The 57,671-nt window shown below is 43.0% G+C and carries 36 protein-coding genes, 6 tRNA genes and 1 rRNA gene (2 of these 43 running past the window's edge); 40 read left to right on the forward strand and 3 right to left on the reverse strand.

Features of this window, described 5'->3' with window-relative positions:
- The 31 genes from NQ536_RS03400 to NQ536_RS03550 form a co-directional block, all read left to right on the forward strand.
- Positions 1-1,943: ribosomal RNA gene (locus tag NQ536_RS03400) — 23S ribosomal RNA — on the forward strand; it begins 937 nt to the left of the window's first position.
- A gap of 240 nt (positions 1,944-2,183) precedes the next feature.
- Positions 2,184-2,255: transfer RNA gene (locus NQ536_RS03405), tRNA-Asn, on the forward strand.
- 16 nt (positions 2,256-2,271) lie between these two features.
- Positions 2,272-2,343, forward strand: a tRNA-Glu gene (locus NQ536_RS03410).
- A 16-nt stretch (positions 2,344-2,359) separates the two neighbouring features.
- Positions 2,360-2,432 (forward strand) — tRNA-Thr (locus NQ536_RS03415).
- A 37-nt stretch (positions 2,433-2,469) separates the two neighbouring features.
- Positions 2,470-2,551: transfer RNA gene (locus NQ536_RS03420), tRNA-Tyr, on the forward strand.
- A gap of 14 nt (positions 2,552-2,565) precedes the next feature.
- A tRNA-Met gene (locus tag NQ536_RS03425) sits at positions 2,566-2,639 on the forward strand.
- Between the two features lie 11 nt (positions 2,640-2,650).
- Positions 2,651-2,723: transfer RNA gene (locus NQ536_RS03430), tRNA-Phe, on the forward strand.
- Positions 2,724-2,833: 110 nt separating this feature from the next.
- The gene (locus NQ536_RS03435; protein ID WP_004849510.1) at positions 2,834-3,016 is read left to right on the forward strand and encodes a DUF951 domain-containing protein; all 183 of its coding nucleotides are present in this window, start codon (positions 2,834-2,836) and stop codon (positions 3,014-3,016) included.
- A gap of 624 nt (positions 3,017-3,640) precedes the next feature.
- Complete coding sequence (locus NQ536_RS03440) at positions 3,641-3,763, forward strand: hypothetical protein (RefSeq protein ID WP_004849515.1); 123 nt, start codon at positions 3,641-3,643, stop codon at positions 3,761-3,763.
- Between the two features lie 519 nt (positions 3,764-4,282).
- The gene (locus tag NQ536_RS03445) at positions 4,283-5,953 is read left to right on the forward strand and encodes a Na+/H+ antiporter NhaC family protein (protein ID WP_004849518.1); all 1,671 of its coding nucleotides are present in this window, start codon (positions 4,283-4,285) and stop codon (positions 5,951-5,953) included.
- Positions 5,954-6,256: 303 nt separating this feature from the next.
- A complete protein-coding gene (locus tag NQ536_RS03450) occupies positions 6,257-7,258 on the forward strand; it encodes an AAA family ATPase (protein WP_004849519.1) in 1,002 nt (333 codons plus the stop codon).
- A gap of 60 nt (positions 7,259-7,318) precedes the next feature.
- Positions 7,319-8,215, forward strand: a complete 897-nt coding sequence (locus NQ536_RS03455; protein WP_004849522.1) for a DUF58 domain-containing protein — start codon at positions 7,319-7,321, stop codon at positions 8,213-8,215.
- Between the two features lie 24 nt (positions 8,216-8,239).
- Positions 8,240-8,713 carry a hypothetical protein gene (locus NQ536_RS03460; RefSeq protein ID WP_004849525.1) on the forward strand — a complete coding sequence of 158 codons (474 nt, stop codon included), beginning with the start codon at positions 8,240-8,242 and terminating at the stop codon, positions 8,711-8,713.
- The gene (locus NQ536_RS03465) at positions 8,704-9,750 is read left to right on the forward strand and encodes a VWA domain-containing protein (protein ID WP_004849526.1); all 1,047 of its coding nucleotides are present in this window, start codon (positions 8,704-8,706) and stop codon (positions 9,748-9,750) included. The genes NQ536_RS03460 and NQ536_RS03465 overlap by 10 nt, the downstream gene beginning before the upstream one ends.
- A 44-nt stretch (positions 9,751-9,794) precedes the next feature.
- Positions 9,795-10,769 carry a vWA domain-containing protein gene (locus NQ536_RS03470; RefSeq protein ID WP_004849530.1) on the forward strand — a complete coding sequence of 325 codons (975 nt, stop codon included), beginning with the start codon at positions 9,795-9,797 and terminating at the stop codon, positions 10,767-10,769.
- Positions 10,766-11,491: a tetratricopeptide repeat protein gene (locus NQ536_RS03475; RefSeq protein ID WP_004849533.1), complete on the forward strand. Its 726-nt coding sequence runs from the start codon at positions 10,766-10,768 to the stop codon at positions 11,489-11,491. Before NQ536_RS03470 ends, NQ536_RS03475 begins: the two co-directional genes overlap by 4 nt.
- A 140-nt stretch (positions 11,492-11,631) precedes the next feature.
- Complete coding sequence (locus NQ536_RS03480; protein WP_022059581.1) at positions 11,632-12,063, forward strand: hypothetical protein; 432 nt, start codon at positions 11,632-11,634, stop codon at positions 12,061-12,063.
- 2 nt (positions 12,064-12,065) lie between these two features.
- Complete coding sequence (locus NQ536_RS03485; RefSeq protein WP_004849537.1) at positions 12,066-13,082, forward strand: hypothetical protein; 1,017 nt, start codon at positions 12,066-12,068, stop codon at positions 13,080-13,082.
- Between the two features lie 108 nt (positions 13,083-13,190).
- Entirely contained in the window at positions 13,191-14,117 is a 927-nt protein-coding gene (gene cdaA, locus NQ536_RS03490; protein WP_022059582.1) for a diadenylate cyclase CdaA, read from the forward strand.
- A complete protein-coding gene (locus NQ536_RS03495; protein WP_004849541.1) occupies positions 14,107-15,375 on the forward strand; it encodes a CdaR family protein in 1,269 nt (422 codons plus the stop codon). Before cdaA ends, NQ536_RS03495 begins: the two co-directional genes overlap by 11 nt.
- A gap of 34 nt (positions 15,376-15,409) precedes the next feature.
- Entirely contained in the window at positions 15,410-16,150 is a 741-nt protein-coding gene (locus tag NQ536_RS03500) for an NAD-dependent protein deacylase (RefSeq protein ID WP_004849543.1), read from the forward strand.
- 71 nt (positions 16,151-16,221) lie between these two features.
- Positions 16,222-17,670, forward strand: coding sequence for a glycoside hydrolase family 1 protein (locus NQ536_RS03505; RefSeq protein ID WP_004849548.1), 1,449 nt, complete (start codon positions 16,222-16,224; stop codon positions 17,668-17,670).
- 206 nt (positions 17,671-17,876) lie between these two features.
- On the forward strand, positions 17,877-19,385 hold the full coding sequence (locus tag NQ536_RS03510; RefSeq protein ID WP_004849550.1) for an LPXTG cell wall anchor domain-containing protein: 1,509 nt from the start codon (positions 17,877-17,879) through the stop codon (positions 19,383-19,385).
- A 130-nt stretch (positions 19,386-19,515) separates the two neighbouring features.
- Positions 19,516-22,092, forward strand: a complete 2,577-nt coding sequence (gene clpB / locus NQ536_RS03515; protein WP_004849552.1) for an ATP-dependent chaperone ClpB — start codon at positions 19,516-19,518, stop codon at positions 22,090-22,092.
- 291 nt (positions 22,093-22,383) lie between these two features.
- The gene (locus tag NQ536_RS03520) at positions 22,384-23,406 is read left to right on the forward strand and encodes a hypothetical protein (RefSeq protein ID WP_155803774.1); all 1,023 of its coding nucleotides are present in this window, start codon (positions 22,384-22,386) and stop codon (positions 23,404-23,406) included.
- 47 nt (positions 23,407-23,453) lie between these two features.
- Positions 23,454-24,416 carry a glycosyltransferase family 2 protein gene (locus NQ536_RS03525; RefSeq protein ID WP_004849555.1) on the forward strand — a complete coding sequence of 321 codons (963 nt, stop codon included), beginning with the start codon at positions 23,454-23,456 and terminating at the stop codon, positions 24,414-24,416.
- Between the two features lie 120 nt (positions 24,417-24,536).
- The gene (glyA, locus tag NQ536_RS03530; protein ID WP_004849557.1) at positions 24,537-25,772 is read left to right on the forward strand and encodes a serine hydroxymethyltransferase; all 1,236 of its coding nucleotides are present in this window, start codon (positions 24,537-24,539) and stop codon (positions 25,770-25,772) included.
- 132 nt (positions 25,773-25,904) lie between these two features.
- The gene (locus NQ536_RS03535) at positions 25,905-26,912 is read left to right on the forward strand and encodes an LCP family protein (protein ID WP_004849559.1); all 1,008 of its coding nucleotides are present in this window, start codon (positions 25,905-25,907) and stop codon (positions 26,910-26,912) included.
- 5 nt (positions 26,913-26,917) lie between these two features.
- The gene (gene srtB / locus NQ536_RS03540) at positions 26,918-27,922 is read left to right on the forward strand and encodes a class B sortase (RefSeq protein ID WP_004849560.1); all 1,005 of its coding nucleotides are present in this window, start codon (positions 26,918-26,920) and stop codon (positions 27,920-27,922) included.
- 113 nt (positions 27,923-28,035) lie between these two features.
- On the forward strand, positions 28,036-28,701 hold the full coding sequence (locus tag NQ536_RS03545; RefSeq protein WP_227909662.1) for a hypothetical protein: 666 nt from the start codon (positions 28,036-28,038) through the stop codon (positions 28,699-28,701).
- Positions 28,702-28,914: 213 nt separating this feature from the next.
- Positions 28,915-46,098, forward strand: coding sequence for a fibronectin type III domain-containing protein (locus tag NQ536_RS03550; protein WP_004849564.1), 17,184 nt, complete (start codon positions 28,915-28,917; stop codon positions 46,096-46,098).
- A 98-nt stretch (positions 46,099-46,196) separates the two neighbouring features.
- Here the strand turns inward: NQ536_RS03550 and NQ536_RS03555 are convergent, their stop codons facing one another.
- Positions 46,197-46,931 carry a hypothetical protein gene (locus tag NQ536_RS03555; protein WP_004849565.1) on the reverse strand — a complete coding sequence of 245 codons (735 nt, stop codon included), beginning with the start codon at positions 46,929-46,931 and terminating at the stop codon, positions 46,197-46,199.
- Positions 46,932-47,265: 334 nt separating this feature from the next.
- On the opposite strand from NQ536_RS03555, the gene ftsH reads away from it, so the two are divergent.
- Positions 47,266-49,128 carry an ATP-dependent zinc metalloprotease FtsH gene (gene ftsH, locus NQ536_RS03560; RefSeq protein ID WP_044997814.1) on the forward strand — a complete coding sequence of 621 codons (1,863 nt, stop codon included), beginning with the start codon at positions 47,266-47,268 and terminating at the stop codon, positions 49,126-49,128.
- A gap of 102 nt (positions 49,129-49,230) precedes the next feature.
- Positions 49,231-49,398, forward strand: a complete 168-nt coding sequence (locus tag NQ536_RS03565; RefSeq protein WP_004849568.1) for a hypothetical protein — start codon at positions 49,231-49,233, stop codon at positions 49,396-49,398.
- On the opposite strand, the gene yfbR is transcribed toward NQ536_RS03565, so the two are convergent.
- Both yfbR and uvrC read right to left on the reverse strand, forming a co-directional pair.
- Complete coding sequence (yfbR, locus tag NQ536_RS03570) at positions 49,399-50,004, reverse strand: 5'-deoxynucleotidase (protein WP_004849570.1); 606 nt, start codon at positions 50,002-50,004, stop codon at positions 49,399-49,401.
- Between the two features lie 52 nt (positions 50,005-50,056).
- Complete coding sequence (gene uvrC / locus NQ536_RS03575) at positions 50,057-51,904, reverse strand: excinuclease ABC subunit UvrC (protein ID WP_044997815.1); 1,848 nt, start codon at positions 51,902-51,904, stop codon at positions 50,057-50,059.
- Positions 51,905-52,123: 219 nt separating this feature from the next.
- Between uvrC and hprK the strand changes: the two genes are divergently transcribed.
- The 7 genes from hprK to NQ536_RS03610 all read left to right on the forward strand — a co-directional run.
- The gene (gene hprK / locus NQ536_RS03580; RefSeq protein WP_004849573.1) at positions 52,124-53,071 is read left to right on the forward strand and encodes an HPr(Ser) kinase/phosphatase; all 948 of its coding nucleotides are present in this window, start codon (positions 52,124-52,126) and stop codon (positions 53,069-53,071) included.
- A gap of 46 nt (positions 53,072-53,117) precedes the next feature.
- Positions 53,118-54,056, forward strand: coding sequence for an ROK family glucokinase (locus NQ536_RS03585; RefSeq protein WP_022059601.1), 939 nt, complete (start codon positions 53,118-53,120; stop codon positions 54,054-54,056).
- 276 nt (positions 54,057-54,332) lie between these two features.
- Positions 54,333-55,256, forward strand: coding sequence for a UDP-N-acetylmuramate dehydrogenase (murB, locus tag NQ536_RS03590; RefSeq protein WP_004849578.1), 924 nt, complete (start codon positions 54,333-54,335; stop codon positions 55,254-55,256).
- A gap of 25 nt (positions 55,257-55,281) precedes the next feature.
- Complete coding sequence (gene rapZ, locus NQ536_RS03595; protein WP_044997799.1) at positions 55,282-56,160, forward strand: RNase adapter RapZ; 879 nt, start codon at positions 55,282-55,284, stop codon at positions 56,158-56,160.
- Positions 56,161-56,209: 49 nt separating this feature from the next.
- Positions 56,210-57,160 (forward strand): DNA-binding protein WhiA, encoded by a 951-nt coding sequence (gene whiA / locus NQ536_RS03600; protein WP_004849583.1) that lies wholly within the window; start codon positions 56,210-56,212, stop codon positions 57,158-57,160.
- Between the two features lie 17 nt (positions 57,161-57,177).
- On the forward strand, positions 57,178-57,438 hold the full coding sequence (locus NQ536_RS03605; RefSeq protein ID WP_044997800.1) for an HPr family phosphocarrier protein: 261 nt from the start codon (positions 57,178-57,180) through the stop codon (positions 57,436-57,438).
- Between the two features lie 202 nt (positions 57,439-57,640).
- Positions 57,641-57,671 carry the start of a tetratricopeptide repeat protein gene (locus NQ536_RS03610; RefSeq protein ID WP_004849588.1) on the forward strand. The gene runs 2,690 nt beyond the window's last position, so only the first 31 of its 2,721 coding nucleotides appear in the window; its start codon is at positions 57,641-57,643; the stop codon falls past the right edge of the window.

The raw sequence follows: 57,671 nt of genomic DNA on the forward strand, positions 1-57,671 counted from the left end.
ATCAAACTCCGAATGCCGCGTAGATGATGTACGGGAGTCAGACTGCACGAGATAAGTTGGGTAGTCAAAAGGGAAAGAGCCCAGACCACCAGCTAAGGTCCCAAAGTGCGTGTTAAGTGGTAAAGGATGTGGGATTTCGAAGACAACTAGGATGTTGGCTCAGAAGCAGCCATACATTCAAAGAGTGCGTAATAGCTCACTAGTCGAGAGGTCCTGCGCCGAAAATGTCCGGGGCTAAAACACGACACCGAAGCTGTGGATCCGAAAGGATGGTAGAGGAGCATTCTTAAGTCGATGAAGCTGTACTGTAAGGAGCAGTGGAGAGTTAAGAAGAGAGAATGCCGGAATGAGTAGCGAGATTTAAGTGAGAATCTTAAAGGCCGAATATCTAAGGTTTCCAGGGTAAAGCTGATCTTCCCTGGGTAAGTCGGGGCCTAAGGCGAGGACGAAAGTCGTAGTCGATGGATAACAGGTTGAAATTCCTGTACTGCTTATGAACAGAACTGTGGGGACGCAGAAGGAGAGCACGAGCCGGAAATGGAAAAGCCGGTACAAGCGTATAGCAGTCACATAGGAAAATCCGTGTGAGAAATGTAAAGCGCGATGTGGATCGAACATTAGTAGAGAAGCGTGTGAGCCAGCTGCCAAGAAAAGCCGCTATTGTTTCATGAGTACCCGTACCGTAAACCGACACAGGTGGATGAGGAGAGAATCCTAAGGCCGGCGGGAGAAGTGTTGTTAAGGAACTCGGCAAAATGACTCCGTAACTTCGGGAGAAGGAGTGCCATAGAAATATGGCCGCAGAGAAATGGCCCAAGCAACTGTTTAGCAAAAACACAGGTCTATGCAAAACCGAAAGGTGAGGTATATGGGCTGACGCCTGCCCGGTGCTGGAAGGTTAAGAGGAGAGGTTAGAGCAATCGAAGCTTTGAATTTAAGCCCCAGTAAACGGCGGCCGTAACTATAACGGTCCTAAGGTAGCGAAATTCCTTGTCGGGTAAGTTCCGACCCGCACGAAAGGCGTAATGATTTGGGCACTGTCTCAACAACACACCCGGTGAAATTGAAATACCAGTGAAGATGCTGGTTACCTGCGCCAGGACGGAAAGACCCCATGGAGCTTTACTCCAGTTTGATACTGGGATTCGGTACTGTCTGTACAGGATAGGTGGGAGGCTAGGAAATGGTGACGCCAGTTGCCATGGAGCCAACCTTGGGATACCACCCTTACAGTACTGGGTTTCTAACCTGCAGCCGTGACCCGGCTGGGGGACAATGTCTGACGGGGAGTTTGACTGGGGCGGTCGCCTCCGAAAGAGTATCGGAGGCGCTCAAAGGTTCCCTCAGAACGGTTGGAAACCGTTCGAAGAGTGCAAAGGCAGAAGGGAGCTTGACTGCGACACCGACGGGTGGAGCAGATACGAAAGTAGGACTTAGTGATCCGGTGGTATAAAGTGGGATTGCCATCGCTCAACGGATAAAAGCTACCCTGGGGATAACAGGCTTATCACTCCCAAGAGTTCACATCGACGGAGTGGTTTGGCACCTCGATGTCGGCTCATCGCATCCTGGAGCTGTAGCAGGTTCCAAGGGTTGGGCTGTTCGCCCATTAAAGCGGTACGCGAGCTGGGTTCAGAACGTCGTGAGACAGTTCGGTCCCTATCCGGCGTGGGCGTAGGATATTTGAGAGGAGCTGTCCTTAGTACGAGAGGACCGGGATGGACAAACCTCTGGTGTATCTGTTGTTTTACCAAAGGCATGGCAGAGTAGCCAAGTTTGGCAGGGATAAACGCTGAAGGCATCTAAGCGTGAAGCCCCCCTCAAGATAAGATATCCCATCTTCGGAGTAAGACCCCTTGAAGACTACAAGGTTGATAGGCTTTGAGTGTAAGTGCGGTAACGCACTGAGCTGAGAAGTACTAATAGGTCGAGGACTTATCCTTAGAGGTTTCTAAGAGATAAGCTTTGGAGATACGCAAGTGTGTAAGATATCTGCAAGGTGCAGAATCTAAGGCATACACAGTAAAGAATAAAGTTTACTTTGAAACAGTCGTTGGTTATTAGATGGGGTTAGGTTACTAGCTTTCTGTGTGAAATTCTGAAGGTACAAGTAAAAAAGTACTTGCATTTTCAAGTCAAATGTGTTATTATTGACTAAGACGCCGTGGTTTACCAGGTGATATTCCTCGATAGCTCAATGGTAGAGCACTCGGCTGTTAACCGAGGGGTTGTAGGTTCGAGCCCTACTCGGGGAGCTGCTTTTAAAAACCTGGCCCCATGGTCAAGCGGTTAAGACATCGCCCTTTCACGGCGGTAACACGGGTTCAAATCCCGTTGGGGTCATTTGACAATTTAATATGCCGATGTGGCTCAATTGGCAGAGCAGCTGATTTGTAATCAGCAGGTTATCGGTTCGAGTCCGATCATCGGCTTTTTGCTTAAAGCAAGAAGTTGCCAAAAGCAATAAATGGGTGGATTCCCGAGTGGCCAAAGGGGACAGACTGTAAATCTGCTGCGTAATGCTTCGATGGTTCGAATCCATCTCCGCCCATTTTATTTTTTTGCCGCGGGGTGGAGCAGTCTGGAAGCTCGTCGGGCTCATAACCCGAAGGTCATAGGTTCAAATCCTGTCCCCGCTACTTTTATGTAAGCCCAGATAGCTCAGTTGGTAGAGCAGAGGACTGAAAATCCTCGTGTCGCTGGTTCGATTCCAGCTTTGGGCACTAAACAAAGAGATTAAGATGAAAGCTGAAACTGTTAAAGGTTTCAGCTTTTTATTTTATAAAAGTGTATTGTAAATTATATTGGAATAACAGAGGAGGATATTGTTTATATGGTATTCAATGTAGGTCAGGTTATAAAGATGAAAAAAGCTCATCCATGTGGAACTAACGCTTGGGAGATACTCCGGGTTGGAATGGACTTCAGACTTAGATGTACTGGATGTGATCACCAGGTGATGGTGTCCAGAAAACTGGTTGAAAAGAATTTTAAAGGTTTTATAGAAGAGAAGTAAAGTAAAATTTGTAAAAACGTATAAAATATTGGAGTAATAATAAAAAATACCTTCAAAAATAATGTTGATCAAGACAAGAAAAAAATGTAATAAAAGAAACAGGATTATGACTAGGCGATCATAATCCTGTTTCTTTTATATAAGTTTTTTTGTGAGCTGGTATGGGAGAATATGTCTCATAAACTAGCAATTACCCTCTGTTCATGCAATCCATAGGGAGGAGCGCAGCCGTTTGGCGACTGCGCCAATTAAGGGATTGGGGGTGTAGTCATTGCTGACTACAAAAGGGAGTAAATAACAAAAAATAGTAAATTGTCAATGTTATAAAATTGTAGTTGTAAGCAACTGCTGTAATCTGTATTACTCATTCATCTCTTGCTTACAAACTGATAATATGACAAATGGAATAATATTGCAATAGCTTTGCAAGCTTTCAAGCCATAATACCATATAAGTTGGCGATTGTGACTGTTTTTGATCATATATTACTCAAATACACGCGAATAAATGATTATAAACTAATGCATATGCTCAAACAATCTAAAAAAATCAAATGGTAAGACAACAAGCGTGAGTTGCGCACATTTTGGTTGCGCGCACATAGACAAAACAAGAAAGAAATAAATGAACAATATAAGAATAAGGGAAATAGCAAAAGAAATAATAAAAGAGAAAATAAAAGAAGCAGAATCGTTTTTAGGCTATCATGATTCTGCTTCTTTTATATATAAGTTTTTTGTGAGCTGATATGGGAAAGTATGTCTCATAAACTAGCTTTTACCCGCTTTTAATTCCCTGAACCATTATCGAAATCCTAAGGGAGGGGTACAGCCGCTCGGCGGCTGTACCAATTAAGGGATTGGGGTGTAGTCATTGCTGACTACAAAAAGGGAGTAAATAACAAAAAATAGTAAATTGTCAATGTTATAAAATTGTGGTCGTAAGCAATTGTCATAGTCTGTATGACTCGTTCATCTCTTGCTTACAAGCTGATAATATGACAAAAATGTTTTTAGTGCAATAGCATTTGACTGTTTTCCACCATATTTACATATTTATAATAAATTTTGACTGTTTTTGATTGAAAATGCATATTGTAAGGTGATTGCATGAATATAAAAAATAAAATAAAAAGGTTATTAATACTGTTCAAACAACCGGTTTATATGATATAACTTTAATTATGTGACGTGATAATACATTATCTTACAATGAATTATCACATACAAATACTATACAAAAAGAAAAAGATCAGGGAGGATCAAGATGAAGAGCAGCAAGAAAAATCTAATTGCTATCGCCGTGGTGATTTTGATTATCGCGGTTCTTGGAATTGTGTCCATATATGTGGATAAGATTCCATCACCATCGACCTATGCAACGTTCTGGGCGCTTGTACCATCGGTTGTGGCCATCACACTTGCTCTTATAACAAAAGAAGTTTACAGTTCACTTTTTATAGGAATTGTAATAGGCGGTGTGTTTGCATCAGGTTTTAGTTTTACAGGTAGTATATCAAACGTATTGCAGGATGGACTTATAGCTCAGCTTTCAGATTCCTACAATGTGGGTATACTTATATTCCTTGTCATCCTGGGAACGATAGTTGCCCTTATGAACAAGGCTGGAGGTTCAAAGGCATTTGGAGACTGGGCAGCGACTCATATCAAGACCAGACAGGGCGCGCAGCTCTGTACAGTACTGTTAGGTGTACTTATATTTATTGATGATTATTTCAATTGTCTCACGGTTGGTAGTGTCATGAAGCCAGTGACTGACAAACACAGGATATCGAGAGCGAAGTTTGCGTATGTTATAGATGCCACAGCAGCACCTATATGTATTATTGCACCGGTGTCATCCTGGGCTGCGGCTGTCAGTGGATTTGTAAAAGGTGAGGATGGATTTGGCCTGTTTATAAAGGCTATACCATATAACTATTACTCATTCCTAACTTTGGCTATGATGATTGCCATGATAGTTATGAAGGTAGAGTTTGGCCCTATGGAAAAGCACGAACTGAATGCGCTGAAGGGTGATCTTCTCTCACTTGGAGATGGGAAGAAAACTGTCACAGCTGAGGAGACAGACGTTGTCAACAGTAATGGAAAGGTTATAGATCTTATAATACCGATCATCTGTCTTGTTGTATGCTGTGTTATAGGAATGATCTACACAGGTGGATTTTTCAGTGGAACAGGATTTGTCGAGGCATTTTCGAACAGTGATGCTTCAGTTGGACTAGCAATAGGAAGTTTGTTTGGTCTGCTGATCACTATCTTATTATATGTGATAAGAGGTGTACTTGACTTTAGTAAATGTATGGAGGCGATACCTGAGGGCTTCAAGGCTATGGTTCCTGCAATATTGATTCTGACATTTGCATGGACTCTTAAGGGAACCACAGATATGATGGGCGCAAAGGATTTCGTGCAGAATGCTATGGAATCAGCGTCAGGAAGTCTGTTCAGCCTTTTGCCGGCGGTTATATTCATTGTAGGTTGCCTTATGGCATTCGCTACAGGAACATCATGGGGAACATTTGGAATACTCATTCCTATCGTGTGTGCTGTATTTGAGGGAAAAAACAACGAGCTTATGATAGTAGCTATCTCAGCATGTATGGCGGGAGCTGTATGCGGAGATCACTGCTCACCTATATCAGATACCACGATAATGGCATCAGCCGGAGCACAGTGCAACCATGTAAACCATGTATCAACACAGCTTCCATATGCCATAACGGCTGCAGCGCTGTCATTTATATCATACGCTATAGTCGGACCGCTCACATACAGACTGCATGTTAAGTGGTTTGTGATGCTGCCAATATTTATAGCACTTATGGTTCTGTTTGTATTTATACTTAAGGTTATCAAACAGAAAAATCCGGAAAGTTATGCAAGTGCCGACACAAAGGTGGCTGACGCAGAATAATAAAGTATTTAAGTAATAAAATGAAAAAAGTGTTGACTTATAAGTGAGTATAAGTTAATATGTGAGAGTAGAGTTTTCATTTATTTGAATCCTCTCTCCCCTCATTATGGTGACCAGGTAATCCCTGGTCACTTTTTTTGCTTATAATTATATAATATAGGGAATTCTATGAGAAAATTAATATGAAATAGCTTTATATTTGTTAATTTGAGTTGATATGTGATATGGTATATTCTGTAAAAGGCAGTTAATGTTACATATGCTGAAAGCAGTGGTATAAAGGTAAAAGGAAAGTGAGTAAAAATGCAGGAAAACACAGAATTAAACAGGGAGATATCAAACGAGGAGATACAGAAAGCCGTAGGGATAATAAACAGGCTTTTCAGTTATTATAACAGCAAAGTTGTTGGACAGCCAGGACTGGGATATTCACTTTTGGTCGCAATGATGACAAATGGACATGTTCTGCTGGAGTCAGTCCCGGGACTTGCTAAGACGACTGCAGCCCGCGTTATGACTGAGGCGGTGAATGGTTCTTTTTCAAGGATACAGTGCACACCGGATCTTATACCAAGTGATATCATAGGAACTCAGATGTACAATATGGCGACAAATACATTTGAGGATAAGATCGGTCCAGTATATTCCAATTTTGTACTTCTCGATGAGATCAATAGATCAAGTGCAAAGACTCAGAGCGCTATGCTTGAGGCGATGCAGGAAAGGGAGGTAAGTATAGGGGGCAAGACCTACAAGCTCCCGGAGGTGTTCGTTGTAATAGCGACACAGAATCCGATAGAATCCGAGGGTACATACGTGCTGTCTGAGGCTCAGCTTGATAGATTCCTTCTGAAGGAGACACTCACATATCCAAATCCGGCAGATGAGATTGAGATATTAAACAGAGTGGAGTCAGATGTATTTACAAATATCAGCGCGGTGGCATCCATGGAGGATGTGCTGTATCTTCAGAAGCTGTGCAGGAGAGTATATATAGATCCGGCTATAAAGAAATACATAGTCGATATTGTTCAGGCGTCGAGAAATACTGATAAATTTATGGATCCAAAGCTTGCCCAGTATGTTGCCATGGGAGCAAGTACAAGAGCGGCAATAGCATTTATGGAGACTGCAAAGGCGGTTGCACTCATAAATGGCAGAAGATACTGCGTGCCTGACGATGTAAAGGCACTTAGATATTCGGTTCTCAGACACAGGATCATGCTGACATTTGCCGCTGTGGCAGATGACATAAAGGTAGAACAGATAATAGATGCGATCGTAGGTGCTGTAAAGACTCCATAGCCTACGGTGCTGACCGCAGATGGAAAATGGAACTTCTTCAGAGAGAGCAGGTAAAAATATATGAAGATGACATATGTCCCTCTCATACAGGGCAATATGAAAGGCATGAAGACGATCTACACGACAAGGGCGACATCAAGGATAATTGACGGTTCATACAATTCCATATATAAGGGAAGAAGCATGAACTTTGACGAACTCAGAGAGTATGTTGCCGGGGACGATATAAAGGATGTGGATTGGAATGCGACTGCGCGCAGCCAGAAGGTCCTTGTTAGACAGTATATAGCGGAGAAAAAACATAATATTATGCTGGTACTCGACACTAACAGGAGAATGCTTGCAAACGCGAACGAGACGCAGGAAAAGAAAAACGTGGCGCTCATGGCGGCGGGAACTTTGGCATGTATGGTGAGTGCAAATGGAGATTATATAAGCGCAACGTATTCAGACAAATCATCCATTCGGCATTTCCCATTTAAGACAGGGCTTTTCAATGTGGAAAATATTATGGCAGCATATGACAGAGATACATCCATGGACAATGATTCAGATTTAAGTGCGGCACTCGAGTTCATATCAAAGAATATCAGAAGGAAGATGATCATGTTGATAGTTACAGATATGGATGGCATGAACAGACTTTCTGGCAGGCTTTTAAAACAGCTGAAGGCAACGAATGACATACTTCTGATATGTGTGGATGATGTCGATATAAAGGGAAAACGTGTCTATGACATGGCGGCAAGACATTATCTGCCGGATTTTATTTCGGAGGATAAAAAGATTGCCCGCAATGAAAAAATACGCAGACAGAAGGTTGCAGAGGAATGCGCGGAGAAGATGAAGTCCGTTGGAATGACATATCAGATCATTGATTCGACAGAGGACATGGATGAAAAGATAGCTGAACTGTTAGGCAGGCACAGGCAGGAGAGCTCAGCTGTCTACAGATAATCAGATGGATAAAGGAGAGTAAATATGGAGAGTTCAGTAAGCCTTCAGGAACCATTTTCATACGCGATATGGCCGATTGTGGCTGCTGGAGCAGTAGTGCTTGCAGTTCTGATATATTGGATCATCGTGTTTATCCGGAAAAGGTTTTCCAACAGGCCTAAAAAGCCTGTTGTGAGAGAATTGAGACCGGAGGACAAGGACAGGATAAGAAGGAAGTATATAGCTGAGCTTGATGTCATAGGCATGGATTTTGAAAATGGCAGACTGGATATTCGTCATGCCTACCAGAAGATGAGCATGTGTATAAGGAAGTTTGTGCATGAGATGACGGACATAAAGGTTCAGAACTATACACTCCGGGATATAGGAACTTTGGGTATTCCTGATCTGTATTCTCTGGTGGCAGAATATTATGCGCCGGAATTTGCACGCAGATCAGAAGGTGATGTCAGGAACTCGTTGGCCAGAACAAGGAGTGCGATAGAGAGATGGATATAAAATACATGTGGGTGATCTGGCTCGGAGCTGTGGTGGCACTGGGCATGGTCATCAGCCTGTTTATACGGAACAAGAAAAAAGGAAATACATATGAGGGCGGCAAGAAGATTGCAGGACCTTTATACAGCAGAGATGAAGATTATTTCAAGAGAAAGATGACGGTGTACAGATCCTGCATGGCGGCTTTGCTGATATTGAGTATTGTTGCTGTCGTGTCCGCATTTGTGATGATGGCCAGACCGTACAGCAAAGAGCGTGTTCAGGATGAGCGTTATTGCAGAGATATCATGTTGTGCATAGATATATCGACCTCAGTTGATTATCTGAATGAAAATCTTCTGGAGGAACTCAAGAAAACCGTGGATGAATTGCATGGAGAAAGATTTGGAATAGTCATATTTAACACAAGTCCGGTGTTATTGTCACCGCTCACGGATGACTATGAGTTCATAAAAGAACAGCTCGATATGATCGATAAAAGCTTGAAGGTCAGGAATTCAGAGGACGATTCGGATCTGTACAGCACAGATCTGAGTAGTATGTATGACTGGCTGTATTACGAAGGTTATATAACTTCGGGAACACTGGTTGGAAATGAGCAGAGGGGAAGTTCACTTATAGGTGACGGACTTGCGGCAGCAGCATGTGACTTTTCCGATAAGGATAAAACCAGAACAAAAATAATGATATTTTCAACTGATAACGATATTCAGGGAAATCCGGTGGCTACGCTGGATGATGCAGCTTCGATATGCAAGAACAATGGTGTGACTGTATATGGAGTCGGAACTAAGGAGATGACAGACGAGAACAGGGAATCCATGAAAAAAGCAGTGGAGAGTACAGGTGGTCAGTTTTTCATGGAAGAGGAGTCGGGAACGTTTGACCAGATAGTTACAGCCATAGAAAAAAGCAGTAAAAACCAGGTCGATGCAAAGATGATCGTACAGGAGAAGTCGAAGGTTGAATGGCCATTTGTGGCATTGCTGATAATATTTGTAATGATGACATGTATCGGCAGAGTCATAAAGCTGTGATATCACAGATGAGAACATAAATCAGATAAAAGCGGGTGGCAATTATGAAAATTGATCCAATAATACCGATCTGGCTGATGGGCATATTGTGTGTTGGAATGATCTTCCTAAAGAAGAGAAGCCGAATTGCGTATGTCAGACAGATAATAGCGATAGTCCTAGTATTTCTCATAAATCTCAGGATTATGGTTCCAAGTGATAATGTCAGCTCAAATACGCAGACGTTGGATACATATGTGCTGTTTGTGGTGGATGACACGATAAGCATGCTTGCACGTGATTATGACGGAGATACGGAGAGACTTACTGCGGTCAAGAAGGACTGCGGTCATATAATAGAAGAACTTGACGGAGCAAAGTTTGCGGTGATCAGTTTTAACAACAATGCGAATCTGGTGGCGCCATTTACAAACAATTCACAGTATGCAGAGGATGTGATAGATTCATTGTATCCACTTGAGCAGTTGTATGCAGAAGGCACATCCATGAATGTCAGCATTGATGTGATGACAGATACGCTCAAGAGGGCCAGGGAAAAGGCCGATGGAAGTGTTGTTGTGTTCTTCATAAGCGACGGTGAGATCACAAATGAAGAGAATTTGAAATCGTTCAAGTCGGCTGCCAAATATGTTGATGGCGGCGCCGTGCTAGGATACGGCACAACAGAGGGCGGCAATATGTATATGAAGTCAAGCTATACAGGTCAGGATGAGCTCATTGAAGATACCTCATCCTATCCGAGAAAGCCTGCTGTGTCAGTGATCGATGAAGACAATCTGAAAAGCATTGCAGATGATATGGACGTTAAATATATCAATATGAACGACGCTTCAAACATTGACACTACGATCAATAAGATCAAGAGGGAGTCTGCATCGGAGAGCAAAGACGGAAAGGTTTCAGGATATGCTGATATATATTATATATTTGCGGCTATGCTGGTACTGGTCATGATATGGGAGTTTATCGATATCAGAAGAAAGTCCGGAGAACTTGCCTGGCGAAAGGAACAGATATGATAAAAAAGATCGTTACGGGACTAGGTATAGCGGGACTGCTGTGTCTGGTACCATTGTCAGTCAATTATATATGCAATATGCGGTTTATCAGAAATTATGACAAGGGGATATATAAAAGCAGCGAGGTAAATCAGGTTCTGGGTTTTTTTCAGCCGTATATATATCATTATAATAATGGAAATGTTTATTACAATGAGGAAGATTACCAGGGAGCTGAGGAGGAGTACAGGACCGCACTTGGATACAAGCCGCGTGGGGAAAGAGACTGTATGACAAGGATAAATCTTGCATTAGCTATAGTGAAACAGATAGATCCTGAGTCAGTAAACGCAGAGAATCTTGATGAGACGATTGAGCTTCTTGATGATGCCAGAAATATACTGGTGGAAAATGGCTGTGCGCACAGGAATGACGAGGATGGTCACAACAAGGATGCACAGACACTCAAGGATGAGATAGATGCTTTTGAGGAACAGCTGAAGCAGTCAGTTCAGGATCAGGAATCATCTGGAGGTTCGGATGATAAGGATCAGCAAAATGATAATGATACCCCGGATGACAGTGATGGAGAAAAGGGATCGAGCTCTGCATCGGAGGAGGAAAAGATAAAGGAAAAACTTCAGGAGATACAGGGGGACAGTTTAAAACAGCGAAACAGCGAGATGGATACCTATGAGACATACAAAGACGGCTACAATTACTATAATGGACGGACATGGTAAGGGTATGACTTGGGCAGTGCGTATGCTTAACAGTCATTAAATTACAATATAAAACTTGCGAATTGGTATTCATCGGGTTATAATACTGCTAGTTATGGGCATTTATGGCTTATGGACAATATAAGGAGAAAGAAAAAGCGATGATTAATGAGGAAAAAGTCATATTGATGACGAAGATCGCCATGTATAAGGAATCCCTCGGAAAGGAAGATCTTGAAAAGGGAAAGTATTTTCAGAGCGATTATGTAAAACTTAATTGTCTGAAGACTATTGTTTCTTCAACCGTTTTGTTTGTGGTAGTTGCGGTTGCATACATTTATTACAATATAGGTTCTATCGTTGAACAGTTGACGGAACTTGATTACCTAAGTGTTGCGGGTGAGATTATAGGAAGCTATGCTATAGTTTGCCTGGGATTTGCATTGTTTGCCTGGGTATTATATACATATAGATATATGAAGGCAAAGCCAAAACTCATCAAGTATAATCAGAACCTCAAGAAGCTGATTGAATTTTATGAGAAAGAAGAGCGGACAAAGGGTTCTGAAAAAAGAAAGAGGAGGGCTAAGTAATTATGACAGCACTTTTGTCATTCCGAGATGGAGTAAAGGATTTCTGTAGTAAATATGATAAGTTCGTATCGCCTCTGTGCAAGTTTATATTGGCGATAGTGATGTTCTGGTCGATAGCACATCTTACAGGATATAACAGCATGATGAGCAGTATGGTAGTTGTTCTTGCAGCTTCGTTTGTATGTGCGTTTCTTTCAGATTCACTCACACTTGCTATCGGCGGTGTGTATGCATGTGCTCAGGTTGCGAGTGCGAGCATTGAGCTAGGAATCACTTTTGTGATAATATTTGTGATCATGTATTGTGTATACATAAGATTTTTTCCAAAGGCGTCATGGGTCATCATGTTTATGCCATTTTTGTACATCATCAAGTTCGCATATTTTATGCCGCTCCTTGCGGGAATGCTTATCGGATTTGCTGGAATGATACCGGCTGCATTTGGATGTATATTCTATTTCTTTATGAAGTATACCGCAGATTATATGCAGCTTGCATCAACAACACCTGCGGATAGTATAGTAGAGGGTTACAAGTACATATTTGAACATCTTGTACAGGATAAGACACTGCTTCTCACAATAATAGTATTTGCAGTCGTTATAGTGCTGACATATATCATCTACAGAATGTCATTTGCATACTCATGGTATGTGGCAATAATAACAGGTGGTATAGTGGAGATTGTTTTATTCCTGGTTGGAACACTTTCTATGGAGACTGAGATATCATTAAGCGGAGCACTGCTTGGATGTATCCTTGCGATACTGGTGGCGATCATAGTACAGTTCTTCAAGACGGTTGTTGACTACTCAAGTGTTGAGAATACGCAGTTTGAGGATGATGAGTATTACTACTATGTAAAAGCTGTTCCTAAGATTATGAGTGACAGACAGAAGGGCTCTAAGAGTGCGGCGGGAAGACCTGAGACGCCTCGTAAGCAGGCACCATCAAGTGCTCAAAGACGAAGTAGCACACCAGCCCATAGAGGTGAGTCTACCACAGGAGCTACAAGATAGAGAATATAGACGCTGGACAACATGTGACCTGACTTATGTCAGGTCATATTGATTATATAAGAATTTTATTGATTTTATTTTTTGAAGATTTCAGGAAAGGAGGATGAAATGGAAAAGATATCTACATTTATTTCAACATATTTTGACTGGTTTTATATAACAGTTCCGGGAACAGTGGATATAATAGAGATTCTCATTTTGTCGTTCTTTATATACAGGATCATGCTCTGGTTCAAGACCAGCAGGGCATGGACTCTCCTCAAAGGAATAGTCATGATATTCCTGTTCACAGCGATTGCGGCTGTATTTCAGTTCAACACGATATTATACCTTCTGAAGAATGCGTTCAGCGTAGGTATCATTGCGGTTGTTATTCTGTTTCAGCCTGAGTTTAGACGAGGTCTTGAACAGCTCGGAAGGAAAAAGATCATCAACTATATAATAAGAGATGGTGAGGATGATGGGATACTATCTGAAAAGACTATATATGAGCTTGTGAAGACAGTACAGGTTCTTTCGGCAAACAGGACAGGAGCCCTCATAGTAATCGAGAATGAGGTTGCCCTTGGTGAGTATATAGATACAGGAATTCCGATAGATGCGGTCGTAACAAACCAGCTTCTCCTCAATATATTTGAGCACAATACACCGCTGCACGATGGTGCTGTGATCATCAGAAAGAACAGGGTGGTATCAGCGACATGTTATCTTCCTCTCTCAGCAAATGATTCCATAAACAAGGAGCTTGGAACAAGACACAGAGCCGGAATCGGAATCAGTGAGGTGTCTGACAGTATGACGCTCATAGTATCGGAGGAGACGGGATCTATATCGATAGCTCAGGGCGGTGAATTGTTCAGAAATCTTGACAGCGAGGGTGTCCGCAGACATCTTCAGACTCTGTGCAAGGAGTACAGTGAAAAGAGATATCACAGATCATCGGGAGCACGCCCTATAAAGAAGAGAAGAAAAAGGGTAGTTATAGAGAACAAGAATAAGGCTTCCGGAAAGGAGGCTGATGACGATGAGAAATAATACAGAGAACAATGGAGATATCAGGAAGAATAAGCCGAAGATATATTCCAATCTGGGCTTGAAGCTATTGTCGGTGGTGTTGGGATTCCTTGTATGGCTGCTGGTACTCAATATAGACGATTCGGCGGTGACAAAGACCATAAGCAACATTCCTGTAACGCTTGTCAATACCGATGCCATCACAAGCCAGAATCAGTTATTTACCATAACATCAGGTGATACGGTGGATGTGGTGATAAAGGGAAGAAAGTCTGTTATAAGCAATCTGGATGCTTCTGACTTTAAGGCAACCGCAGATATGTCCAAGATATCCATAACAAATGCGGTGCCGATAGCGGTAACGGCGAACAGCAACAGTATAGCAAAGAAGATCAGCATAACTGTTGTGGATAATGTGCTGTCTGTGGAGCTTGAGGCGGAGAAGTCGGTGTCAGTTCCGGTGAAAGTCGTCACAACAGGGGAGGTTGCCAGTGGATACACGGCCGGCAATAGTGTCGCAGCTCCAAACCTCATAACTGTTAAGGGCCCATCAAGTGTGGTTTCCAGTATAGACAGAGCTGAGGTGACGGTCGATATAAAGGATGCAAAGGATGATATAACGACCAATTGCACACCGTCATTTGTGACATCAGATGGTGAGAAGGTATCAGATGAGACACTGACATATGATGAGGTATCGATCGCGGTAACTGTACCGGTTTACAAGACGAAGAATATACCTATCAAGATCGCGGTTATAGGCGAGCCGGCAGATGGATATGCAGTATCACAGATAACATTTGTACCGGAGACTATAGATATAGGTGGCGATGCGGCGGTAATTAAGGATATACAGCAGTTGGAGATCAATGATGTGGATGTCAGTGGATGTACAGAGGACGTTGAGACAACACTTGATGTATCAAAGTATCTTCCGGATGGCGTGGTGGTTACAAAGGAAAGTGCTTATGTGAATGTTAAGGTTGCCATAGAAAAGATGGTCACGAGGAATATCGCTATAAAGACATCCGATATCAAGCTCAATAACAAACAGAGCGATTATAGATATGAGCTGGTGATAAAAGAGAACAGCGTTGCGATAAAGGGAATGTCCAGTGCAGTTTCCAAGATCACAGCTAAGAGCTTCCATCTTGCAATTGATGCGTCCGAATTGTCATATGGTGAAAATACCATAACGCTGGATATACCAGATGGAAGCAGCTATACAGTGCAAGGCTCCTGCACAGTCACAGTTAAGGTGACATCGACAGGACAGTAGATCAGTTAAAGGTAACACAGAGGAGGCGGTTATCATGAGTGACAATGCAGATATGAAGTCAGAGAAGATAAATGAACTCAGAAAGATAGTTGAGAAATCTGATAATATTGTATTCTTCGGAGGCGCCGGGGTGTCTACAGAGAGTGGTATTCCAGATTTTAGAAGTGTGGATGGATTGTATAATCAGAAGTACAAATATCCACCAGAGACAATAATCAGCCACAGCTTTTATCTGAGAAATCCAGAGGAGTTCTACAGGTTTTATAAGGACAAAATGATATTTGCAGATGCAAAGCCGAACAAAGCCCATCTGAAACTGGCAGAGCTTGAGAGAGAGGGAAAACTCAAGGCTGTCATAACACAGAATATCGATGGACTCCACCAGATGGCGGGCAGTAAGAATGTCATAGAGCTGCATGGATCAGTTCACAGAAATTATTGTGAAAGATGTCATGCATTTTACAATCTGGACTACATAGTGAATTCAGATGGTGTCCCTAAGTGTGAGAAGTGCGGCGGCACAGTAAAACCTGATGTTGTGCTGTACGAGGAGGCTCTGAATGACGAGAATATGTCAGATGCTCTCAGGTATATATCGGAGGCGGATACGCTGATAATTGGCGGAACCTCACTTGTGGTATACCCGGCAGCAGGGCTTGTCAGATACTTTAGGGGCAGGAAGCTTGTAGTCATCAATATGTCTCCGACACAGTCGGATGCAAATGCTGATCTTCTTATTGCGGATAAGATCGGTGATGTGCTTGGCAGTCTGTAAGAATGATGAGAAGGCATGGAGAAGGCATGGAGAAGGCATGTCTGATATAAATACAATATGGAGGGTGATTTATGTATTTTGAGAAATCGAAAGGCTTCCCGAAGGATTTCCTATGGGGCAGTGCATCTGCCGCATATCAGGTTGAGGGAGCATGGAATGAGGACGGAAAAGGACCATCCAACTGGGACGAGTTCGTGAGGATCCCGGGCAAGACATTCAAGGCAACTACCGGAGATAAGGCTGTGGATCACTACCACAGATATAAAGAAGATGTGGCTCTCATGGCGGAGATGGGACTGAAGACATACAGATTCTCAATATCCTGGCCGAGAATAATACCTGACGGCAACGGTGAGGTCAATGAGAAGGGGCTTCAGTTCTATGATGATCTTATCAACGAGCTTGTAAAGAATAATATAGTTCCTATGGTGACCGTGTATCACTGGGATATGCCACAGGCACTTGAGGAGCAGTATCACGGATGGGAGAGCAGACGAATAGTCGATGATTTCGTCAGATACGCAAAGGTTTTGTTTGAGAGATACAGTGACAGGGTAAAGCACTGGATAATCATGAATGAGCAGAATGTATTTACAGGTCTTGGCTGGAATGCCGGAATGCACCCACCAGGAAAGGTTGATGACCAGAAGATGTTCTATCAGGTAAACCACCATGCATTCATGGCACACGCAAAGAGCGTTATAGCGCTCAAGGAGATCTGTCCGGATGCAAAGGTCGGTTCATCATTCGCATTTACTCCAGCGTATGCATTTGACAGAAAGCCGGAGAATGCCATGGCGAAGATGGATTACGATGATCTTGAGAACTTCTACTGGATGGATATGTATGCATATGGCCGATATCCAAGAGCTGCAAGGGCGTACCTTGAGAGCAAGGATCTGATGCCGGTTATAGAAGATGAAGATGAAGAGATCCTGAAGAAGGCTGCCTCTCTTATCGATTTCATGGGTGTAAATTACTACAGAACATGTGTTGCAGAGTACAATCCGATAGATGGAGTTGGCGCTACACATGAGATGAACACCACAGGCAAGAAGGGTACCGCAAAGGTGCAGGGAGTTCCGGGACTCTACAAGAATCCTGCAAATGAATTCCTTCCTACGACAGACTGGGATTGGACCATCGATCCGATGGGACTTCGCATGTGCTGCAGACAGATAACATCGAGATATGATCTTCCTATAGTCATATCTGAGAATGGCCTCGGCGCATTTGACAAGTTTGAGGATGGGGAGATCCATGATCCGTACAGGATAGATTACCTGAAACATCACATAGAGGAGCTCAAGAAAGCGTGTGATGATGGCTGTCGTGTCCTGGCATACTGCACATGGTCTTACACAGATCTTCTCAGCTGGCTCAACGGATATCAGAAGAGATACGGATTTGTGTATGTGGACAGAGAAGAGGACGAGAACAGTGGAACTCTGAACAGATACAAGAAGGATTCTTATTATTGGTACAAACATGTTATAGAGACCAATGGTGAGGAGCTGTGATAATAGAATAATATCAGAACAGGGAGAACCGGCACATAAGTGCTGGTTCTTTTTCGTACTAAAGTTATTCATTTAGCATTTAATTTTTAAAACTAGCCGTTTGGCTAGTTTACTAAAAAACCCAGTGTATTATAATTATTTGTTATGTTGATGGCAATATCTGGCAGTAACTGCCAGGGATTAAAGACAGGAGGAAAGGGATAATTATGAAATCAAAGAAATTGATAACTGGGTTGATTATGGCATGTATATTGGCTGTAGTGATTATTGCGGGAAAGAACTCTGTGAAGGTGCAGGCCGCGGATGGGGATGTGGCAATTGTGACGGATGGCAATGGCGATGAGATCGGATCATATGCTACACTGGCTGATGCATTTGCAGCCGCACAGAATGGCTATACAATATGTATAATTAGTGATATATATGATCCTTCGGCTTCTATAGGATACAATGATGGTGAACATAATAAGCATATCATTATAGATCTCAACAGTAAAAGTGTCACTTTGCAGATGATGAATTTTGATTATTCGTTATACGTGAAAAATGGAACATTAAATTGCGGTATCACAAATGGAAGTGTTGGATTTACTAATGCTATGCTGACTTTGTCAAATGTCAAATTCATTACGGATAGTATCAACTGGATGACAAAAGATGGAATCTGTCTGAATAATGGCTCAAATGTGACGCTCAACGGTTCACAGTGTTGGTTTGAAAAACTTGAGATGGATACAGACTGTGTATTTACGGTACAGAACAGTGACGGACTTAGCAACTTTGGGCATATTGCAGATGGATTTGACGGTGTGAAGGAGTTTGTACCAGAGGGACTTTCTGTAGAAGGAACGACAATCATTGATGATGAGACAGGAGCCAAGGCTAAGGATTTTATTCTCCGTTACCGCAGCTTGTCGGATGATGCAGATGTCGCTGTCAGCATTGCTCCAAAATCGTATGTGTACGATGGAAAAGAAAAGAAACCTGCGGTTACGGTTTCTTATGGCGGAAAGACTCTGACAGAGGGAAAAAGTTACTCATGTGTATATGCGGATAATATTGATGCGGGAACAGCTACAGTTACTATCAAGGGTGAGAATACCATGCATGGACAGATCGTGGAAGAGTTCACAATAGATAAGGCAAAACAGAAGGCACCTACAGGTTTGGTCGCAACGGCAGAGACTGTGGATGGGAAAAATGATGGTCAGATATCTAATCTGAAGACGTCAATGGAATATAGTGTTGACAAGAGAAACTGGCTGGATTGCGAAAGCACGGTACTTAAGAAACTTGCAGATGGAAAGTATTATGTGAGATATAAGGAGACCAAAAATTATTATGCGTCTCCTGCTGCAAAGGTAGTGGTAAAGAAGGGAAATGTACCAGCAACAAATGAACCGACTACAAATGAACCTTCAACTGAAAAACCAACGTCAAGTGAGCAGACGACAGAGAAGGTCACGACAGAAAGACAGACAACGGAAAATCCTACAACAGAGGAGATCACAACAGAGAAGCAGACAACGGAAGTGCAGTCGCCCAACGAGAAAACTGATGTGGCTTCAACAGAGGGAACAACGGCAGTAGTATCAAAGACGGAGTCAGGTGTTCCAAATACCGGGGATGACGGAAATGTGGCATTGATGCTCATAGTCATGATGACATGCTTATTAGGGGCTGCCGGGGTGGTAGTTTATCGTAGAGAGAAATAATTTAAAATAATAAAAAAATATTAGCACTCGGTGTTGACGAGTGCTAACAGGTGTGTTATATTATCATCAGACAGGGAAGTGATATTAAGGTATCAGTTCCCTGAAAGTTTAGTTTAGGAGGTAAACAGCTATGGAGATGGATAAATACACACGTAAATCGTTGGAAGTTGTAGAGAAAGCAAAAGAAAAAGCTCTGGAGTACGACAATCAGGAACTTACGCAGATGCACCTTTTGGCTGGCTTGCTTGAGATAGATGACAGTTTGATAGCCAAGATATTTGAGAAGATGGGCGTGAATGTTACTGGTGCCGTGAATGCGGTGGAGGATAAGCTGGCAAGGTTGCCGAAGGTCAGCGGTGGCAATATGTATGCCGGAAATAACTTCTCAAAGGCTCTCATCCAGGCAGAGAAGGAAGCAAAGCAGATGGGCGACACATATGTGTCTGTTGAGCATTTGTTCCTCGGCATGGTGGATAAGGCTGATTCGGATATCAAGGAGCTTCTTAAAGGCTGGGGAGTTAGCAGGAATGCATTCCTCAAGGAGCTGGCAGAGATTAGAGGTAACCACAAGGTGGACAGCGATGATCCGGAGAGCTCATATGAGGCTATGGAGAAGTTCGGATATGATCTGGTCGAGAGGGCAAGACAGCAGAAGCTTGATCCGGTAATAGGACGTGACGCTGAGATACGAAATGTGATCAGGATCCTGTCAAGGAAGACAAAGAACAATCCGGTGCTCATTGGTGAGCCTGGTGTAGGTAAGACTGCGGTTGTAGAGGGACTTGCACAGAGGATACTCAGAGGTGATGTACCAGAGGGACTTAAGAACAAGAAGATATTTGCACTTGATATGGGAGCTCTTGTGGCCGGTGCCAAGTACAGAGGTGAATTCGAAGAGAGACTTAAGAATGTCCTTGATGAGGTGAAGAAGTCTGAGGGTGAAGTGATTATGTTCATCGATGAGCTGCACACCATTGTAGGAGCAGGTAAGACTGACGGTGCAATGGATGCGGGCAACATGCTTAAGCCTATGCTTGCCAGAGGTGAGCTGCATTGTATAGGTGCCACAACACTTAATGAGTACAGACAGTATATAGAGAAGGATGCGGCTCTTGAGAGACGTTTCCAGCCGGTTATGGTGGATGAACCAACAGTTGAAGATACAATATCTATCCTTCGAGGAATCAAGGAGAGATACGAGGTGTTCCATGGAGTTAAGATATCAGATGGTGCCCTTGTAAGCGCAGCGGTTCTTTCCAACAGATATATAACAGACAGATTCCTGCCAGATAAGGCCATAGATCTTGTTGATGAGGCGTGTGCCATGATCAAGACAGAGCTTGATTCAATGCCTGTTGAAGTGGATGAGATCACACGTAAGATAATGCAGCTGGAGATTGAGGAGACAGCCCTTAAGAAGGAGGAGGATAATCTGTCAAAGCAGAGACTGGCAGACCTTCAGGCTGAACTGGCAGAACTCAAGGATCAGGCAAATTCCCTGAAAGCAAAGTGGGAGAACGAAAAGGCTGCAGTTGAGAAGATAAGGATCCTCAAGGAAGAGATGGAGCAGGTCAAGGCTGATATTCAGGATGCACAGAGAAATTATGATCTGAACAAGGCAGCAGAGCTTCAGTATGGTAAGCTTCCAGCGATCCAGAAAGAGCTTGCAGAGGCTGAGTCCACAGCTTCAGATAAGGAGAGGGAGCTTGTCCATGAGGTAGTTTCAGAAGATGAGATATCGAAGATCGTATCCAAGTGGACAGGAATTCCTGTTGCAAAGCTTACTGAGAGCGAGAAGAGCAAGACCCTCAATCTTGCCAGCGAACTTAAGAAGAGAGTTGTAGGTCAGGATGAAGCCGTTGACTATGTCAGCGATGCGATCATCAGATCAAAGGCGGGAATAAAGGATCCTAGCAAACCGATAGGTTCATTTATCTTCCTTGGACCAACCGGTGTTGGTAAGACAGAGCTTGCAAAAAGTCTTGCAGCGGCATTGTTTGACAATGAGCAGAACATGGTTCGTATTGATATGAGTGAATACATGGAAAAGCACAGTGTGTCAAGACTTATAGGAGCGCCTCCGGGATATGTAGGTTATGATGAAGGCGGTCAGCTGACAGAGGCTGTTCGTAGAAAGCCATATTCGGTTGTCCTCTTTGATGAGATAGAGAAGGCACATCCGGATGTGTTCAATGTACTCCTTCAGGTGCTTGATGATGGACGTATCACGGATTCTCAGGGCAGAACTGTCGACTTCAAGAATACGATCATCATCATGACATCCAATATCGGCGGTGCGGATATCGCAGCTGCCGGCGGAGAGATCACAGATGAACTGAAGAATGACGTAATGGCTCAGCTTAAGAGCAGATTCAGACCTGAGTTCCTGAACCGTATCGATGAGATAATCACATTCAGGGCACTGTCAAAGGACAACATCAGTGGTATAGTTGATCTTCTCATGGCAGATCTAAACAGCAGACTGGCGGACAGAGAGATCACGATCAAGCTTACGGAGAGCGCAAAGCAGCACATCATCGATCAGGGATATGATCAGGTGTATGGCGCAAGACCGCTCAAGAGATATCTGCAGAAGAATGTGGAGACACTGGTTGCAAAGATGATACTTGCAGGCAGCGTAAGCACACAGTCGGCTATAGTGATAGATTATGACGGCACTGAGCTGAGGGCAGAGAATGAAAAATAAAATATTCACAACAGAGAGCATGTGCGCTATTATGAAAAGGAATAATATTACATTTTTGACATTATTTGTAAGAAAATATTAGTAGTTTATTACCTGGTTTCATTTAATAATATACGTGTTTACTGGATGTAATAATTGACACGGGTCTGAACCAAGGATATATTATATGGTTTGGATCCGTGTATTTTTATGTATATTTAATAAGGGATAAATGTGTGGATTGTTTAGATAAGCTGTATTATGTTATACTTATTGGTGCAGCTACATTCGCAGTGTAATGAGGAGAAAAGAGTGAGTACACAGATTGTTAAAATGAAAATAATGGAACTGGATAATTACTATTTTATCGCGAGGCCATGTGTGGATATAGCAGATCAGAAGGTGCAGGATCTGGTGGAGAAAGCTGATGAGCATGATTTGGACTTTGTTGGTATAGTATATGAGAATGTCGGACTGCCAGAGGGAGTGACATACGATAAGGAATTATTCCTTGGGAAGGATCCGGCATATGTTATGCTCGTGAGGAACATAGGCGCTGGATTATATAGTAAGGGGTTTATAGAAAAAAAACATCTGGAGATTGGCGGCTCTGATGAGCTGTTTCCGGATATTTATCTGTTGTGGCAGGTGTTCACGAGCGCAGGCAGGGCGATGTGTGTAAGTGCAGCCATATGTGAAAAAGTTTATCGGGATACGGTATGGATAGATGACAGTCAGATAGCATTTACTGTAAACAGAGCATATGACAGGATAAAGGATATGCTCATGACTGACTGGGAAGTGTGGCAGAAGTGGAAGGGATATTATTCATCTCAGAGATGGGCATGCTATTATGAATTGCTGCACTGGATGACGGAAGATGTTGGCTGGGAATTTGCAGAGAGAATGGCTGTGGAGTTCCACAGAAGCTATGAAAACGATGAAATAGATGAGAAACTGTTCTCTCTGGAGGAGCGGTCAAACCTTTATATTCTTGCCAAAGATCCGGGATATGTAAAAAGATTTTACCTTGGAAAAGTTATCCTGGATAAGAGAGTATATGACTGTAAGAACAAGGTAAATGATCTTGAAAAGGTTGTAGCTGAAAAAGACAGGATGATGCAGGCACAGAGGGAATCGTATGAACAGCGACTGGCAAAGAAGCAGGCGGAGCACGAGGAAATGTGCAGCGGACTGGAGCAGCAGAGACTGCTGGAGCTTGAACAGCAGAAACAGAAATATGAATCATCAGTCACATTCAAGGCTGGCCGGGTGATAATGTTTATTCCTTCGGGCATTAAGAGGTTAGTGTTCAGAATGATGAAAAAAGAGTAATCAGTAATATGTTATGGGAAATAGCGTGACATATGAGGAGAGAATGCATGGCAGTAGATGTATCTATAGTTGTAGCTATATATAATGCGGAAGAATATATTGACAATTGTCTCGATATGCTGACGAGACAGACACTGAAGAATATAGAGATAATATGTGTTGATGACGGGTCTGTGGATGGATCCCTAGAAAGGCTTCAGGCCTACAGCAGCAGGGATGAGCGTATAAGAGTGTTCACCGAGGAGAATAAGGGCGCTGGAGCAGCAAGAAACCGCGGACTTACAGAGGCGACTGGCAAGTACATGTTATTCCTGGATTGTGATGACTTCTTTGAACCGGATATGGTGCAGCTGGCATATGAGAAGGCTGAGGAGCAGGGAGCAGAAATCGTTATATACAAATCAGATCAGTACAATATGGACTCTGGCGAATTTGTATATGAGAACTGGGCTATGATAGAATGGGCACTTCCACCATATGAACCGTTCGGTTACAGACAGATATCGACCAATATATTTAAGGCATTTGTCGGATGGGCGTGGGATAAGCTTTATCTAAGAGAGTTTGTAGCTAAGAATGATCTGAAATTTCAGGAACAGCGTACCACCAATGATGCACTCTTTGTATTCAGCGCTCTGGTGCTTGCAGAGAAAATATCAACGGTTAGAAAGATACTTATCCATAGAAGAGTAGACACTGCGGATTCTCTTTCGAAGACCAGAGAAAAATCTTGGGATAACTTCTACAGGATGCTGCTTGCCCTCAGACAGTTCCTTAAGGACAGAGAAAAGTGGAATGAACTTGAGAAGGATTTTGTCAATTATGCATTACATTTTTCACTCTGGAATTACAATACACTGGCTGAGCCTACAAAAACAAAACTCAGAAATAAACTGGTGTCAGAGTGGTTTGAAGAGCTGGGTATAAGGCAGAGACATAAGGAATATTTCTACGATGAATATGAATATTCACAGTATGAAGCAATGTTAAAGCTGCAGGATACACCGTGAAATAAATAAAGTGGCACAGTATAATAGCTTAAAAATATGCAAAAAGGCTGTTTGGTGTTGAAAAAGATCAGACATAGAGGATATAATATAAAATATTAAATTATGACGGAGGTAATATAGATGTTCAGTTTTGACGAGATTACAAAAGTAGATCCTGAGATAGCAGCCGCTATGACAGATGAGCTTAACAGACAGAATAACAACCTGGAGCTTATCGCATCTGAGAATATTGTATCAAAGGCAGTTATGGCAGCCATGGGCAGCCACCTTACAAACAAGTATGCAGAGGGTTATCCTGGAAAGAGATATTACGGCGGATGCCAGTATGTAGATGTTGTAGAGGATCTTGCAAGAGAGAGAGCAAAAGAGCTGTTTGGATGCGAGTACGTTAATGTACAGCCACATTCGGGTGCACAGGCTAACATGGCAGTGTTCTTCGCTATCCTTAATCCTGGCGATACATTCATGGGTATGAATCTTGATCACGGCGGACATCTCACACACGGTTCACCGGTCAACATGTCTGGAAAGTATTTCCACTGTGTTCCTTACGGTGTAAACGATGATGGATTTATAGATTATGATAAGGTGCTTGAGATCGCAAAGGAGTGCAAGCCAAAGCTCATCGTGGCAGGTGCTTCAGCATACGCCAGAGCGATAGATTTCAAGAGATTCAGAGAGATAGCAGATGAGGTCGGAGCATACCTCATGGTGGATATGGCACATATCGCAGGTCTTGTGGCAGCAGGTCTTCACATGAGTCCTATCCCATATGCACACGTAACAACTACCACAACTCACAAGACACTCCGCGGACCTCGTGGCGGAATGATCATGTGCAGCAATGAGATCAATGAGAAGTTTAACTTCAACAAGGCAGTATTCCCTGGAATCCAGGGTGGCCCTCTTATGCATGTCATAGCCGGTAAGGCAGTATGTTTTAAGGAGGCACTCACACCTGAGTTCAAGGCATATCAGGAGCAGGTCGTAAAGAATGCAGCAGCCCTTGCTAAGGCTCTTATGGCAAGAGGATTTGACATAGTATCAGGCGGTACAGACAATCACCTCATGCTTATGGATCTCAAGAGACTTGGCCTTACAGGTAAGGAAGTTGAGAAGCTCCTCGATGAGGTTCATATCACAGCCAACAAGAACACAGTTCCAAATGATCCTAAGTCACCATTTGTCACAAGCGGTATAAGACTTGGAACTCCTGCAGTTACAACAAGAGGTGCAGATGAGGCTGATATGGATACCATTGCCGAGGCAATCAAGGCAGCAGTTCTCGATCATGACAAGGAGAGAGCAGAGGCGCTTGTAAAGAGTATTGTTGAGAAGTATCCATTATATGAATAATTAGTCCAGTATGGATAATTAGTTCGTAATAGTCGCAATAAGATACTGCAGTATACGAATAGAGTACGTGATTATATCGGCGGCACGGATTTCCGTGCCGCTTTTTTGAAACGGGGATTCACTGGAGAAGATATGAAAAAAAAGAAAGTGATTGCGTCGATTGTCGCTGTGTGCTTCAGCTTAGCCTTGTTGTCAACCTGGGTGATGATATTCGGTTGTATGAAGAGGGGAGAACAGGAGTTACACGCAAATACATCAGTGGAAATACCAGATATGTCATCTATACCCGGATGCGTTCAGAATGGTGGTCAGTTGATGTACAGGGGTAACATTTATAAGTATGATCCGGCAAATATAAATATACTTTTTATGGGCATTGATGCCAGAGGCGAGGATGAGAGCATCGGACAGGCGGACATGCTTGCGCTGGTGGTTATCAATACAGAAAAAGATACGGTGAAATGCATATGTATAAATAGAGATAGCATAGGACCGGTTGCGATATACGATATTTCCGGTAAAGCTGCAACAACGAAGAATGTCCAAATAGCTTTGGCATATTCCTACGGGAAAAGTCAGTCTGAAGGACGCGGACTTGAGATGAATACGGTGTCAAAATTGTTACATGGCATTCCGATACATGGAAGTGTTTCCGTAGATATTGATGGCATAGGCGGCATAAATGAACTTGCCGGGGGAATTACCCTGACTGCGTTGGAAGATGTGCCGAAAGCCGGAATTGTGAAGGGCGAAGAAGTCACTCTTAACGATGAACAGGCCATGTATTATGTCACTGAAAGAGACAGCGCCTCTACGGATATAGGAACAAATGAGAATAGAATGTCAAGACAGAAACAGTATATATCAGCGTGGTGTGATGCAGTACAGCAGCAGATAAAAAAGAATCCTTTTAAGATATTCAAAATGTACGATAGTGTACAGGGATATGTGGATACTGATATTTCTCGAAATAGTATGCTTTACCTTGCAAAAGTGCTTAAAAGAGTGCAATTTGGTGAGGGGGATATATATACGGTGTCAGGCGATTACGAGAGAGAAAATTATTATGATAAATATCTTATAGATGAAGATAAACTTACAGAGATGATGATTGAAACTTTTTACAGAAAAACGGAGTAGATGATATGTCAGATCTACAAGAACAAAGAGAGTTGGAAAGACGCCTTTCGGAGGCTATTGCTCTTGCTCAGTCTATAGTTGAGGAAAATAGCAGAGAAAATATCAGCACAAATAGCAATAATGAAAGCAGTGCTGCTCCAGCGGATGATGATACAGTGGACAGCAAACGTGAGATTGGTCCACATCGCAGAGTAAATAAAACGTCATGCAACCTAGTATGGAAGATCGTGTTTGCAATCTCGGTATTTGCAGTACTAGTCTGTGTATGTCTTGCTGTGCGGTATGTGAGAGGACACAATAGAAGTCTCAGAGCAGAGAACAGACTTAGGACATACGTGGATAGAGGTACAGATACATCAGACGGCCCGGAAAGTGCAGAAGGAAATGCCGGATCAGGGCAGACAACAAATGGGAACTATCCGGAGTTGGATGTTAATTTTGCTGGCCTGAAAACTCAGAATGGTGATATATGTGCATGGATATATATACCGGGGACAGACGTTGACTATCCTGTTTTGCAGGGAAGCGATAATGCGTATTATCTCAACCATGATGCATATGGTGAATACAGTCCTGACGGTTCTATATTTGTTGATGCAGGGAACAATTTGGATTTTGAAGATTTTGATACAATAATATATGGTCACAATATGTCTACCGGTACAATGTTTAAGACTCTTCATAATTATGAGGATGACTCTTTCTGGGAAAGCAACAGGAATGTATATATATATCTTCCAGACCGGGTTATGAGATACGAAGTTTTTGCCGCCTATAGAACAAATGACAGGCATATACTCACGTATAATGATTTCTCGGACAAAGAGGTCAGAAAAGAATATCTTCTAAATATAAAATCTGAAAGGTTTGATGAGGGTATTGTCAAAAATGACCAAAATATAGATATAGACAGCAGACTTTTGACACTTTCAACATGTTGTGGAATGGATGGAAAAAGATGGCTGGTTCAAGCTGTCAAGATTGATGAAATACCGGTTGAAAATCGATGAATAACCATTAAAATGTTAATTTGCACAATTGACGGTATTTTTTTTAGATGGTATTATGTGAGAAGATTAAGGCATCAGGGAGCTGCCTTAGGAGGAGAAGGAGTGAAAAGGTTATGAAAAAGGTTATGACACATATGATTAGAAGGATATTTTCAAGAAAAAGACTTGCTGTATATGCAATGACCATGGTTATGCTGTTAGGATTTGGAATTACGGCTATGGCTAATGAGAGTCCGGATCGTGATTTTGGAACAGATTCGTCGCATATACTGCTTTCGGAGCCAGACACATCCATAGAGGATATAGATGATCTGGTGATGGGATATGATCCTGCAGGTGTTCTCGGAGATAGTACCCTTAAGGGTTTCTCAACCCTTGCGGTATTCTCTGTAACGGCCGTTGATGATTATGATTTTTCGAATTTGGAGATAACAAAGATAAGAGGTGCAGTCATAACCTCGGATATGACAGTTCAGGTGAGATTTCTTCCAACAGATGGAGCGTGGGAGAAACTTAGTTTTGAGGTCGTTGACGGTGCGGTCAATGTGAAACTGCCATCAGAGGGGCAGCTTGCAATATTTGTCAAAGACGAAGTAGATATCAAAGACGACGATGGGGATGGCAATTCGATGACGAAGCCGACAACAGAATCTGGTACGGATGGTAATGTTGATCCGGGAAAGGCCCCACAGACAGGTGACAGACTTCCGTTTTATATAGTCATTGGAGTGATGGCCATTATCTCAGCTGTTGTTTCATTTAAGAAGATAAGAAAATAGAACAATGTATTACATAGGGCTTTCAGTTATGGTCTGCAATAGACATCATCAAGATGCATTTTGTAGATTATGACTGAAAGCCTTTTGTTTGTTTGGTGTTAAGTCAAATAGTTAAGTCAAAAATTCATAAAAACAATTGAATATGATATTGATTTTTGGTAGAATTTTCTATAAGTAGGGCTGTTATACGACCAAGAAAGGCGGGAGTGAATTATGAGAAAAGGAACTGGTAAACGAGTGATCGCATTCTTCATGGCGTTTATTATGGCATTGTCCGTAATATTCCAAAGTGATATGGCGATTGGAGGATTTGCAAAGGTGCTTGCTGCAGACACGGGAGGTATAGCCACTCCAACGGATGCGGACAGCGAAGCACAGCTTGCAGATACGGGGGCGATAGACCTCAATGCGGATGGATATTACGCATATCTTAAGAATTTGCCTAATGGTAAGATATATACGGGAAATGCGATTAAGATAGACAGTAATATCGGTGTAAAGAAAGTGGGAGATACATCGGGAACAACCACATTGTCATCGACACTTTATACGATAAGTTATGAGAACAATGTCAATGCGGGCACCGCGACAGCGATCATAACGGGTAAGCCGGATATGAACTGTACAGGTACTCTTACAGTTACGTTTACGATCAGGCCTAAGACAATATCGACTGCGGGCTGGTTCTATGTCGGTGGAACTAATACGGCAAATAAATATAGTACCAGCAAATCAAAGTATTACACATATCGGGCACAGGGTGTGGACCCAAAGATATATGTAAGATCATCTGCGAACGGTCCCTTCCTCACCGAAGGCGTGGATTATGAAGTTGAATATTGGAATGTGGATCAGGCAGCAGATATAGAGAAGGAACACATGGGTAATGGTCCATGTGCGGTTGTCACATCAACAAAGAACAGCAATTATGCTATAGGTGGCAGCAATGGATATTTTGATATCTTTTATGGAATAAATGCTGCGGATCTTGAAACACAGACTACTATAAGTCTTGAAGGCGAGAGCTTTGTGTATACTGGCAAGCCGATAACACCTAAAGTTGAGGTTATAGATAATACCAATAACAAGAAACTCTATAGCTTAGAAGAGACCAACAAAGATGATTATGAATATAAAGTTGAATATTCAAACAATACAAATCCAGGTACAGCAACTGTTACAATAACGGGTCATCCAAAAAGATTTCAGGGATCAGTGACTAAGACATTCACGATCCTCAGCTCTGGAAGTAATGTTAAAAATATTGCAGATGCAGACGCTGTTGTAACGGATGAATTTACATATGATGGCAAGGGCAAGACGCCGGAGCCGGTGGTTACATACAAGGGAACTACGCTCGTAAAAGATAGGGATTACAAGATTGCATATTATTCAGATAATATAAATGCAACTACAGCTAAGAAGAAGGCAAGCGTTACTATTTCAGGTTTGAATTCATTTACAGGTTCAAAGACGATCCAGTTTGATATTGCACCGAAGTCGATAGACTCTCTTAACATAAGTATATCTGATGCTGTATACAATACTGCAAATAATATAGCTATGGCGGTTGTGCCAACAGTGAAGATCACGGATCCTGTTCTTGGAAAAACTCTGTCAACTGGTGATGGAGATTACTTCTTGGATTTTTCCGAATATAGAACAGAGAAGAATTACAATGTCGGTGAACACAGCTTTAAATTGACTGTGTATAACAACTACACAGGTTCAAAGACATGCACATTTAATACGGTGGCAACAAGCATTGCTCCTGCAGTGATCAAAGTGGAGCCGGTGGAGTATACTGGGGCAGAGGTTAAGCCTGTGCCATCTAAGGTAACGTTCAGCAATACAGCACTTGAGAATGGTGTCGATTACGAGATCACGGGTTATAAGAATAATGTTGAGCTGGGCAGTTCAGCCATAATCACCATAACAGGTAAAGGCAATTTCAAGGGCACGGCTACAGGTACATTTACAATCAAGACAAGCAAGATCGGAATGACAGACGTTACAATTCCGGATATAGGAAATAAGGCATATACTGGTTCTCAGATAAAACCGGATATAACGCCTACATATGATGGCAGGAATTTGGTTGAGGGAACCGATTACACGGTCACATATGGTGACAACCTCTCACCAAGGGATACTGGTTCCGTAACATTTGTCGGAAAAGGCGACTATGCGGGAACTGTGACCAAGACTTTCAAGATCGTTGCAAAGGATATAAGTGCGAATGATGTCATATTAACTAGAAATAAAGTCAATTATGAATATACAGGTTCACCGATTGATCCTGATATAACGGTTACATATAACGGAATCGTTCTGGAAAAGGGTGTAGATTACAAGGTGATGAATCTGTACACTGAACCAGGAACATATAATATGGTCATCAGCGGAGCGGCAGGATCAACTCCGTATTTTACGGGTATGAGAATTTTCCAGATAACCATCACCGCACCAGCGGGAGAGATGGCTGATCTGGAGTACACCCCAATTCCTGATCAGTACTATGCCGGTAAAGAGATAACTCCAACACTTACAATCAAGAAAGGGGATTACACTCTTCAGCTTGATAAGGATTATGTTATAAAATCAATAACAGGAAATACAGAAGTAGGTGTTGCAACTGTTGAGATAGAAGGAACAGGATCTTACAGCGGTACAAAGAGTCTCGAGTTTAACATTGTTCCAAAGCCTATTGAGGACTGTACAATAACAGGAATAGAGGATACACAGTATGAGATGGGGGCAGCGATAGAACCTGCGGTTACAGTGAAGAATGGAACGGTAGAGCTTGTTCAGGGACGAGATTATACGTTAGCATTTAACAATAATATAGATGCCTCAGATAGCGCCGAGGTGGTAATCACGGCAAAGAGTTCAAACTACACAGGTGATGCGACTAAGATTTTCAAGATTACACCAGTGTCAATTACAGCATCTGGAAATGGTGTCAGCATAACAAAGGCAGATGCTACACAGGAGTATACAGGAACTGATATTGAACCAGAGATCGTGATAACAAGATATTACAATAGGAAGAATTACACTCTGGAACGGGGCAAGGATTATACTGTAGTTTATGAAAATAACAGAGAGGTTACAGGATCTGGAGACAGAGCCTCGATCACAGTAACCGGTACAGGCAACTTCAGCGGACAGACAGTTATAAGATTTGAGATTTCAAAGAGAAACATAAGTTCATGTGCAGTGGAGTCGGTTCCGGATCAGCAGTGGACAGGCTCTGAGATAAAGCCGAATGTCGCAGTCTATAATGGCATAATAAAGTTGGAAAATGGCGGAGATTATGATGTAATCTACAGTGATAATATAGATGAAGGTGAAGCTTCATATACAGTTATCGGTAAGGGCGATCATTACACTGGAAGTGTTACAAAGTATTTCCGGATAACAAAGGAATTTATCAATATAGAAGACAATGACAAGATAGCCGTATCAAAGATTGAAAATCAGACATATAGGTTCGGAGCTGCGATAACCCCGAATTTTACAGTAACTTATGACGGAGAAAAACTGACTGATAAAGAGGACTATACATATAATTTTATAAATAATAAGAATGTGGGTACAGCGACACTTACAGTAACAGGTGTTGGAAGATTCAAAGGAACGCTTACATATACGTTCAATATACTTCCATACGATATATCAGGGGATACACTTGTTATTGATCAGAATGTGTTTGAGTACACAGGTACTCCTGCAGAGCCACGGCCGGTGTCCATAAAGTCAGGAAATAATGTATTGGTAACAGATTTCACGGGCTTTACTGTATCGTACAATGACAATACAGAGGCAGGTGCTGGAAGCGTTACAGTTACAGCAGGAACAACCGGGAACTTTATAGGCAGTCTCACACAGAGATTTACTATAGAGCAGCAATCAATAAATTCAGCCAAAATAACTGTGAATGATGTGACATACACAGGCGAAGCACAGACACCCGATGTCACAGTTACGCTGGCAGATGGAAAAGTTCTTTCGGCAGACGATTATACAGTCAAGTATAAGAATAACAAGGATATAGGAACGGCAACGGTAATTGTCACCGCTGTTGAAGGTGGAAATTACAAAGGCTCAGTCGAGGGATCATTTAAGATTCAGGCAATAGATATTGCTGATGCCGTCATAACGGCTATAGAAGATCAGACCTACACAGGTTCTGCCATATGTCCTGATATTGAGGTTAAGTATGGAGACAATATCCTTGCTGAGGGTGAGGACTATGTTGTGGATTCTTATACCGACAATGAGAATGTGTCAACAGTTTCAAAGAAAGCCTGCGTCACTATAAAAGGCAAGGGACTTTATGTGGGAACATGCAGTGCCAAGTTCAGCATTGTGCCTGCATCAATAGAAAATGCAGTGGTATCCGGATATTCAAAGAATGTGGAATACACCGGTTCTGCAATAACATTTACATCTCTGACAGTTAAGGTTGGAGAAAAGGTCCTCACAAGTTCTGATTACAAGGTGACATACAGCAACAATACTGATGTGACGACAGAGAAGACCCCGGCAAAGATTACAATAACAGCTGCGGGAAATTACACAGGTTCAATAGTTGTTCAATTTGCTATAACTGCCAGAAACCTGGAGAATTGTAATATAAGTGACATCGAGGGCCAGATATACACAGGGAAACAGGTTAAACCGGATGTTGAAGTCCGCGATGGAGCAAAGACTCTTGTAAAGGGTACAGATTATGATATAGAGTATTCAAACAATACTGAGGTGACGACAGAGGCTGGCGGTCTCGCTGTTGCAAAGATCATAGGTAAGGGCAACTATACAGGAGAAGTAAAGAAGACATTCTCAATTGCAAAAGAGATAATCGATATAAGCTCAGCAGTTGTGACGATCGCTGACGGTGGTTCATTTATCTATAACTTTGGAGATGAGATAGAGCCAAAGGTGACTGTGAAGCTTGGTGACAAGGTACTTGATGCCGGTGCTTATACAGTCAGATACACAGATAATGTAAATGCTGGAAAGGCAACAATAACAGTCTCAGGAACCGGTGATTACAAGGGGCAGACAGGAACAACGTTTGTTATTGAGCAGTACGACATAACATCAGCAGGCCTTGTACTTGAAAGTGACAGTTATACGTACAGCGGAAGTGAGATAAAGCCAGCGGTTAAGAGCATAACAGCAGGTAATAGGAAGATCACTCCTGGTTCAGACTTTGATGTAACATACAGCAACAACATAAAGAAGGGAACAGGAACTGTATCCCTTACAGCCAGAGCAAATACAAACTACAAAGGAACCGCAAGTGCGAAATTCACAATTGGCGCTGCAGATATAACATCAGCCCGCGTGACGGTTCCGGATGCAGAGTATACAGGACTTCCGGTGAAGCCGGATGTAACGGTGGTACTTGGAACAAAGAAACTTACAGAAGGTACAGATTATACAGTAGAGTTTGCAGACAACACGAGTGCTGGAACTGCGACAGTGACAGTTGCGGGTACCGGAAATTATGCGGGAACAGTCAATGCACAGTTCAAGATCACAGCAAAGTCTCTCAGCCTTGCAGTGGTGACAGCAAAGGATCAGACATACACAGGAAAGGCTCTTAAGCCTGTAGTTGCAGTGACACTTGATGGCAAGACGATCGCAGATACAGAGTATGATGTGACCTATTCATCAAACATCAACAAGGGCACCGCTACAGTCACAGTCACAGGAAAGAACAACTATACAGGCAGCAAGGCCGGAACATTTAAGATACTTGCAAAGGATATCGAAGAGTGTGATGTTTCAGACGTTGCGGATGTTGTTTATAACGGTAAGGCACAGACCCCTGAGATAACAGTAAAGAATGGGGATGTGGAGTTAAAGAGCGGAGTTGATTATGAGGCTGTATATAGCAACAATATAGACGTATCAACAACCGCCCAAAAGGCCGAAATAACTATCACGGGTCATGGCAATTACACAGGGCAGAAGATAGTTAGCTTTAATATAACCAAGGCTGCATTTGACGATGCGGTCATAACAGGAATACCTGAGAGCGAGGCATATACAGGAGACAGTATAATTCTGACAGGATATGAGGTTACTGTATCAGATGTTAAGCTCACAGAGAACAAGGATTACACAGTTTCATACAAGAACAATAAGGAAGTTGGAACTGCTACAGTCATATTTACTGGTGCAGGTAATTATGAAGGCAGCAGAGAGATGACATTTGATATCGTACAGAGAAATGTTGCAGATTGTCAGATTTCGGCAATACCTGGACAGAAGTGGACAGGCAAGCCGGTTGCCCCAGCGGTAACAGTCAAAAATGGCAGTGTATCACTGGTAAACGGTACGGATTACACGGTTGAGTATGTGAACAACACAGATGTGACAGACAAGGCTGAGGCGATCATCACAGGACAGGGCAACTACACAGGTAGTATCACAGTGTACTTCTCAATCTCAAGAAGTATAGTGAGCATAAGCACTGCGACAATATCAGCGATCCCGGCACAGACATATGCGATGGGTGCTGAGATAAAGCCGTCAGTGAACGTTGTATATGACGGAATGGAGCTTACTGAGGACAAGGATTACACGGTTTCATATGCGAACAACATAGATGCCGGAACCGCTGAGGTTACAGTAACCGGAATTGGATATTATTCAGGATCAAAGACCGTAAGCTTTGTGATAGATCCTCTCGATGTGAGCAAAGGAAGTGTAAAACTTGAGTCTGATTCATTTGTATACAATGGAAAGGCTCAGATACCGGTGGTGACCGGTATAGAGATCGGTTCAGATGTGCAGATAACAGACATGAGTTCATTTGATGTGGCATATGCGGACAATATCAATGTTGGAACAGCAAAGATTACACTCACAGCGAAGAACAATACAAACTTTAAGGGTAGTGTGACAGCAAACTACAGAATAACAGAGGCTGACATTTCTACGGCTATTGCAGTGGCAGAGACTGCGGTATATCAGGGAACAGCACTGAAACCTGCAGTTAAGGTTACACTTGGCGGTGTTAATCTGGTGGATGGAAAAGACTACGAGGTGGCATACAGCAGCAATGTAAATGTCGGAAAGGGCAAGGCAGTTATAACTGGTGCCGGCAATTACAAGGGTCAGCTCACAGTTTCATTCGACATTACAGCGAGATCACTGAAAGGTGCAGATGTGCAGATAGCTGATCAGGTCTACACAGGAAAGGCACTCACGCCAAAGCCAGTTGTTACATTGGCAGATAAGACACTGGTTCAGGATGTTGACTATACAGTCACATATGAGAAGAATGTAAATGCCGGAACAGCAAATGTGATAATCGCAGGTACAGGCAATTACAAGGACAGTGTTAAGGAATCATTCAAGATAGCAGCGGCCGATATAGGAAAAGCTGAGGCATCAGCTATCGCTGATCAGGTGTATACAGGAAGCGAGATCACACCGGATGTTCAGGTAACCACTGCATCAGGAGAGGTGCTCGCAGTCGGAGTAGATTACGAGATTACTTATACGGGTAATGCTAATGTGACTACTGAGGACGCACCAGCCCAGGCGGTTATCGCAGGAAAGGGTAATTATACAGGAACACTCAAGGTTGCATTTGCGATCGTTCCAAAGAACATTGCAGGTGTCTCAGTGAGCGGATACAGCGAGTCAGTTACATACACAGGCTCGGATGTGGAGTTTGGCAATATCATAGTGGCTGATGACAAGGAAGTGCTCACAGCTGGCGTTGACTACACCATAAGCTACACAGGCAACAAGTTAGTGACAACTGATGAGAAAACATATTTCACAGTGACTGGTAAGGGCAACTATACTGGTACAAAGGATGTTCACTTCACCATCACAAGAAAGAATATTAAGGATTGTGATGTACAGGCGATAGAGAGCCAGATATGGACAGGCAAGGAGATCAAGCCGGAAGTGACCATAAGAAATGGTTCGGCGCTCCTTGTAAGCGGAACAGATTATGATGTAGAGTACAGCAACAATATTAATGAAACAACGGATACGTCCAAGGCATTGGCAGTGATAACAGGTAATGGCAATTACACAGGATCGATAACAAGAGAATTCACGATATCAAGAATACTCTCAGATATATCGAAGGCAGAGGTATCAGCTATTCCGGCACAGACATATGACTTTGGAAGAGAGATAACACCAGATGTCACAGTTAAGTATGATGGCAAGGTGCTCACGAAAAATGTTGACTATAAGCTTGATTACACAGACAACATAAATGTAGGAACAGCAACGGTCAGCATCGTTGGAATTGGTGGATATAATAAGTCAGTTTCAAAGACATTTGCTATAAAAGCTGCAGATATATCAAAGGGTGAGCTTATATTAAAGGGTACATCGTTTGTATATACAGGCGAAGCGATCAATCCATCAGTTACAAGGCTCATGCTTACAGTGGCAGAGGGTGCAGAGATCATAACAGATCTGGCTTCATTTGATGTGAAGTATACAGACAATGTAAATGCTGGAAAGGCAACAGTTTCACTCACCGCAAAGAGCGGAACGAACTTCACCGGAACAGCGACAGCGACGTTCCAGATAGAGAGAACATCACTTGCCGATGCGGTTGTTGAGGCTTCATCACCAGAGTACACCGGAGATGCCGTCACACCGCACATCACAGTGAGGATCGGTGAGAAGGTTCTTGAGAACGGAACTGACTATGAAATCACATATACAGATAACGTGAATGCGGGGGATAAGGCCGGATTTACCATTACAGGTAAGGGCAACTACGAAGGAGTCATAAACAGAACATTTGAGATCCAGCCAAAGAGCGTTGCAAATGGTAAATGTGAGATACCTTCACAGGTATATACAGGATCGGACGTTACACCGGGCGTAACAGTCAGCGTGGATGGAAAAGTCCTTGTCGCAGGCAGGGATTACATGGTGGTTTATTCAGATAACAGAGACGTGACGACGGCAGACCACAAGGCCAGTGCAGTCATAACAGCTATGGGCAATTACACAGGAAAGCTTATAGTTCAGTTCGAGATCACGGCAAAGACCATACTTCCTGCGGATGTGTCTGATATTGAGGCACAGGAGTACACAGGAAGTGCCATAGAGCCAAAAGTTACAGTAAAGAACGGAACAACGATCCTTGTCGCTGGCCGCGATTATGATGTGGCATACAGTGACAATGTGGACAAGACAAAGTCAGCAAAGGCAGTCATCACAGGTAAGGGCAACTACAGAGGCGTTGTAGCAAAGACATTCGAGATATGCGCAACAAGTATAGCTTCAGCTGTAGTTACAGGAATACCTGAGAACGCAGTTTACACAGGTGAGAGCATTACATTTGACGACATAAAGGTTCAGCTCGGCGGAAAGACCATGGTGTATGGTTCTGACTACAGCATAAGCTATGAGCGAAATGTAAATGCGACAACAGATGAGTCAAAGGCATATGTGATCATCAAGGGTATGGACAATTATGGTGGACAGATAAGAGTTGCATTTGACATAACTCCTAAGAGTATCAGCAGTTGTAAAGTCGATGCCATAAATGGACAGATATATACAGGCAGTGAGGTGACTCCTGAGGTAACAGTCAGGGATGGCTCAGTTGTCCTTGAAAAGGATGTGGATTACACAGTTACATATGATGACAATATCGAGATAACGAAGTCAGCTAAGGCGGTCATCACAGGTAAAGGCAACTATGAAGGTGTAATCAGGACAGAGTTCTCCATATCAAAGGAGGTACTTGACATCTCAGCGGCCAAGATAGCAGGTATAGCTGACCAGTATTACAACTTTGACGCAGAACTTACACCGGATGTGAAGGTAACTCTGAACGGAAAGACACTCGTTAAGGGCATTGATTACGACCTGACATATGCAAACAATGTAAAGCCTGGAAAGGCAACTGTGACAGTGAAGGGTATAGATCAGAACAAGGGCGAGGTAAGCGGTACGTTCAACATACTTCCGATAGATATCACCACTGCTGATATAACACTTGTTAAGAACTCATACGCATACACTGGAAATGCAGTAAATGCAGAGATAAGCAAGGTCACAGTTAAGAGAAATGGAGTTGCAAAGACTCTGACGGATCTCACAGGATTCACATATTCATGCAGTGATAACGTGAATGTGGGCAAGGCAGTTCTGACACTCTCAGCTGAGGATGGTATGGGATTTGCAGGTAGTGCGACAGTTAATTATACGATCACAGCCGCATCAATAGAGCAGGCAGTGATAAGCATTGACAGTGCAGTATACACAGGTGAGGCGATCATCCCAGTATGCAGAGTCACACTGGCAGGCAAGACTCTTATTCCTGGAACAGATTACACAATTGCAGCATCAAACAATATAAATGTGACAGATGAGGCAGTAGTAACAATAACAGGAAAGGGCAATTATTCAGGAAAAGCTGATACATATTTCAGCATAACACCAAAGAGAATATCGAGTGCAGAACTCACAGTGGCAGATGCGGAGTATACAGGAGCTCCACTTGAGCCGGCAGTTACAGTGATCCTCGATGGAAAGACGCTCAAGGCCGGAACAGATTACACTGCTGATTACAGTGACAATGTAAATGTCACGACCGGAAGCGCTAAGGCTTTAGTGACAGTTACAGGTAATGGCAACTATACAGGAACTGTGGATGCCGAGTTTGCCATAACACCTATGGATATATCGAAGCTGAGTATCGAAGACATACCGGCTCAGGTATATGCAGGACGGGCGGTAAGACCTGAGGTCACGATCAGAAATGGAGACGTGGTACTCACGGCGGGAGCTGATTACTCAGTTGAGTATCAGGACAATGAGGCAGTCACAAAGACAGCCAAGGCTGTTATTACAGGAAAAGGTAATTACAAGGGTTCTGTAACAAAGACATTTATCATCACTGCGCTCAGCGTTGAGGATGCAGAGATATCAGGAATCGCAGATACTGTTGTATACAGCGGAGAGGACATAGAGTTCTCAGGAATAAAGGTAACTGTGAATGGAATACAGCTTGCAAATGGCACAGATTACACAGTTGCATACAAGAACAATCACGATGTGACCACCGATGAGCTCGCGAGTGTTATCATCACAGGTAAGGGCAATTACGGCGGTGAGGTAAGCAGAACATTTACAATCACAGCTAAAAACATCGTGAGATGCAGCATCGATCCTATCGGAGGTCAGACATACACAGGCTCACCTGTTACACCTGAGATCGTTGTGAGAGATGGTGCGATAGTTCTTGAGAAAGACAAGGATTACACGGTAGAGTACAGCAACAATACAGATGTCACGGAAAATGCTAGCGTAACAGTTACAGGTAAGGACAATTATAAGGGAACAATAAGCACAGTATTCACGATCGCGAGGGAGATCATAGATATCTCAAAGGCTCAGATAAGCAAGCCGGACGATGACTACTATGATTTTGGAAATCCTATAAAGCCTGATGTCACACTTACATATAAGGGCAAGCAGCTTACAAAGGATGTAGATTATGAACTTGTGTACATAGGCAATACAAAAGAGGGTACGGCAACTATCCAGGCAAATGGAATCAATACCAACACAGGATCAGTAAGCACTACATTTGAGATTCTTCCTATAGATATATCAGATGCAGTTGTGACACTTGAGAATGAGGAGTATGAGTACACTGGCGGGGAGATAAAGCCTGAGGTCAGAATGGTCATGGTAAACAGATCAGGAAAGTCCGAGGCGGTCACATCCCTCGAAGGCTTTGAAGTGACATATGACAGCAACATCAATGTTGGAACTGCAAATGTCACAGTGGCTGCAGTAAATGGAAGTGGTTTCACAGGAAAAACAGTCAGAACATTTGAGATAACAAAGGTGGATATGGCGGACGCTGTTGTTGAGATAGATGGCAGCTACGAATATACAGGCAGTGCGATAGCGCCAAAGTACACAGTTATTCTTGATGGAAAGACGCTTAAAGAGGGAACGGATTACACCGCGGTATGCAGCAACAATGTAAATGTCGGAAAACGTGCAATGGTTACAGTGACAGGCACAGGTAACTATACAGGAACGACTATCGGATACTTTGAGATCACAGCGAAGAATATAAGCGGAGCTGATGTCGCAGCGGCTGATGCTGAGTTCACCGGAATGCCGGTAACACCAGCGATAACAGTTACAGTTGACGGAGAGATACTCAATGCGGATATCGACTACACGATATCTTATAACAACAATATCAACGCAACCACAGACAAGACAAAGGCTGCGGTTGTCATAAAGGGAACAGGTAATTATACAGGAACTGTTACATGTACATTTGACATAGCTCCAAAGGATATATCAGGTGCTGTCATAAGTGATATAGAGGTTCAGAACTATACAGGAAAAGAGGTTACACCTGAGTTTTCTGTAAATCTTGACGGTAAGGTGCTTGCAGCAGGAACAGATTACGCTGTCTCATACGAGAACAACATAGCCGCTTCTGATGATGCGGTGGCTATCGTAACAGGAAGAGGTAACTACACAGGAAGTATTTCAAAGAAGTTTGCTATACAGAATGTGGACATTACAGACGCAGCTGTGACTGGAATAGAGGAAAGTGTTGTCTACACAGGAAAGGAGATAACATTTGGCGATATCATGGTTACAGTATCCGGAAGAACACTTTCGGAGGACGAGGATTACATAGTAAGCTATGAGAACAACAAGAATGTAACAACATCTGCTAAGGTAGTCATAACCGGTACAGGAAACTACAGCGGCGTAATAACAAAGGCATTTGCTATCACACCTAAGAATATTGCTAAGTGCAGTGTCGATGCGGTCAGTGGTCAGATATACACAGCAAAGGCTATCACGCCGGAGGTGACAGTGAGAGATGGTTCATCAGTACTTGCGCTGAGCCAGGATTATACAGTCTCCTACAGCAATAATGTGGAGGTTACCACAGCAGACAGTATGGCGGTCATAACAGTCACTGGAAAGGGCAACTACACAGGAAAGACAACAGTGACATTTGCCATATCAAAGAAGCTTACAGATATATCCAAGGCAGTTATATCAAAGATAGCTGATCAGCATTACAACTTTGGTCAGCCGCTCACACCGGATGCCACAGTAACACTGAACGGTAAAGAACTTGTAAATGGCACAGATTACGCCCTTGTATATGTGGACAATACGGACGAGGGTACAGCGACAGTCACGGCAAAGGGAATCAATTCAAATACCGGTTCTGTGACCGCTAAGTTTAATATCAAACCTATAGACATAAGCGACGGAGTCATAGCACTCGATGCCGCTACATACCTCTACACAGGTACAGCAGTCAAGCCGGAGATCATCTCATTTACAGTGAAGAGACTTGGCAAGACAGTGACGGTTACTGATTTCGATAACCTGGATATAACATATTCATCCAACTCTGATGTTGGAACAGGAAAGATAACTATCACAGCACTTGAAGGAGAGGGCTTCACAGGAAGCGTGAGCAAGACATTTGCGATAGTCGGAGCTTCAGTGGAGAATGCAGTGGTCAGAGTTGAAAATGGAGTTTATACTGGAGAAGAGGTGGAGCCATCATATGTTGTCACACTTGGTGGAAGAACACTCGTAAGTGGAAAGGACTTCAGGGCAGACTTCAGCAACAATGTAAATGCAACTGACAGTGCGGTCTTGACTATAACAGGAATCAACAACTATAGCGGAACAAAGTCAGTCAGATTTACGATCAGTCCAAGAAGGATCACAGATGCCGACATAACGGTGGCTGCAGCAAGATACACAGGACAGAGTCTGACACCGGCTCTCACAGTTACAATCGGTGGAATGACACTTGTTCAGGATGTTGATTTCACGGCAGAGTATATTGACAATGTAAATGTGACAGATGATGAGACAAAAGCATCTGTAAAGGTAACAGGAATCGGTAACTACACAGGAAATGCAAGTGAGGAATTTGAGATATCACCTAGAGATATTTCTCTTGCAAGCGTTGCGGATATAGACAGTCAGGCATATACAGGCAATCCGGTTATGCCGGAACCAGTTGTAACAGACGGTACAACAGTTCTGAAAGCTGGCAGAGATTATGTGGTAAGTTACAGGAACAACACAAATGTGACAGCTGAGGCTGGGGTGATCATTACAGGTAAGGGCAATTACACCGGATCTGTTGTAAAGATATTTTCTATTGCCGGAGCAGACATAAAGGATGCAGTGGTCACAGGAGTCAAGAGCAGTGTGACGTATACTGGAAGAGAGATAACATTTACAGGTCTTAAGGTGACATACGGAGATGAAGTGCTTGTAGTAGGCCAAGATTATACTGTTACATACAGCAATAACAGAAATGTCACGGATAAGGCGGAGGTCAGAATCGCAGGTAATGGCAACTATACCGGAACCGTGATAAAGACATTTGCAATAAAACAGAAGAATATAGCAGATAATGACTGCCATGTAAGTGAAATCGGTGGACAGATATATACAGGCAAGGAGATAGAGCCAGAGGTAGTAGTTACACATGGAGATATCACCCTTGTTGAGGATGTTGACTATGAGATAACATACAGCAACAATATAGAAGCGTCTGCTAAGAATTCTCCTGCGAAGGCGGTTATAACAGGAAAGGGAAGCTATACCGGAACTGTTTCAAGAGAATTTACAATAACAAAGGAACCTGTAAACATAAGCGGTGCGAAGATCAACGCGATAGCCGATCAGGAGTTTGCAAAGACATTCATCACACCGGCTGTTGATGTGACATATGCCGGCAAAGCGCTTGTTGAGGGAACGGATTACAAGGTATCGTATTCAAACAACTACAACGTTGGAACAGCAACCGTATACATTACAGGATATGGAAATTATGTAGGTTCAAAGAAGATAACATTTAACATTACAAAGAGAGACATTACAGGTTATACAGCGGTTCTGGCACAGACAGATATGACATACACAGGCAAGACAATAACGCCGGATGTTGTATCGATCAGCAGTGCGGATGGTTCATTTATCATCAACGACGAGGAGCTTGATACATTTGTTGTAAAATATGCCGGAAATGTAAATGCAGGAACTGCAAAGGTAACTGCAACAGCTGGAAGCAATTCAAATTATACGGGAAGTGTAACTGCCCAGTTCAAGATCGCTCCAGCTCAGTTAAATGGTGCAGTTGCCACAGCGGAGACAACGGAATACACAGGAAGTGCCGTCACACCGGCAGTTGCTGTCACAAAGAACGGAGTTGTTCTGTCAGCTGATGATTATTCTGTAGAGTACAGAAGCAATACGGATGTCGGAACAGCAGAGATTATCGTAACAGGAAAGGGCAATTACACTGGAACGGTACATGGAAGCTTTGAGATAACGGCGGGAAGCATAAAGAACTGCACTATAACAGTGACAGCATCGACTGAGTACACAGGTGGACAGATAGTTCCAGTTGTAACAGTTAAGAATGGCACGAAGCTTCTTGCGAATGGCGTCGATTACATACTGAGTTATGATCAGAATTCAGATGTCACAAGCAAGGCTAAGGTCGTTATAACAGGTAAGGGCAATTACAAGGATTCAGTTACAAGATATTTCGCGATAACAGGAAGAAGTATTACGAAGGCTGTTGTGTGCGGAGTTATCGATAAGGAATTCACCGGAAATGCAATTACTCAGAATATCGAGGTCAAGTTGGATGGTGAGACACTTGTCCAGGGAACTGACTACACAGTGAAGTACATCAACAATGTTCATGTTGGAACTGCAACTGTGGTGATCACAGGTACAGGGAACTATACAGAGTCAGTAAAGAAGAACTTTGTTATCAACAGAGTGGATGTAAGCAACACAGCAGTCATAACGGGAATCGAGCCTGAGGCTACATACACAGGAACGGCGTTTAAGTTTAAGAATGTGAAGATCACATGGAGCGGAATAGTTCTCAGGGAGGGCAGAGATTACACTATCTCCTACAAGAACAACAGTGGAATAACAATGACACGTACAAGCAAAGCTTCATGTACAGTGACATTTAATGGAGATTACAAGGGTAAGGTCACAAAGCAGTTCAGGATCAAGGCATTTGATATTTCAAAGGCTACGGTATCTGTGATAAAAGATGTTACATACAACGGTAAGGCAAAGACTCCGACAGTAGTGGCCAAGATAGGAAGCACCACGATAGATCCTGCGGAGTACGAGGTCAAGTACAGCAACAATGTAAAACCTGGAGTTGCAACGGTTACAATAACAGGGCTTAACAACTTCTATGGAACAAAGAAGGTTACATTCAACATTCTTCCGGAGAGGGTTGCAGGACTTCAGTTTGTAACGTCTACAACGTCAGCAGTAAGGGTTAAGTGGAATAAGGTCAAATATGCGGCCGGTTATGTTGTATATTACAGTAAAGATGGCAAGAGTTATAAGAAGTTTGGAACTACAAAGGATACGACAATGGTTCTGTCAAAGCTTGCAAGTGGACAGACATATAAAGTAGCTGTGTATGCATATGTAACTTCAAACGGCAAGAATCTTATATCGACCAAGTCAGAGGTAGTAACCGGAACAAAACCAGGCAAGGTTACAGGAATAACATATTCGAGCAGAACGGATACTGTTATTAGTGTAAAGTGGAACAAGGTTTCAGGTGCAACGGGCTACAAGGTATACAGGACCGATGACAGCGGTAAGAAGGTCATGGCTGTTGGAACTGTAAAGACGAATGCAGTATCGATCAAGAAGCTTAAGGCGAGCACTGTATACAAGATAAAGGTAGTTGCATACAAGAGCGTTGGCGGAAAGGTTCTCCTCGGTACAGCAAATGTAGCAGCGATCATGACTACACCATCTGCAGTCAAGGGACTAAAGACATCTAGAAACTGGGTTTCAAGCATAGCACTTAGCTGGAACAAGGTAGCTAGTGCGGACGGATACATAGTTTACAGGCTCAGCGGAAAGAACTGGATCAAGATCAAGCAGATCAGTAAGAATACGACTGTCAGTTTCATAAGTTCTAAGCTCAGAGCCGGAACAGAGTGGAAGTACAAGGTAGTAGCTTATAAGAAGCACGGCAACAGTGTAGTTAAAAATGTCGGAAGCCAGATTAGTTCGGTAACGCTTCCTACAGCGCCAGTGGTTGTAATCAGGGCAGGTAAGGGCAGTGTGACTTTGGGCTGGAATGGAGTGACTGGAGCCGATGGATATGAAGTATACATGAGAACCACAAAGAAAGGCAAGTCAACTAAGATAGCCACATTAAAGAAAGCATCTAAGGTAAAATATACAAAGAAGGGACTTGCAAAGAATAAGACATATTACGTAAATGTCAGAGCATTCAAGAAGGATGCAAAGGGCAGAAAGTATTACAGCTCATATTCAACGGTCAAGGCTGTTAAAGCAAAATAACACTAAAATAAAAGCAAGATACAAAAAAGGGCGTCCAGCCGGTTGTGAAAACAGCCGGCGGGGCGCTTTTGTGTTATATGCAGTATGTATTGAGCTTTTTAATACAGGTAAAGAAATCTATCGGCACAGCTTACAGTGAACTCTTTCAGATCATCATATGGGAAGACGTTTGTAGTCGCCTTCTGTACGGGTGGCTCAGCACTGACAAAGAGTGACAGATCACGGCGGAGCATCTCAGGAGAGAAAGCGTTGCATTCTGATATGGTCAGACTGACTGGAGCTATGTTGGGGATGGCTGGTGCAAAATCTATCTGGAATAAAGGATTTGTGATGTTGTAGTCACCGTAGAAATACCGGTCGGAAAAAAAGTCTCTTATTGGTATTATAGTTCCGTCGCTCTGTCTGCTGATTGCTGTCATTTTAACATGGTCTATATTATTTGATACACACGTAGGCTTGCCTGAGGAGTCCTCAAATTGAAAATACCTGGGCCAAAATTCTTCTACATAGATACTGTCCATATATAGGTGCGCAAGAATTCCAAGATCAGCTGCAGTAAGATGATCCGGGTTATGCCGCTCGGTCAGGTAGTGCATGTTGGGGTATTTGGTGATCAGATTGTCCTGCCATGGTGGACGGAAGTGTGTAAGGGATTTGTCCGACACCGCATCGGGAAGGACTGTGCCGAGAAGAAATTCATTTGTTGAATCAGGGGAATTGAAAACTGATATCAGAGCCCTTGAAATCACTGTGTCCACATCGCCTTTGTCAGAATTCAGTATGATATTTTCTATATATGCAGCCTCACACAGGTGCATCATGTATCCAGGCATATGTACATCCTCCCGAAATATATAAATTCAATGCGTAAAAATATGTATGTGACAGAATGAGTGTACTCCTGATAAAATGTTGATGTCAAGGCTGCGTCAGGTGTCTTACTGAAAAATATAAATTACAGTTAACTTGACTTATAAATAAAATAGAATTAAAGTCATAATTATAATGTTTATTAAAAATTATAATTGGAGGGAAATATTTGAGGGGAATAATGTAGATGAAGCAAAAAAACGAGAGAGAAGCTGGAATGTAAATGCGAAATGTGAATGCGAAATATTCAGATCTAAAACAGTGAAAATAAAAGGAGAAAATGACTTGGATAGAAACGTGCAGAATGATAACGATAACAAGAATAAAGACAATGGAGATGGAGGAAAGGGAAAAAACAGAAATGTCATAATTCTGCTTGCTCTGTCTATCGTACTCACTTTGCTGTGTTGGCGTGCGTATGACAAGATAACTAACGGAACTAAGAAGGAAATACCTTACAGTGGTTTTATAGAGATGCTGGATGGTGGACAGGTCGAAAATGCCGAAATATACTCAAAGAAGATCAAGTTTACCACTAGAGATGATGATGGCAAAGTTGACAAGAACACATATATTACTGTCAGAATAAACGATGACAGCCTGGCTGACAAGCTGAGCAGAGCCCATGAAAAATATGCCACCACATACAATGGCAAGGATGAGAGCGGATCGGCGATGATAGGTACGATATTGTCATACGTTGTCATGATCGGAGCATTTTATCTGTTCCTGTCGCTCATAACGAAGCGTGGTGGTATGATGGGGGGATTTGGCAAATCAAATGCAAAGGTGTATATGGAGAAGAAGACTGGTGTGACATTTGCGGATGTGGCAGGTGAGGATGAGGCAAAGGAATCCCTGACTGAGATGGTGGATTTTCTGCACAATCCTAAACGGTATTTGGAGATAGGAGCAAAGCTTCCCAAGGGGGCGCTGCTTGTCGGACCTCCGGGAACAGGAAAGACACTTCTGGCAAAGGCTGTTGCAGGGGAGGCAAATGTGCCATTTTTCTCTATGTCAGGCTCAAGCTTTGTGGAAATGTATGTAGGCGTGGGCGCGTCGAGGGTGCGTGACCTGTTTAAACAGGCAGCAGATATGGCACCGTGCATCATATTTATAGATGAGATAGATGCTATCGGACAAAGCAGAGACAGTGTGAGAGGTGGAGACTCCGAGAGGGAGCAGACACTCAACCAGCTTCTTGCAGAGATGGATGGATTTGACACATCGAAGGGAATAGTGATACTTGCGGCGACGAACAGACCTGAGACGCTGGACAAAGCTCTACTCAGACCGGGCAGATTTGACAGAAGGGTTATAGTAGAAAAGCCGGATCTTCAGGGAAGGATAGATACGCTCAAGGTTCATTCGAGAAATGTGAAGATGGATGAGAGTGTTGACCTCAGAGAACTGGCACTTGCAACTGCGGGTGCTGTTGGCGCAGATCTGGCGAATATAATAAATGAGGCGGCACTCACCGCGGTGCGTGCCGGAAGGACTATGGTTTCACAGGCTGACCTCATAGGCGCTGTGGAATTGGTATTTGCGGGAAAAGAGAAGAAGGGCAAGCTCCTAGGCGAGGAGGAGAAGAAGGTGGTGGCATACCATGAGGTGGGACATGCACTTCTCGTTGCTCTCCAGAAGCATACGGAGCCTGTCCAGAGGATTACCATAGTTCCTAGAACGATGGGATCTTTGGGTTATGTATGGCAGGTGCCGGAGGAAGAAAAATATATGGAGACGAAGGCTGAGCTTGAGGCGGATATCGTCACTACACTCGGCGGACGTGCTGCTGAGGAGCTGAAGTTTGAGTCTGTTACAACGGGAGCTGCAAATGATATAGAGCAGGCGACAAAGACTGTGAGGGCCATGATAACGATGTACGGTATGTCGGATACATTCGGACTTATGCAGCTTGAGTCGGTACAGGGAAAATACCTCGACAGAAATGCGGTGCTCCAGTGCTCCGATGAGACGGCAGCCAAGGTCGATGAGGAGATTAGAAAGGTGCTCAGCGATTCATATGATAAGGCGAAGAAATTGTTGGCAGATCACATGGATACACTTGATGAGATCGCAAAATTCCTTATCGAGAAAGAGTCGATAACCGGAAAGGAATTTATGGATATATTTCACCGTGTTGAGAACGCTTGCGAGTGAAAAATTATTTTATCCTTAATCGACTAGTTTGGGGAGAAAAGGAAACATTTTTCTCTTTTCGTGTGATAATCAGAAAAAAAACGTAGCTAACAGAGGCAATTTTTGAAGAAAATAGAAAAACAAGTTGTTACAAAAGGCTCTTTGAGGTGGAAAATGGGAAATAAAAATCCGAGTTTCTGTCTCGAAGAGCCTTTTAAATTTGCATGGGGAACATGCTTTGACTCGTTTCTCGTGATTTTCTCAGGGCAGCGGGCTAAGGACCTTGCCTGATCACTTGTCTGATTGCAGCTCGTCAAGGGTTTTGCCGTAGGCTGGCAGAAACTCACAGACAAAATCGTTTACCTCCGGGTATTTCCCAGCCATCGATGATACAGATGCAAGTATGGTGCTCATGGCACTTGAGAATTCGGTGTTGCCAGACCCGGTCTCCTCCATACATTTTATGAGGGCTGAGAGTTTATCCGCAGCTTTAACGAGCTTCCATATATATACATCGTTCTCGTCCTGATCATCCTTGAAAAAGATAGGGGTGTATGCATTCTTCAGGTCGTCAGGAAGTTTGTCAAGAAGAGTGTGGCAGGCGATATCTTCAATGTCCTTAAAAGCGGTTTTGATGTCGTTATTGTAGTATTTTACGGGCGTTGGCATGTCTCCTGTGATTATCTCGGAGGCGTCATGGTAGAGGCCTATAAGGGAGGCTCTCTCGGCGTTGAGTGACTTGCCGTAGCGCACATTGCCGATGGTGGCAAGTGCGTGTGCGATCATGCTGACTTCAAGGCAGTGCTCACACAGATTTTCCTCTCTGCTGTTTCTCATCAGCGACCATCTGTCGATGTATTTCATTCTTGATATAAGTGCAAAAAAATTATATTCCATAAAAGTAAATACCTCACATATGAATAAATATATACAAACTGTAGGCCAGTTTTTATTGTCCGTTGTCCTTCTTTTTGAATGCAGTGCTGTCTGCATGGAAAAAATTGTAGACGGCTTCGGCGGAAGCTCTGGTCATTCCTGCAGGAATCTCAAGGTCTGCGATGGCAGCCTTTTTTATATTGTCGATGTCCTTGAAATATGCCAAAAGTGCTTTCCTTCTTGCAGGACCTATTCCATCGATATCGTCCAGAACAGAGTGAATCTGTGCTTTGCTCCTCAGACTTCTGTGGTACTCTATCGCAAAGCGGTGAGCCTCGTCCTGAAGTCTGGTGATCATATTGAAAGCCTGGGTTCCGGCAGGAAATTCAATCTCCTTGTTATTGTAGTAAAGTCCCCTTGTTCTGTGGTGGTCATCCTTTACCATGCCGCACACAGGAATGTTCAGACCGAGATCTCCGAGAACCTCAAGAGCGATGTTAACCTGTCCTCGGCCTCCGTCCATCATGAGGATATCTGGGTAGATGTTGAACTTTTCATCAGTGAATCTTCTGGTGAGAACTTCCCGCATGCTGGCGTAGTCATCTGGTCCATCTATGGTGCGAAGCTTGAATTTTCTGTAGTCATTTTTCTTAGCACGGCCATTTTCAAATACTACCATGGAAGCGACTGAATGGTAGCCGCTTATGTGCGAGATATCAAATGCCTCAAGCCTCTTGGCGGATGGAACCCCGATGAGCTGGGCGAGTTCCTTTGCCGCTCCCTCAGTCCGTTCCTTCTCACGCTTGAGCTTGTCTGCATCCTGATTCATCACCAGAAAGGCATTGTCCTTTGCAAGCTTCAGAAGCTTCTGCTTGTCGCCCTTTTGCGGTATGACAATGTGTACCTGGCTGCCGCAACGGGCGCTCAGATATTCCTCTATGAGTGCGTAGTCATCTATTTGCTGCTCGATTATTATCTCCTTTGGCAGATAAGGCGTTGAAGCGTAGTACTGCTTCAGGAAAGACTCCATGATCGTGCTGTATTTTTCAGCATTTACACCGCTCATATGGTAGTGCTCACGTCCTATCATCTTTCCTGAACGCACAAAGAATATGGATATGACGCACTCGTTGCCAAGATCCGTTGCCATGGCGATGACGTCCCTGTCGTCAGAGCTTGTGTCACCGACGCGCTGGGTAGTTTCGATATGTTGTATGCTCTTTATGAGATCACGGATCTCACTGGCCTGCTCAAACTCCATCTCATCTGCAAGCTCTCTCATCCTTTTCTCAAGATCCTTAACTACATGACCGTGATTGCCATTCAGGAAACTTATGGCCTGCTGTATGTTATTGTTGTAGTCCTCTTTTGAGATATATCCCTGACATGGAGCATCGCACTGCTTTATCTGGTGATACAGACATGGACGTTCAAGGCCTATATCCTTTGGTAGGTTTCTGCTGCAGCTTCTTATGTGATAAAGCTTTTTCAAAAGTTCAATGATATCCTTTACCGCTCTGGAATTGGTGTAGGGACCGAAGTATTTGGAATGGTCACGCTTCATCTGATGGCTGTAAAGGATCCTTGGGAAATCTTCCTCCACGGTAATCCTGATATAAGGATATCCCTTATCATCGGTCAGCATGGTGTTGTAGTGCGGCCTGTGCTCTTTGATGAGATTGCATTCCAGAACCAGAGCCTCCAGCTCGGAGCCGCATACGATATATTCAAACCATGCAATATGAGAGACCATTTTCTGGATCTTTGGGGATTTCTTGTATCCTGCCTGAAAATATTGGTGAACTCTGTTGTACAGATCGATGGCCTTGCCTACATATATTATGTGATCCCCTGAGTCATGCATCAGATAGACGCCAGGTACATGGGGAAGTTTTTTCAATTCTTCTTCAAAATCAAACATAGCTTTCACCTCAAAAAATATAGATAAGTATATCACCGTGAGCACACATATGTCATCTGTAAAATGCATGCCAAAATAGCCCTGAATTCTTGACAATAGTGTTTGTAGATAAGTATAATTAATAAAGTTAAGACTAGAAAATAAATGAAAAAACAAAATCTTTAACGATATTAAAATGAAAGGAAAAGATGTCAGATATGGACATCGGTTGAGGTGTATATGGTATACAGTGTTACAGTCACGCAGCTGATAGAAAAGATGGATCTGAAGAATCATACGCCGGAGATAGACACCGACAAGATACTTATCCAGGATCCAGGTATGAATAGACCAGCGGTTCAGTTTGGAGGGTTCTTTGAGCATTTTGATGCTGGAAGAATACAGATATGTGGAAATGTAGAGCATGCATATGTTGCGGCTATGCACACGGAGGAGGAGAACAAGAAGATCATGGATGAGTTCTTCTCATATAAGCCGCCTTGTCTCATATTCTGTCGTGGACTTGAGCCGTATCCATTTATAATAGAGATGGCAAAGAAGCACGGGGTACCAGTACTCACATCTGATGCGGTCACATCTGCATTTGTCCATGAGGTCGACAGATGGCTCCATGTTGAGCTTGCGCCTAGGATTTCAGTGCATGCGGTACTTGTCGATGTATACGGAGAGGGAGTCCTGATCATGGGCGAGAGTGGAATAGGAAAATCTGAGGCTGCGCTTGAGCTTTTGAAGAGAGGTCACCGACTTGTAGCAGACGATGTGGTTGAGATCAAGAAGGTAAGTGATGCAACTCTAGTTGGACGTGCGCCTGATATAACAAGACATTTTATCGAGCTTCGAGGCATAGGTATCATAGATGTCAAGTCACTGTTCGGTGTAGAATGTGTTAAGATAGATCAGAATATAGACCTTGTTATCAATCTTGAGGAGTGGAGCAAGGATACGGAATATGACAGACTGGGACTAGAGGACAATTATATGGAGTTCCTTGGTAACAAGGTCGTGTCACACAACATACCTATCAGACCGGGACGTAATATAGCGATCATAGTTGAGTCCGCTGCGGTCAATCACAGACAGAAGAAGATGGGTTACAATGCTGCCCAGGAACTTTACAACAGAGTTACACAGAACATCATGAAGGGAAACGGTGGCTCAGACAAGTAGACGCCGGTTAACATAATAAGAAACAGAAGTGGAAGGAGAAAAAGAAATGTCAAAGTATGTATTTGGAGTTGATGTCGGAGGAACCACAGTAAAGATGGGACTTTTTACAGTTGAGGGAGAAGTCCTCGACAAATGGGAGATCAAAACCCGCACGGAGGATGGGGGTAAGAATGTCCTTCCTGATATCGCAGATTCCATAAAGAGCAAGTTAGCTGACAAGAACCTTGCAGATGAAGATATAGAAGGTGTTGGAATTGGAGTTCCTGGACCTGTGAAGGAGGATGGTACAGTTCTTAAGTGCGTAAACCTTGGATGGGGGATACTGAACGTTCAGGATGAACTCAGAGCGCTTACAGGATTTGAGGTAAAGGCAGGAAATGATGCCAACGTGGCGGCCCTTGGAGAGATGTGGCAGGGTGGCGGAAAAGGCTACAGCAATGTTGTTATGGTCACACTCGGCACAGGAGTTGGCGGAGGAATAATACTCAATGGAAAGATGCTTTTCGGTGTAAATGGCGCAGGTGGAGAGATAGGACATATCTGTGTGGATGAGAATGAGACAGAGATATGCGGATGCGGTAATACTGGCTGCCTTGAGCAGTATACATCAGCGACTGGCGTTGTTCGACTTGCAACAAGAGCCATGGCTTCATCAGATAAGAAGTCAGCGCTCAGAGATCTTGAGACTGTTACAGCAAAGGATGTATTCGATCTTGCAAAGATCGGTGATGAGCTTGCAAAGACAGTTGTTGATGAACAGGCACATATCCTTGGAAGAACTCTTGCACAGATAGCATGTGTCGTTGATCCTGAGATATTCGTAATTGGTGGCGGTGTTTCAAAGGCTGGCTCTATCCTCACTGATGCTGTTAAGGAGTATTTTGTGAAATATGCATTCCACGCATGCCGCGGTACAAAATTTGCCCTTGCTGAGCTTGGAAATGATGCTGGAATCTACGGAGCAGCTCGAAGCATATTAAAATAAACATCTAAAATATAATTTTAGGTAATTTTTAACAGTTGTTTTTGTGAAATTATCCAAAGCAAAATCAAAAGATAGCAAATTTCTATTTATTTTTGATATTGAATTATAAAAGTCTTTAATGTATGATGAATTTATTGGTGTTGGATAAGTATGCCAATAATATAGTACATTAGAGACTTTTGTTTTAGACAGGGCTACCTGCATAGCATGATATAAGCGTGTTTTGTAGGTTTTTGTTTTATTTATAAAGTCATGTAAAATTATTAAGAGGTATGTATGTCAGAAAAGAATACATGTAACATATATGATAAAGTAGTGGATATCGTAGGCGAAGAAAATGTACACACCGATGAACCTATGAGCAGACATACGACATTCAGAATTGGTGGAAATGCCGATTATTTTGTCAAACCGGGTAACGCGGATGAGGTTGCAGCGGTGATAGTGGTCTGCAGAGAGTACAATATTCCGTATTTTATCCTTGGAAATGGAAGCAATCTTTTGGTGTCAGACGATGGATACAGGGGCATGATAATCAATATTATGGATAATATGGATTCAGTGACCGTCGACGGTAGGATTATCACAGCCCAGGCGGGAGCGATGCTCGTCAGAGTGAGTGTGATGGCAAGGGATAATGCCCTCACCGGACTTGAGTTTGCATCGGGTATACCGGGAACCATTGGTGGTGCTGTTTATATGAATGCTGGTGCGTATGGCGGCGAGATGAAGAACGTTGTGAAGACAGTCAGAGCTATTGATGAGTATGGACGAATATATGAGTTAGACTCTGAGAAGATGGACTTTTCATACAGACATAGCATAGTTGAGGAGAGAAAACTCATAGTGCTTGAGGTCACATTGGAACTTGAACATGGCAGTAGAGAAGCAATCGATGACAGGATGAAAGAGTTAGCTGAGGCAAGACGCTCCAAGCAGCCTCTGGAGTACCCATCAGCAGGATCAACATTCAAGAGACCTGAGGGATATTTCGCTGGTAAGCTCATCATGGATGCCGGACTTCGTGGATATTCTGTCGGGGGCGCGCAGGTGGCGGAAAAACACTGTGGATTTGTCATAAATAAAGGCGGGGCTACGGCTTCGGACGTTGTGGAGCTTATAAGAGATGTTCAGCACGATGTGGATGATAAGTTTGGCGTAACACTGGAACCCGAGGTGAAGATGCTGGGAGAGTTTTAGAAATGATGATTAGGAGGGGCAGAAAGTGAGATTTGTAATTGTTACAGGAATGAGCGGGGCTGGAAAAGCAACAGCTCTGAAAACACTTGAAGATGCAGGCTTTTTCTGTGTAGATAACCTTCCGATTCAGTTGATAAAAAGATTTGCCGAAATAGCATATGATGCTGAGATCCAGGTCGATGATGTGGCGATAAGCGTTGATATAAGAAGTGGCAGGGCTCTGTCGCAGCTCAATTCATGTCTGGCGGATATCAGACATGAGGGGATGCAGTACCAGATATTGTTTGTAGAGTGTTCTGATGCAACTCTCGTGAAGAGATACAAGGAGACCAGAAGAAATCACCCTCTCTCCGTAAGGGGGGGCAGAATAATAGATGGAATAAAAAAAGAGAGAGAGCTTATAGGATTCCTGAAGGATGAGGCAGATTACATCATAGATACTACCAATTTGCTTGTCAGGGAGTTCAAGGCAGAGCTTGATAAGATATTTGTTCAGAATCAGGAGTATTCAAACTTTATCATCACGGTGATGTCGTTTGGATTTAAGTATGGAATACCGAGGGATTCAGATATGGTTCAGGATGTGCGGTTCCTGCCAAACCCGTATTATGATCTTGAATTGCGTGACAAGACGGGGAATGACAAAGAGGTACAGGATTACGTCATGAACTGCAAGGAAGGGCCGGAATTCCTGGATAAGTTCATGGATCTTGTGGGGTTTCTTGTCCCGAACTATATAAAAGAAGGTAAGAACCAGCTTGTCATATCCGTTGGATGTACAGGTGGCAAACACAGATCTGTAACGATTGCAAACGCTGTGTATGAGAGACTTCAGAAGTCTAAATATACAGTCAGAATAGTTCACAGAGACATAGCGAAGGACTCGATAGTCAAGAAAATGTGACGACCGGTCCGGTCGCTCTAATTTTAGAATTGAGATTGCGGGTGAAAGTATGTCATTTTCCTCTGATGTAAAAGCTGAGATTTCAGGCAGTGTTTCGAATGCCAGACATTGTCAGATAGCGGAGCTTGCGGCCATGATATCCATGGTGGCACATGTCAGATACTGGAAAGACCGGCCGGTTGCGCTGGTGATCGTAACTGAAAGAAGTGTAATTGCAAGAGAAATCGCATCGCTTATAAAGCGTTTGTTCAGATATATACCGGTTTCCAGCGTGAAGAGAACCGGAGTGAACAGCAGGATATACAGTATGGAGATAGCCGAACCGGATATGGTACAGAATATCATGGCTACGCTTAAGATAGATAATGACCATATCTGCGCAGGATCAAATGACTGCCAGAAGATGAAAGTCAGCAGACTTGTGGTCAGCCAGGAGTGCTGCCGCAGAGCATACATAAAAGGTGTGTTTATGACATCTGGCTCCATTAGCGACCCTAATAAGGGGTATCATATGGAGATAGTCAGTGATAACAAAGGCAGAGCAGAGTTTATCCAGGACATCATAAATGGATTTGGAATATCATCCAGGATCATACAGAGAAAAAAGTACAGTGTGGTCTATCTGAAGGATGGAGAGATGATAGTGGAGATGCTCGGACTTATGGGCGCCCATATATCACTAATGGACATGGAGAATATCCGTATAAAGAAGGATATCAGAAATACGATAAACCGCAGAGTTAACTGTGAAGCTGCAAATCTCAATAAGACCGTGAGTGCGGCGGTAAAACAGGTGAATGATATCAATTATATAATTTCCACAAAAGGAATCGAATTCCTTCCTGAAAATCTTCAGGAGCTGGCGTTGGCCAGACTTGAGAGTGACGATGCCACACTCAAAGAATTAGGAGAGATGATGACTCCGCCGATAGGAAAATCGGGGGTTAATCATAGATTAAGAAAAATAAGTGAAATCGCAGAAGAGCTGCGGGGCTGTTAATGCCCAAGGAGGATGTAATGATCGAAAAGACAGTTGTAGTATCAATGATGGGAGAAGCAGAGGAAAGACCAGTTGCAGTACTTGTTCAGGTTGCAAGTCAGTATGAGAGTAGAGTCCATCTTGTGACAGGGGACAAGAAGATAAATGCAAAGAGTATTATGGGAATGATGAGCATGAACTTTGCAAATGGCAGTGAGATCACAATCGTTGCAGATGGTTCTGATGAGAAAGAGGCAGTGGATGCCATTGAAGCATATCTCGGCAAGGACAATCAATAATCTCTGATCAAGAATACTGATATAGTATACAGAGAGTTAGTTGGACATATTCAACATACGATAAAAATTTTGAAAAAATATTTGAAAAAATATTGATGAGTATAACGATAAAGTTCCAAAACATACGACATGTTTTATTGCACCACTGGTAGTGTTGTGGTAAAATAAATTCATCAATGGACATTTGTCGGAGGAACAGGATATGGGATTTTTTGACGGGTTATTAAAGAGGA

Origin of the sequence: Coprococcus eutactus (assembly GCF_025149915.1) — a bacterium.
GTDB lineage: Bacteria > Bacillota > Clostridia > Lachnospirales > Lachnospiraceae > Coprococcus > Coprococcus eutactus.

Bases quoted from the DNA above. Each gene is read 5' to 3' on its own strand.
- glyA (WP_004849557.1), top strand. From the start codon at position 24,537: ATGTTCAGTTTTGACGAGATTACAAAAGTAGATCCTGAGATAGCAGCC.
- NQ536_RS03475 (WP_004849533.1), top strand. From the start codon at position 10,766: ATGATAAAAAAGATCGTTACGGGACTAGGTATAGCGGGACTGCTGTGT.
- NQ536_RS03505 (WP_004849548.1), top strand. From the start codon at position 16,222: ATGTATTTTGAGAAATCGAAAGGCTTCCCGAAGGATTTCCTATGGGGC.
- clpB (WP_004849552.1), top strand. From the start codon at position 19,516: ATGGAGATGGATAAATACACACGTAAATCGTTGGAAGTTGTAGAGAAA.
- NQ536_RS03480 (WP_022059581.1), top strand. From the start codon at position 11,632: ATGATTAATGAGGAAAAAGTCATATTGATGACGAAGATCGCCATGTAT.
- NQ536_RS03440 (WP_004849515.1), top strand. From the start codon at position 3,641: ATGAACAATATAAGAATAAGGGAAATAGCAAAAGAAATAATAAAAGAG.
- NQ536_RS03535 (WP_004849559.1), top strand. From the start codon at position 25,905: ATGAAAAAAAAGAAAGTGATTGCGTCGATTGTCGCTGTGTGCTTCAGC.
- yfbR (WP_004849570.1), bottom strand. From the start codon at position 50,004: ATGGAATATAATTTTTTTGCACTTATATCAAGAATGAAATACATCGAC.
- NQ536_RS03500 (WP_004849543.1), top strand. From the start codon at position 15,410: ATGAGTGACAATGCAGATATGAAGTCAGAGAAGATAAATGAACTCAGA.
- NQ536_RS03445 (WP_004849518.1), top strand. From the start codon at position 4,283: ATGAAGAGCAGCAAGAAAAATCTAATTGCTATCGCCGTGGTGATTTTG.
- NQ536_RS03460 (WP_004849525.1), top strand. From the start codon at position 8,240: ATGGAGAGTTCAGTAAGCCTTCAGGAACCATTTTCATACGCGATATGG.
- NQ536_RS03435 (WP_004849510.1), top strand. From the start codon at position 2,834: ATGGTATTCAATGTAGGTCAGGTTATAAAGATGAAAAAAGCTCATCCA.
- hprK (WP_004849573.1), top strand. From the start codon at position 52,124: ATGGTATACAGTGTTACAGTCACGCAGCTGATAGAAAAGATGGATCTG.
- NQ536_RS03545 (WP_227909662.1), top strand. From the start codon at position 28,036: ATGAAAAAGGTTATGACACATATGATTAGAAGGATATTTTCAAGAAAA.
- NQ536_RS03585 (WP_022059601.1), top strand. From the start codon at position 53,118: ATGTCAAAGTATGTATTTGGAGTTGATGTCGGAGGAACCACAGTAAAG.
- uvrC (WP_044997815.1), bottom strand. From the start codon at position 51,904: ATGTTTGATTTTGAAGAAGAATTGAAAAAACTTCCCCATGTACCTGGC.
- NQ536_RS03555 (WP_004849565.1), bottom strand. From the start codon at position 46,931: ATGCCTGGATACATGATGCACCTGTGTGAGGCTGCATATATAGAAAAT.
- cdaA (WP_022059582.1), top strand. From the start codon at position 13,191: ATGGAAAAGATATCTACATTTATTTCAACATATTTTGACTGGTTTTAT.
- NQ536_RS03470 (WP_004849530.1), top strand. From the start codon at position 9,795: ATGAAAATTGATCCAATAATACCGATCTGGCTGATGGGCATATTGTGT.
- NQ536_RS03605 (WP_044997800.1), top strand. From the start codon at position 57,178: ATGATCGAAAAGACAGTTGTAGTATCAATGATGGGAGAAGCAGAGGAA.
- whiA (WP_004849583.1), top strand. From the start codon at position 56,210: ATGTCATTTTCCTCTGATGTAAAAGCTGAGATTTCAGGCAGTGTTTCG.
- NQ536_RS03485 (WP_004849537.1), top strand. From the start codon at position 12,066: ATGACAGCACTTTTGTCATTCCGAGATGGAGTAAAGGATTTCTGTAGT.
- NQ536_RS03450 (WP_004849519.1), top strand. From the start codon at position 6,257: ATGCAGGAAAACACAGAATTAAACAGGGAGATATCAAACGAGGAGATA.
- NQ536_RS03510 (WP_004849550.1), top strand. From the start codon at position 17,877: ATGAAATCAAAGAAATTGATAACTGGGTTGATTATGGCATGTATATTG.
- NQ536_RS03525 (WP_004849555.1), top strand. From the start codon at position 23,454: ATGGCAGTAGATGTATCTATAGTTGTAGCTATATATAATGCGGAAGAA.
- NQ536_RS03465 (WP_004849526.1), top strand. From the start codon at position 8,704: ATGGATATAAAATACATGTGGGTGATCTGGCTCGGAGCTGTGGTGGCA.
- NQ536_RS03550 (WP_004849564.1), top strand. From the start codon at position 28,915: ATGAGAAAAGGAACTGGTAAACGAGTGATCGCATTCTTCATGGCGTTT.
- NQ536_RS03495 (WP_004849541.1), top strand. From the start codon at position 14,107: ATGAGAAATAATACAGAGAACAATGGAGATATCAGGAAGAATAAGCCG.
- murB (WP_004849578.1), top strand. From the start codon at position 54,333: ATGTCAGAAAAGAATACATGTAACATATATGATAAAGTAGTGGATATC.
- srtB (WP_004849560.1), top strand. From the start codon at position 26,918: ATGTCAGATCTACAAGAACAAAGAGAGTTGGAAAGACGCCTTTCGGAG.
- NQ536_RS03455 (WP_004849522.1), top strand. From the start codon at position 7,319: ATGAAGATGACATATGTCCCTCTCATACAGGGCAATATGAAAGGCATG.